45 protein-coding genes, 1 tRNA gene and 1 pseudogene (2 of these 47 running past the window's edge) are annotated in these 57671 nt (G+C 64.2%); 24 read left to right on the plus strand and 23 right to left on the minus strand.

Annotated features, from left to right (window positions below):
* Positions 1-101: the 5' end (the start) of a RidA family protein gene (locus ASF66_RS06220; protein WP_049859038.1), read on the minus strand. It extends 280 nt beyond the left edge of the window; the window shows 101 of its 381 coding nt (coding positions 1-101); it begins with the start codon at positions 99-101; the stop codon falls past the left edge of the window.
* Between the two features lie 78 nt (positions 102-179).
* Positions 180-2150, minus strand: coding sequence for a BCCT family transporter (locus ASF66_RS06225; RefSeq protein ID WP_122741787.1), 1971 nt, complete (start codon positions 2148-2150; stop codon positions 180-182).
* Between the two features lie 244 nt (positions 2151-2394).
* Here ASF66_RS06225 and ASF66_RS06230 point away from each other — a divergent pair, with 244 nt between their 5' ends.
* Complete coding sequence (locus ASF66_RS06230; protein WP_056843150.1) at positions 2395-3168, plus strand: CHAD domain-containing protein; 774 nt, start codon at positions 2395-2397, stop codon at positions 3166-3168.
* Positions 3169-3201: 33 nt separating this feature from the next.
* On the opposite strand, the gene ASF66_RS06235 is transcribed toward ASF66_RS06230, so the two are convergent.
* Complete coding sequence (locus ASF66_RS06235; protein ID WP_056843151.1) at positions 3202-4827, minus strand: methyl-accepting chemotaxis protein; 1626 nt, start codon at positions 4825-4827, stop codon at positions 3202-3204.
* 247 nt (positions 4828-5074) lie between these two features.
* Between ASF66_RS06235 and ASF66_RS06240 the strand changes: the two genes are divergently transcribed.
* Together ASF66_RS06240 and ASF66_RS06245 are read left to right on the plus strand one after the other, a co-directional pair.
* Positions 5075-5503: a DUF2231 domain-containing protein gene (locus ASF66_RS06240; RefSeq protein ID WP_049859035.1), complete on the plus strand. Its 429-nt coding sequence runs from the start codon at positions 5075-5077 to the stop codon at positions 5501-5503.
* Complete coding sequence (locus ASF66_RS06245) at positions 5500-6792, plus strand: PQQ-dependent sugar dehydrogenase (protein ID WP_049859034.1); 1293 nt, start codon at positions 5500-5502, stop codon at positions 6790-6792. Before ASF66_RS06240 ends, ASF66_RS06245 begins: the two co-directional genes overlap by 4 nt.
* Positions 6793-6879: 87 nt before the next feature.
* Here the strand turns inward: ASF66_RS06245 and ASF66_RS06250 are convergent, their stop codons facing one another.
* A complete protein-coding gene (locus ASF66_RS06250) occupies positions 6880-8076 on the minus strand; it encodes an aminotransferase class V-fold PLP-dependent enzyme (protein ID WP_056843152.1) in 1197 nt (398 codons plus the stop codon).
* Positions 8077-8239: 163 nt separating this feature from the next.
* On the opposite strand from ASF66_RS06250, the gene ASF66_RS06255 reads away from it, so the two are divergent.
* A complete protein-coding gene (locus ASF66_RS06255) occupies positions 8240-9421 on the plus strand; it encodes an MFS transporter (protein WP_056843153.1) in 1182 nt (393 codons plus the stop codon).
* A gap of 12 nt (positions 9422-9433) precedes the next feature.
* Here ASF66_RS06255 and ASF66_RS06260 read toward each other — a convergent pair whose 3' ends face one another.
* Entirely contained in the window at positions 9434-11122 is a 1689-nt protein-coding gene (locus ASF66_RS06260; protein ID WP_056843154.1) for a Na/Pi cotransporter family protein, read from the minus strand.
* Positions 11123-11719: 597 nt separating this feature from the next.
* On the opposite strand from ASF66_RS06260, the gene ASF66_RS06265 reads away from it, so the two are divergent.
* Complete coding sequence (locus ASF66_RS06265; protein ID WP_056843155.1) at positions 11720-13900, plus strand: TonB-dependent siderophore receptor; 2181 nt, start codon at positions 11720-11722, stop codon at positions 13898-13900.
* Between the two features lie 68 nt (positions 13901-13968).
* Positions 13969-14130, plus strand: a complete 162-nt coding sequence (locus tag ASF66_RS21960) for a DUF2986 domain-containing protein (RefSeq protein WP_082223545.1) — start codon at positions 13969-13971, stop codon at positions 14128-14130.
* 19 nt (positions 14131-14149) lie between these two features.
* Here the strand turns inward: ASF66_RS21960 and ASF66_RS06270 are convergent, their stop codons facing one another.
* Positions 14150-14545, minus strand: coding sequence for an NUDIX hydrolase (locus tag ASF66_RS06270; RefSeq protein WP_049859030.1), 396 nt, complete (start codon positions 14543-14545; stop codon positions 14150-14152).
* Between the two features lie 125 nt (positions 14546-14670).
* On the opposite strand from ASF66_RS06270, the gene ASF66_RS06275 reads away from it, so the two are divergent.
* Positions 14671-15441, plus strand: a complete 771-nt coding sequence (locus ASF66_RS06275) for an SDR family NAD(P)-dependent oxidoreductase (RefSeq protein WP_056843156.1) — start codon at positions 14671-14673, stop codon at positions 15439-15441.
* 99 nt (positions 15442-15540) lie between these two features.
* Here ASF66_RS06275 and ASF66_RS06280 read toward each other — a convergent pair whose 3' ends face one another.
* Complete coding sequence (locus ASF66_RS06280; RefSeq protein ID WP_056843157.1) at positions 15541-16239, minus strand: tRNA (adenine(22)-N(1))-methyltransferase; 699 nt, start codon at positions 16237-16239, stop codon at positions 15541-15543.
* Between the two features lie 59 nt (positions 16240-16298).
* Positions 16299-17291, minus strand: coding sequence for an alpha/beta hydrolase (locus tag ASF66_RS06285; RefSeq protein ID WP_056843158.1), 993 nt, complete (start codon positions 17289-17291; stop codon positions 16299-16301).
* 137 nt (positions 17292-17428) lie between these two features.
* Between ASF66_RS06285 and ASF66_RS06290 the strand changes: the two genes are divergently transcribed.
* Positions 17429-18196: a substrate-binding periplasmic protein gene (locus ASF66_RS06290; RefSeq protein ID WP_056843456.1), complete on the plus strand. Its 768-nt coding sequence runs from the start codon at positions 17429-17431 to the stop codon at positions 18194-18196.
* 411 nt (positions 18197-18607) lie between these two features.
* Here the strand turns inward: ASF66_RS06290 and ASF66_RS06295 are convergent, their stop codons facing one another.
* Positions 18608-20797, minus strand: a complete 2190-nt coding sequence (locus ASF66_RS06295) for an OsmC domain/YcaO domain-containing protein (RefSeq protein WP_056843159.1) — start codon at positions 20795-20797, stop codon at positions 18608-18610.
* A gap of 203 nt (positions 20798-21000) precedes the next feature.
* Here ASF66_RS06295 and proP point away from each other — a divergent pair, with 203 nt between their 5' ends.
* Complete coding sequence (gene proP / locus ASF66_RS06300; protein WP_056843160.1) at positions 21001-22503, plus strand: glycine betaine/L-proline transporter ProP; 1503 nt, start codon at positions 21001-21003, stop codon at positions 22501-22503.
* A gap of 39 nt (positions 22504-22542) precedes the next feature.
* Here the strand turns inward: proP and mnmH are convergent, their stop codons facing one another.
* Both mnmH and selD read right to left on the minus strand, forming a co-directional pair.
* Positions 22543-23640 carry a tRNA 2-selenouridine(34) synthase MnmH gene (gene mnmH / locus ASF66_RS06305; protein WP_056843161.1) on the minus strand — a complete coding sequence of 366 codons (1098 nt, stop codon included), beginning with the start codon at positions 23638-23640 and terminating at the stop codon, positions 22543-22545.
* Entirely contained in the window at positions 23640-24674 is a 1035-nt protein-coding gene (gene selD, locus ASF66_RS06310; RefSeq protein WP_056843457.1) for a selenide, water dikinase SelD, read from the minus strand. The genes mnmH and selD overlap by 1 nt, the downstream gene beginning before the upstream one ends.
* Positions 24675-24818: 144 nt before the next feature.
* Here selD and ASF66_RS06315 point away from each other — a divergent pair, with 144 nt between their 5' ends.
* The 8 genes from ASF66_RS06315 (at position 24819) to ASF66_RS06350 (ending at position 31944) form a co-directional block, all read left to right on the plus strand.
* Entirely contained in the window at positions 24819-25670 is an 852-nt protein-coding gene (locus ASF66_RS06315) for a putative selenate ABC transporter substrate-binding protein (RefSeq protein ID WP_056843162.1), read from the plus strand.
* Entirely contained in the window at positions 25667-26464 is a 798-nt protein-coding gene (locus tag ASF66_RS06320; protein ID WP_056843163.1) for a phosphonate ABC transporter ATP-binding protein, read from the plus strand. Before ASF66_RS06315 ends, ASF66_RS06320 begins: the two co-directional genes overlap by 4 nt.
* A complete protein-coding gene (locus tag ASF66_RS06325) occupies positions 26458-27285 on the plus strand; it encodes a PhnE/PtxC family ABC transporter permease (RefSeq protein ID WP_056843164.1) in 828 nt (275 codons plus the stop codon). The genes ASF66_RS06320 and ASF66_RS06325 overlap by 7 nt, the downstream gene beginning before the upstream one ends.
* Positions 27282-28049 (plus strand): phosphonate ABC transporter, permease protein PhnE, encoded by a 768-nt coding sequence (gene phnE / locus ASF66_RS06330; protein WP_056843165.1) that lies wholly within the window; start codon positions 27282-27284, stop codon positions 28047-28049. The genes ASF66_RS06325 and phnE overlap by 4 nt, the downstream gene beginning before the upstream one ends.
* A gap of 156 nt (positions 28050-28205) precedes the next feature.
* Positions 28206-29045, plus strand: a complete 840-nt coding sequence (locus ASF66_RS06335) for an NAD-dependent epimerase/dehydratase family protein (protein WP_056843166.1) — start codon at positions 28206-28208, stop codon at positions 29043-29045.
* A 42-nt stretch (positions 29046-29087) separates the two neighbouring features.
* Positions 29088-30071 carry a TRAP transporter substrate-binding protein gene (locus tag ASF66_RS06340; protein ID WP_056843167.1) on the plus strand — a complete coding sequence of 328 codons (984 nt, stop codon included), beginning with the start codon at positions 29088-29090 and terminating at the stop codon, positions 30069-30071.
* A 64-nt stretch (positions 30072-30135) separates the two neighbouring features.
* Positions 30136-30663, plus strand: a complete 528-nt coding sequence (locus ASF66_RS06345; RefSeq protein WP_049859017.1) for a TRAP transporter small permease — start codon at positions 30136-30138, stop codon at positions 30661-30663.
* Positions 30664-31944, plus strand: a complete 1281-nt coding sequence (locus tag ASF66_RS06350) for a TRAP transporter large permease (RefSeq protein ID WP_056843168.1) — start codon at positions 30664-30666, stop codon at positions 31942-31944. It abuts the gene before it with no gap.
* A gap of 102 nt (positions 31945-32046) precedes the next feature.
* Here the strand turns inward: ASF66_RS06350 and galE are convergent, their stop codons facing one another.
* A complete protein-coding gene (galE, locus tag ASF66_RS06355) occupies positions 32047-33126 on the minus strand; it encodes a UDP-glucose 4-epimerase GalE (protein WP_056843169.1) in 1080 nt (359 codons plus the stop codon).
* 312 nt (positions 33127-33438) lie between these two features.
* Between galE and ASF66_RS06360 the strand changes: the two genes are divergently transcribed.
* From ASF66_RS06360 to ASF66_RS06370, 3 genes are read left to right on the plus strand one after another with little or no spacing between them, the layout of a single operon-like run.
* Entirely contained in the window at positions 33439-34608 is a 1170-nt protein-coding gene (locus tag ASF66_RS06360; protein WP_056843170.1) for a glycosyltransferase family 1 protein, read from the plus strand.
* A complete protein-coding gene (glf, locus tag ASF66_RS06365; protein WP_056843171.1) occupies positions 34596-35807 on the plus strand; it encodes a UDP-galactopyranose mutase in 1212 nt (403 codons plus the stop codon). Before ASF66_RS06360 ends, glf begins: the two co-directional genes overlap by 13 nt.
* A gap of 29 nt (positions 35808-35836) precedes the next feature.
* Positions 35837-36925, plus strand: coding sequence for a hypothetical protein (locus ASF66_RS06370; RefSeq protein WP_056843458.1), 1089 nt, complete (start codon positions 35837-35839; stop codon positions 36923-36925).
* 325 nt (positions 36926-37250) lie between these two features.
* Here the strand turns inward: ASF66_RS06370 and ASF66_RS23185 are convergent, their stop codons facing one another.
* The 7 genes and pseudogenes from ASF66_RS23185 to ASF66_RS06400 form a co-directional block, all read right to left on the minus strand.
* A complete protein-coding gene (locus tag ASF66_RS23185) occupies positions 37251-38015 on the minus strand; it encodes a methyl-accepting chemotaxis protein (RefSeq protein ID WP_414704802.1) in 765 nt (254 codons plus the stop codon).
* A gap of 93 nt (positions 38016-38108) precedes the next feature.
* Positions 38109-39176 (minus strand): annotated as a pseudogene (locus ASF66_RS23190) (HAMP domain-containing protein); the annotation flags it as partial.
* Positions 39177-39226: 50 nt separating this feature from the next.
* Positions 39227-41803: a bifunctional diguanylate cyclase/phosphodiesterase gene (locus ASF66_RS06380; RefSeq protein WP_056843173.1), complete on the minus strand. Its 2577-nt coding sequence runs from the start codon at positions 41801-41803 to the stop codon at positions 39227-39229.
* Positions 41804-42078: 275 nt separating this feature from the next.
* Complete coding sequence (nhaA, locus tag ASF66_RS06385; protein ID WP_056843174.1) at positions 42079-43434, minus strand: Na+/H+ antiporter NhaA; 1356 nt, start codon at positions 43432-43434, stop codon at positions 42079-42081.
* Between the two features lie 211 nt (positions 43435-43645).
* Positions 43646-44887, minus strand: a complete 1242-nt coding sequence (locus ASF66_RS06390) for a PrpF domain-containing protein (protein ID WP_056843175.1) — start codon at positions 44885-44887, stop codon at positions 43646-43648.
* Between the two features lie 35 nt (positions 44888-44922).
* Entirely contained in the window at positions 44923-47844 is a 2922-nt protein-coding gene (locus ASF66_RS06395) for a PAS domain-containing hybrid sensor histidine kinase/response regulator (protein ID WP_082484498.1), read from the minus strand.
* Between the two features lie 343 nt (positions 47845-48187).
* Positions 48188-48262, minus strand: a tRNA-Gln gene (locus tag ASF66_RS06400).
* Between the two features lie 248 nt (positions 48263-48510).
* Here ASF66_RS06400 and yghU point away from each other — a divergent pair.
* Complete coding sequence (gene yghU / locus ASF66_RS06405; protein WP_056843176.1) at positions 48511-49350, plus strand: glutathione-dependent disulfide-bond oxidoreductase; 840 nt, start codon at positions 48511-48513, stop codon at positions 49348-49350.
* Between the two features lie 130 nt (positions 49351-49480).
* Here yghU and ASF66_RS06410 read toward each other — a convergent pair whose 3' ends face one another.
* The 3 genes from ASF66_RS06410 to ASF66_RS06420 form a co-directional block, all read right to left on the minus strand.
* On the minus strand, positions 49481-49690 hold the full coding sequence (locus ASF66_RS06410; RefSeq protein ID WP_056843177.1) for a DUF2945 domain-containing protein: 210 nt from the start codon (positions 49688-49690) through the stop codon (positions 49481-49483).
* A 79-nt stretch (positions 49691-49769) separates the two neighbouring features.
* Positions 49770-50903, minus strand: coding sequence for a metallophosphoesterase (locus ASF66_RS06415; protein ID WP_056843178.1), 1134 nt, complete (start codon positions 50901-50903; stop codon positions 49770-49772).
* A gap of 176 nt (positions 50904-51079) precedes the next feature.
* On the minus strand, positions 51080-51985 hold the full coding sequence (locus ASF66_RS06420) for a LysR substrate-binding domain-containing protein (protein ID WP_056843179.1): 906 nt from the start codon (positions 51983-51985) through the stop codon (positions 51080-51082).
* 201 nt (positions 51986-52186) lie between these two features.
* Between ASF66_RS06420 and ydiJ the strand changes: the two genes are divergently transcribed.
* The 3 genes from ydiJ (at position 52187) to ASF66_RS06435 (ending at position 57293) form a co-directional block, all read left to right on the plus strand.
* Positions 52187-55216, plus strand: coding sequence for a D-2-hydroxyglutarate dehydrogenase YdiJ (gene ydiJ / locus ASF66_RS06425; RefSeq protein ID WP_082484501.1), 3030 nt, complete (start codon positions 52187-52189; stop codon positions 55214-55216).
* Positions 55217-55311: 95 nt separating this feature from the next.
* Positions 55312-56127: an alpha/beta fold hydrolase gene (locus ASF66_RS06430; protein WP_056843180.1), complete on the plus strand. Its 816-nt coding sequence runs from the start codon at positions 55312-55314 to the stop codon at positions 56125-56127.
* Positions 56124-57293, plus strand: coding sequence for a PAS domain-containing sensor histidine kinase (locus ASF66_RS06435; protein ID WP_082484504.1), 1170 nt, complete (start codon positions 56124-56126; stop codon positions 57291-57293). Before ASF66_RS06430 ends, ASF66_RS06435 begins: the two co-directional genes overlap by 4 nt.
* 29 nt (positions 57294-57322) lie before the next feature.
* Here ASF66_RS06435 and ASF66_RS06440 read toward each other — a convergent pair whose 3' ends face one another.
* Positions 57323-57671: the 3' end of a catalase family protein gene (locus ASF66_RS06440; RefSeq protein WP_082484578.1), read on the minus strand. 779 nt of this gene lie beyond the right edge of the window; the window shows 349 of its 1128 coding nt (coding positions 780-1128); the start codon falls outside the window, past its right edge; its stop codon occupies positions 57323-57325.

The raw sequence follows: 57671 nt of genomic DNA on the forward strand, positions 1-57671 counted from the left end.
GGAATCTGAGTGGTCACCAGCAGGCCGCCGAAGCCTGCGACGTCCGAGGAAATCGACTCCGGGTCAGGGTCCGGCACAAAGGTGATGTCTGAATGGGCCATGGGAAGCTCCTGAGGTCAATGATGGGCAATGGCGGGCATGTTACAGCCCAGCCATTGCAAATTGAAACGGCGAGCCCGTCAGCCCACCAGGTGCAGGAAGTGCATGTGCCGCTCGTAGTGATCGAGGATGTCGCCGATCACCTCGTCGCGCGACCAGCCCATGACGTCGTGGTCCTGGCCCCCTTCGCGCAGGTGCACTTCGGCGCGGAAATACTTGCGCTCCTCGCCGGTGGGTCCGCTCATGACGAAGCTTGGGGTGGCGTAGGCATGGGGCCGGATTTCATAGATGAAGGCATCGTCGGTCGGGCCGACACTCAGGCGCACACCGCCCTCCTCGCCGTCTTCCACGGTGCAATCGTAACCCTGCAGGCGCCATTCCTCGGCGACGCTGAGGCAGGCCGGGCGGGCCACTTCCTCGATGAAGCGCACCACGTGGGCACGTCGCGGGAACATGGCCAGAGTACGCAGACGACGCTGCCAGTTGCCGCCGGCCCGTGGCGTGCTCGGGGAAATCGCCAGGGCCTGATGGCGCAGGCCGCGCTTGGTGGCGTCCAGCTTGAGCGCCTTGAGCAGGCCGCGCATGCTCAGCAACAGCGCCAGGGTGAACGGCAGCGCACTGGCGATGGTCGCCGTTTGCAACGCCTTGAGGCCGTCGGCCAGCAATAGCGCGATGGCCACCAGGCCCATGCTCGAGGCCCAGAAGATGCGCTGGCGCACCGGGGTGTTTTCCGACCCACCGGAGGCGAGCATGTCCACCACCATCGCGCCGGAGTCGGCCGAGGTGACGAAGAACACCACCACCATGATGATCGCCAGGGCGCTGATCACGCCGGAGAACGGAAAGTGCTGGAGAAACGCGAACAGCGCCAGCGACGTATCCTTGTCCACAGCCATGCCCAGGTCGGTCATGCCCTGCTCGAGAATCATGTGGATCGCGGTGTTACCGAACACGGTCATCCACAGCAGGGTGAACGCGGTGGGCACCAGCAGCACCCCGGTGACGAATTCACGGATGGTACGACCGCGCGAGATGCGCGCGATGAACAGCCCCACGAACGGTGACCAGGCCAGCCACCAGCCCCAGTAGAACAGGGTCCAGCCGCCGATCCAGTCGGTGGGCTGGTAGGCGTTGAGGTTGAGGGTGCGGCTGACGATCTCGCTGAGGTAGCCACCGGTGTTCTGCACGAACGTCTGCAGGATCAACACGGTGGGGCCGAGGATCATGACCATCGCCATGAGCAGGACCGCCAGGCCCAGGTTGAGCTCGGACAGCCGACGGATGCCCTTGTCCAGCCCGGACACCACCGACAGCGTGGCCAACGCGGTGGTGCCGATGATCAGGGCGATCTGGATCGGGATCGATACCGGAATGCCGAACAGCGCGTTGAGACCGGTGTTGATCTGCGCCACACCGAAGCCAAGCGAAGTGGCCACCCCGAGTACCGTACCGATGATGGCGAAAATGTCCACGGCATGCCCGATGGGGCCATAGATGCGCTCGCCGATCAGCGGATAGAGGGCCGAACGCAGGGTCAGCGGCAGGCCGTGGCGGAAGCTGAAATAGGCCAGGATCAAGGCGACGATGGCGTAGATGGCCCAGGCGTGCAGGCCCCAGTGGAAGAAGGTGATGCGCATCGCCTCACCCGCGGCGGCAACGGTGTCGCCCTCGCCGTAGGGCGGATTGAGGAAGTGCATGACGGGCTCGGCGACGCCGAAGAACATCAGACCGATGCCCATGCCTGCCGAGAACAGCATGGCGAACCAGGTCATGCTGCTGTAGTCCGGCGTGCTGTGGTCCGGGCCCAGCTTGATGTCACCGTAGCGGCTGACGCCCAGGAACACCACGGTGCCCAGGATCACCGCCACGGCGAGAATGTAGAACCAGCTGACGTTGGTGAAGATCCAATCCTGCACATGGGCGAACAGGGTTTGCGCCTGTTGGGGCATCAGGCTGGCGAACAGCACCAGCAAGAGCAGCAGGATGGCCGATATCCAGAAGACCGGCGGATTGAGTGTCGAGGCCTCGACGGGGTCTGACTTCACAGTCATTGAAAAGCTCCTGATGGGACGGTGCAGCAGTGGGTGTGTGGCTAGCTGTGACCGCACTGCGCGGCTGGGGTTTACCAACACGCTTCGTCCAGTTCGCCTTTGATGAACCGATTATGTGTCTGGATGTATTTGCACACATATTCGCGCGGCGGGGCCGGCACGATTACCGGTGGTGCTCTGTCAATCAATGACGCTGCAACCTGTTCTTCGATCATCAACCGCTCGACCATCAACCGGAGGATCCATGGCATTCGTCGACACTTATGTGAAAGAGATCATCGCGCTGGAGGTGGCCCTCTTTCATGCGCGGGCTCGTCTGGAAAGCGCGGCGGATGCCGAAGCACTGCACGACCTGCGTATTGCCGTGCGGCGCATCCGCAGCCTGCTGATCCCGGTGCGGGCAGAACCGGCCATGGGCCCGCTGCTGGCGGCGGCCAAGGCCGTGGGGCAGCTCACGACCCCTACCCGCGACCTGGAGGTGATGGCCCAGGAACTGGAAAAGCGTGGCATGGACGGTGCTGCCGCCAGCCGCCGGGCGCGCCTGGAACTGGAGCACCAGCTGATCGCCGAGCATGCCACTTTGCAGGCCTTGTTCACGGCGCTGGACGGATGGCCCGCCGCATTCCGCGCCAGTGAGCCGGGTCTGGATTCCAGACACTTCGAAAAGGGGGTGGTGAAGACCCTGAACAAGCACGTCGACAAACTGCGCCGCGCGCTCAAGGATGCCAAGTTCGATCGGCACGAGCTGCGCATCCTGGTCAAACGCACGCGCTACCTGACTCAGGCCTTCGCCGACCTTTCTCCGCTGTCGTCCAAGGCGGAAAAATCGCTCAAGTCGGTGCAGTCGGCGCTGGGCTCATGGCATGACCACCATCAGTGGTGCCTCAAGGCCAAGGTCGAAGCCGATCTGCAACCGCTGGCGCAGGTCTGGGCCGAAGACTCGGCCGCCGAACTCGAGCGAGCCGAGGCCGAGCTCGACACCCTGGCGCGTCTGCTGCCCAAGCGCAGCAAGCGCTGAGGGCAGCCACGCGGTGGCCGGGCGGCGCGCGGGTCACGCCGCCTTGATGCGCGCCGTGACATGCCCCAGTTCCGTCGACAGTTGATGCAGGTGGCCGCTGGCGCTCTGGGTGCGGTCGACGTTGGCCTGGTTGGTGGTGGCGATGGCGGTGATTTCGACCAGGTTCTGGGCGATGTCGTCGACCACCGCGTTCTGCTCTTCGGCGGCCGTTGCGATTTGCCGGTTCATGTCCCTGATCGCCTCGATCGACTGGGTGATGCGGGTCAGTGTCTGCCCCGCTTCGACCACTTGTTCGACGCCCTGATCACTGCGTTGCTGGCCATTTTCGATGGCTTGCACCGCGTTCACCGCGCCGGTCTGCACGGTGTCGATGATCTGATGGATTTCCAGGGTCGAGGCCGCAGTACGCTGCGCCAAAGTGCGCACCTCGTCGGCGACCACGGCGAAACCGCGACCGGCATCCCCGGCCCGCGCCGCCTCAATGGCGGCATTGAGCGCCAGCAGGTTGGTCTGGTCGGCGATGCCACGGATCACCTCCAGTACCTTGCCGATCCGTCCGCTGTCGTCGCGCAACTGACGAATCACGTCGCCGGTCAGGGCGATCTCGCCGCGCATGCGGGTGATGGTATGGATGGTGGCCTGCATGGACTGCTCCCCGCTTTGCGCCTCGCGGTCGGCATCGGCAGCGGCGGTGGCCGCGCCGGCAGCATGACGGGCGACTTCCTGCGCGGTGGCGGACATTTCCTGCATCGCCGTGGCCACTTGGTCGGTGCGCTCGAACTGCTCGTTGGTGCCTTGCAGCATCACCGCAGCGATGGTGTTCAATTCGCCACTGGCCTGGTCCAGATCAGCCGTGCTGCGTTGCAGGCGGGTGAAGGTATCGGCGAGAAAGTCGCGCAGGGTGTTCGCCGCCAAGGCGAGATTGCCCAACTCGTCACGCCGCTGGCTGACCACGCGCTCGGCCAGATGGCCCTGGCTCAGGCGCGCCACGTAGTCGATCAGCTCGCGCACCGGCGTGACCAGGTTGCGGTTGACCAGCCACAGGCTCAGGGCGGTGATCAGCAGACCGGACAACAGCATGATGCCGATGCCCCAGACGATCGCCTGGTGGCCCTGCTCGTTGATCAACCGCGACTGCTCATCGGCCAGGCCGCGCAGCTCGGTCACCAGGGCGTTCATCTGCTCACTGGTGGCACGGTCGACGCCGGCCACGGCGCGGTCGCCGCTGGCGGCTTCGGCCCCGCTGGCCAGGAAGGCTTCGCGACCCTGACGATAGGCCTTGCCCAACGTAGCGTGTTCATCACGCAGGCGCTGGGCGTTCTGGCTGACGCTGGCGGGTACGCCGGGCAATTCGCTCAGGGCCTGCAAGGTGGCCGCGACCGCCCGCTCCTGCTCCTCGAACTGGGCCCAGTACTTGTCCGCGGCCTTGGGGTCCTTGCCACGCAGCAGCACATTCTTCCATTCCTGCACCTGGGTCTTGAACTGAACGTTGGCACGATCGACCAGTTCAGTGGCCCGCAGCGGTCCGGCCACCAGGTGTGTGTAGTCATCCAGGCTTCCTGCGAGGAATTTGAAGCTGCCCAGGGCAATCAGCAGCAGGATGAGCAACCCACCGGCCAGCAAGGCCAGCACCTGGGCGCGCAGAGACGTTTTGAACATGACGAACCTCATGATTGGAAGCCCTTGCGACCGCGTGGGCAACCGTTATATCGGCAGGGCTCGGGCGTTGCTTGAGCGCGCCGGCGACGGGGCGACGTCCAGTCGCGAGTCTCGGGGCGCCCGATAATATTTCGACACGAACGCTTGTGAACTAACGGTTGGCGGCGGCGATCCTCTCTATGCGCAACAAGCGCGTCTGACCCGCCGGTGCATCCGTGCCGATGTTGTCCTTTGATGAGGGATTGTCGTGACCACTACTACCCAACTTGCCTATCGACACAGGCCAGGTCCGCTGCATGCGATCTTCCTGGCCGGTACCGTTCCGCTCTTTCTGGGCGGGCTGCTGAGCGATATCGCCTATTACCAGAGCTACCAGATCCAGTGGAGCAACTTCGCCGCCTGGCTGATCGCCGGTGCCCTGGTGTTCTGTGGCCTGGCGCTGCTGTGCGCCCTCATCAACCTGGTCCGCGCGGAACACAAGGGCGGTCGTCCAGTCGTGTACTTCCTGCTGTTGCTGGTGACGTGGGTACTGGGGCTGGTCAACGCTTTCGAACATGCCAAGGACGCGTGGGCAGTCATGCCTTCGGGGCTGATCCTGTCGGTGATCGTGACGGCACTGGCGCTGATCGCGGCCTGGGTCGGTTTGACCAATCTGCGTTCCGGAGGTGTTCGATGAACTATTCAGGCGCCTTGACGGCCATCAGCGTGGCCTTGCTGCTCGCCGGTTGCGGCAGCGAAGCCGACAGCACCCAGGCCCGCGGGCCCGATCCCAAACTGCCGGAGGCGCAGCGCGGCCTGCTGCCGAGCATGAAGATCGCCGAGCCGGTGGCCTGGGGCGACAGCAAACCGACCGTGCCACAGGGCTATACCATCAGCGCGATTGCCACCGACCTGGCGATTCCGCGCCAGACCCTGGTCCTGCCCAACGGTGACATCCTGGTGGCCGAAGGTCGCGGCGGCAGCGCTGCCAAGCTCAAGCCCAAGGACGTGATCGCCAGCTACATCAAGGCCAAGGGCAATACCCAGGTCAAGGGCGGCAACCGCCTGACCCTGCTGCGCGACGCCGACGGCGATGGCACCTACGAGCTGAAGACCGTGTTCGCGGAGAACCTCAACGCGCCTTACGGCCTGGCCTATGCCGACGGCAAGTTGTACGTCGCCAACCAGGATGCCCTGGTGCGCTTCGACTACACCGACGGCCAGACCAAGGCCAGCGCAGCACCGACCAAGCTGGCCGACCTGCCCTCGGCGATCAACCACCACTGGACCAAGTCGCTGGCCATCAGTGACGACGGTCGCTACCTGTACGTGGGCATCGGTTCCAACAGCAACGTGACCGAACGCGGGATGGAAGTCGAGATCGACCGCGCCATGGTCTGGCAGATCGATGCACAGACCGGCGCGCACAAGCCCTATGCAACGGGTATCCGCAACCCGACGGCGCTGACCATCCAGCCGGGCACCGGCCAGCTGTGGGCCGTGGTCAATGAACGTGACGAGCTGGGTCCGGACCTGGTGCCGGACTACTTGAGTTCGGTCCGTGAAGGGCAGTTCTATGGCTGGCCGTACAGCTACTGGGGCCAGAACGTCGATCCTCGCGCCCAGCCACAGAATCCGGAAAAAGTCGCGGCGGCGGTCAAGCCCGATTACAGCCTTGGCTCGCACGTGGCCGCCCTGGGTGTGGATTTCTCGATTCCAGCCATGGGCGAGAAGTTCGCCCAGGGCGCCTTCGTTGGCGAACACGGTAGCTGGAACCGCGACAACCCCGTGGGCTACAAGGTGATCTTCGTGCCGTTCGCCGGCAACAAACCCGCCGGCGAGCCGATCGATTTCGCTACGGGTTTCCGTGGTGACGATGGCAAGACCCGTGGTCGCCCGGTCGGTGTAACGGTCGATCCGCGCGGCGCGCTGATCATCGCCGATGACCTGGCCAACACCATCTGGCGCGTCACGCCCAGCCGTTGAGGCTGACTTCGGGGCGCCCTGCCCCGAAGTGTTGTCCACCGGCGCGCGTTCAGCGCGCCGGTTGTTTGTTGCCCCCCTGCTTCCCGATCAGCGACTCATCACCGTCAAGGCATCGACCAGGGCGTGCATGTCGGCGGGCGTCGTGTTGATCCCCGGTGTCACCCGAATGCAGGGCCCGCAGGCGGAGCCGTCACGGGCGACGGTGAAGATATCGAACTGGGCGAGGAGCTGGTCGATCTTGCTCTGCTGGTCCTGCACGTCGCGGAAACGGAACGAGGCGATGCAGCAGGACAGGCGCGGGTCTTCGGGCGTGAGCACTTCGATGCCCGGCAGCCTTCGCGCAGGTGTCAGCCACAGGTCACGCAGGTAACGCAGGCGCGCACCTTTCACTGGCCAGCCGCCCAGGGCCTGGTGTTCGGCAAACACCGTAGGCAGGCTCATCAACGCGGGTACGTTGGGGGTGCCGTAGGGGCTCAGGCAGCGGATATCGTCGGCTGGATAGCTGGGGTTGCCCATGTCCGGCGAGAAGTCGGCGAGGCGTTCGCGGCGAACGTGGATGACCCCCAGGCTGAGCGGCGCGCCGATCCACTTCTGCAGGTTGAAACCGGCCAGCTCGATGCCCAGGTCGTGCAGATCGACCTCCATCTGACCAAGCGAATGGGCGCCGTCCAGAATCACGTCGATGCCGTGGGCACGGGCCTCGGCGGCAATGGCCTTGATCGGCATGACCAGCCCGGTACGGTGCGTGACGTGAGTCAAGGCCATGAGCTTGAGCCGCGGATGGGTGGCGAAGGCCTGGCGGTAGGTCTGCAGCAAACCCTCGTAGCTGGCAGGGTGCTCGTGGACCAGGCGTACCAGCTCGACACCGCGGGCCTGCTGCAGCCAGTCGAAGGCACCCTGCACCGAGCCGTAGTCCAGGTCGCTGATCAACACCTGATCGCCCGGCTGCAGACGCGTGTAGTTGCGGATCAGCGAATACAGGGCTTCGGATGCGCTGCGGGCGAAGGTCAGTTCGCCTGCGGGCACGCCCATCAGCTCGGCAAGCTGCTGGCGGATGGCGTCGGCCTCATGCTTGTCGAAGTGCTGGCGCACGTGCACCGAGTTGCTGCGGTTGACATGACGGATCGCGTCTTCATAGGCGCTCACCACGCCTTCGCTCATGCGACCGAAATAACCGCCGTCGAGGTTGATCGGCCCGTCGTCGCGTGGGTAGCGTGCAGCAACGTCCGTCCAGAAGGTTTCATCCATGGCCAATTCGGCAGGGCTTTGCGTTACGCAGGGCATGACAGCACGCTCTTGAGGGGAAGACACCGAGCATCGCTTTGCCGGACGTGGGATGCAAGGGGCAACGCCGGTCGTCGCTGACATGAACAGAGCGCCCTTGGTTATTTGACCATTCGTTCAACAATCCCTAGGGTAGCCAGCTTCATTTTTGTCCGAGACGCTCATGACCACCCGTTCCAAGCTTCCGCCGACCGTCTACCTGCTGGGGTTGACGATTTTCTCGCTGGTGACCGCCGAGTTCATGGTGGCCGGGATGATGCCCGCGCTGGCCGCCGCGTTCTCCGTGAGCCTGGCCCAGGTCGGCAACCTGATTGCCCTCTATGCGCTGGGCATGGCCCTGGGCGGGCCACCGGTCACGGTGCTGCTGCTGTCGCGCGGGATCAGCAATCAGCGCGCGCTGGTCGGGCTGCTGGGGGTGTACGTGCTGGCCGGGGCGCTGGCCGCCGCCGCGCCCACCTACACGGTGCTGGCCTTGGCACGCATCGTCATGGGCGTGTCCAGCGCCGCCTGCATCGGCCTGTGCATGACCCTGTGCGCCGGGCTGGTCAGCCTGCAGGACCGCGGCCGGGCCATTTCGGTGGTGCTGGCCGGGCTGATGCTGTCGCCGGTGGCCGGCGTGCCGGCGACCGCCTGGGTCGAACATCACTATGGCTGGCGGGCCAGTGCCTGGCTGGTGGTGGCCTTGGCCTCGCTGTGCACGGCGCTGGTCACCACGCGCCTGCCGCGCGCCGAGGCCGGCGACGAGCCGTCGCTGGGCAGACAGTGGATCAGCCTGAAGAACCGCAGCCTGTGGGGTGCCTACATCACCAGCGGCCTGATCATCGGCGCGACCTTCGCTGCGTTCAGTTATTGCACGCCGATCCTGATCGAGGAAGTCGGCGTGGCTCCCGCCCAGGTGGCGCCGTTGCTGGCGTTGTACGGCGTGGCCAACGTGCTGGGCAACATGGTGGTGGGCCGGATCGCCGATCGGCATACCTTCGCCGCCCTGGGTTGGGGCTTGGCCCTGCTGGTGCTGGCGCTGGGCGGATTCGCCCTCGCCGGTCAGCTGTTCTGGCTGAACCTGGCCTGCTTCCTCACCGTTGGCCTGACCGGGGTCGCGCTGAACCCGGCCATGGTCGCGCGGGTGATGAAGGCCGCCGAGCCCGGCGCACTTGTCAACACCCTGCACACCTCGGTGATCACCGCCGGGCTGGCCCTGGGCAGTTGGGCCGGTGGTGCGGTGATCGATGCCGGTCTGGGGCTGCGCGCCCCGTTGTGGCTGGGCGCCGGCATGGCGCTGCTGGGCCTGCTCAGTCTGCTGCGGCCCTGGTACAACGCCACCGCGCCCGCCGCCGCAGCCCGCTGAGACCAACTCAGCCTACAGCGGTTTGGCCAATACGCCGGAGGGGGCATGGTCAGCCGCCGACGCTGGGTCGGTCTGATCCAGCTCTCGTGACACCGAAAGCCGCTCCTCGGCGATGCGCTGGACCAGATTCAGCGCACGCTCGGCACTGCCCAGCAACGCCAGGATGGCGCCGCGTTCGTCCCAGCCCAGTTTCTGCTCCGGCTGCAGGCAGCGTTCGCGCAGGGCCAGCAGGTCCCTGGCGTGGGCGTTCGGCAGGTAGGTGCCCTGTGGCCCCTTGCGCACGGCCGGCTCGACGATATCGAGAATGGCGTCGACGATTTTCCGCGCATTGGCGCAGAACACCTGGCGCTCGATGCGGCGGGCGATCTGCGACAGGGTCCGGGTCAGGCTTGCGCTGAAGTCTTCTTCCTCGATGAGGCTGGCGAGCAGATTGGTTTGCCGGGCCGTGACATCGTTCTTGAACATCTGCGCGGTGTAGCCGCGAATTTCCTGGCTCAGGGTGTCCAGCGCATGCTCATGTTCCGCGGCGTTCTTCAGCGCCTGGGATTGGCCGCGCGCTGCGTCCAGCAGCAGGCCCATGCCCTGGCTGTAGCGGGTCAGTTCCTGGCTGACGGCGGCCACGCCGGTGTTCACATTGGCCAGCGCGGCACGGTCGAGATGACGCGGTACGGCATAGTCCTCCGCGTCGCTGCGGCTGGCGCCGATGCGCGAAAGCACGCGCTCGAACACGCCGATGAAGGGAAACATCAGCGCCGTGTTGAAGATGTTGAAGCCGATGGAGTAAAGCCCCACTGCCACGGGCACCATCGGGAAGCTTTCCTTGCCATCGACCGTACTGGTACGGGTCACGTCCATGCCGAACAGGCCCATGGTCCCTTGCAGGATGTCCATGGACACAAAGAACAGCGGAAACATCACGGCAACGCCGATGAAGTTGAAGGCGATGTGGGCATAGGCCGCGCGCTTGGCGTTCTTCGACAGGTTGAGCGAGGCCAGCCATGAGGTGACGGTGGTGCCCAGGTCGGCGCCCAGGGAGAACGCCACCGCCGTCTGCCAATCCAGAATGCCGGCTGCCCCCAGGCCCATGACGATGCCGATGGTGGCCGACGAGGAATGGATCATTGCAGTGATGCCGGCGGCGGTCAGCACGCAGATCGCCAGGCCGGTGTAGCTGTCGGCGCGCAATCCGGAGATGACCGACATCACTTCCGGCAGTTCGCGCAGGGGCTTGAGCCCGCCGGTCAACAGGTTCAGGCCGTAGAAGATCAACGAGAAACCGATGATGGCGATGGCGAGATGGCGGGTCTTTTCGTTCTTGCTGAAGACATAGACCAGGGCGAACAGCCCGGCGAAGATCAGCCCTAATGGCCCCAGCGGCATGGCAATCAAGCCGTTGCCCAGGGTGGTGCCGATGTTGGCACCCATGATCACGCTGATGGCCGGCCGCAGCCCGACCACGCCGGCGTTGACCAGACCGACCGTCATGACGGTCATGGCCGTGCTGGATTGCAGCACGCCGGTGATCACGGTCCCGGCGGCCAGGCCCTTGGCCGGCGTGCCGGCCAGCTTGGCCAGCCAGGCACGCATGCGGTTGGCCGCCAGGTTGTTGATGCCGTCGGACATGAATTCCAGCCCGAGCATGAAAATGCCCAGGCCACCGATGACAGGGACCAGCAGGTCTTTGAAGATATCGATTTCCATGGCGGCTCTTTGCGGTAGGGAGGATGGCCGGCGCGCCCGGGGTGTGATCCTCGAAGCTAGACATGAAATGTGACATATGGGTGACGCGCGGCCGCCATTCCCACTTGCTGCGACCGCCGGTGTAGTGGCCGAGTGCAGCTGAAGCGGCTTGCGCCGCTGCTACGAAACACCGCGTTCCCCTGTAGCAGCGGCGCGAGCCGCGTCCGGGGACGACGCGGAGAAGGTGACACACCGCATGGCCAATGACGCGGCTCGCGCCGCTGCTACAGAGGCTTGCGAGTCGCATCCGAGACAACGCGGAGAAACGGACACACCGCATGGCCAATGACGCGGCTTGCGACGCTGCTACAGAGGCTTGCGAGCCGCATCCGAGACAACGCGGAGAAACGGACACACCGCATAGCCAATGACGCGGCTTGCGCCGCTGCTACAGAGGCTTGCGAGTCGCGTCCGGGGACGACGTGGGGGGGGTGGGGCACTGCATTCGCAGTGACGCGGACGCAGGACATTTTTACCGGGGTAGACGACGCACGTAGGAAATTTCTGACACAATAGTGCAAACAATTCGCATTATCTTGTCTAGCCAGGAAGCTTTGCATGTCTCGCATATCCCGTTCGCCGCTCCCCTACCCTCCGCAAAACCTGCTGGCCCTGGCCATCTGCATGGCAATGATCACGCCGGCCCTGGCCGACGACAGCGCTGCAAGCCAGCAGCAGGCGGCGCCGGGTGTCATCGAACTGGGGGCTAGCGAGATCACCTCGAACGCATTCCAGCTGGGCAGCTACACCGAGGGTTCCCAGTCCTACACCACCGGCAGCATGGCGACGGCTACCAAACTGCCGCTGAGCCTGCGTGAAACGCCCCAGGCAGTGACCGTGATCACCCGCCAGCGCATGGACGACCAGGCCATGACCAGCATCAACGATGCGGTGCGCGCCACCCCTGGCCTGTTCCTCAGCTATGCCAACGGTCCCGGTCGCCAGGCCTATACGGCACGCGGTTTCGACATCGACAACCTGATGTACGACGGCATCCCCAGCGGCTACTCGGGCGTCACCATCGGCGCCCAACCCAACCTGGCGATGTTCGATCGGGTCGAGGTCGTGCGTGGTGCGACGGGCCTGGTCACCGGTGCCGGCAACCCCTCGGCGGCCATCAACCTGGTGCGCAAACGGCCGCTGGCCGAACAGAAGGTCACCCTGACCGGCGCCGCTGGCAGCCACGACGACTACCGTGGCGAGATCGACGCTTCCAGCCCGCTCAACCCGGCGGGTACCCTGCGCGGCCGGGTAGTGGCGTCCTACCGCGATGCCAACAGCTTCATCGATGGCGTGGAAGAGGACCATAGTCTGTTCTACGCGGTGACCGAAGCGGACCTGAGCGAAGACACCCTGCTGACCGTGGGTTTCTCTCATCAGAAGGACAAGACCAATTACTTCTGGGGTTCATCGATGATCGGCCAGGACGGCCATCACCTGGACCTGCCTCGCTCGTACAACCCGGGCACCAAATGGGAGAACAAGGACCAGGAAATCAACACCGTGTTCGCGGAAGTGCGCCAGCGCCTGGCCAACGACTGGAACCTGCAGGTCAACGCCAACTACGCCGAGCAAAACGGCCTGTTCTCCGGCTCTTATCAATCGCGCTGGTTCGAAAATACCCTGGCACGTACCGTGTACCAGTCGGCACACGATGAAAACCAGGCTGGCCTTGATGCCTTCGTCAGCGGGCCGTTCCAGGCGTTCGGACGCACTCACGAACTGGTGGTCGGCGCCAGCAAGCGCATCTACGACATGACCACGCACAACTACGATCCCTACGACACCAACTGGCCGATCAACGCCGGCAAGCCGAACTTCACCCATACCGACAACGACCGCGAAGTCACCACCCAGGATGGCCTGTACATGACCACGCGCCTGAGCCTGGCCGACCCGCTGAAGCTGATCCTCGGTGGCCGCCTGGACTGGTACGACTATGACAACCGCGATGGCGAAGGCGACTACAAGGTCACCCGCAATGTCACCCGCTACGCCGGGCTGATCTTTGATCTGGACGACCACCATTCGCTGTATGCCAGCTACAGCGACATCTTTACCCCGCAAAGCGCCCAGGACACCAGCGGCACGCCGGTGCGGCCGATTCAGGGCAAGAACTACGAGATCGGCATCAAGGGCGAGTATTTCGATGGCGCGCTGAATGCCAGCCTGGCACTGTTTCGGGTCGATCAGGAAAACCGCGCGGTGCAGATCTTCGTCGAGAACTGCCCGCAGCTCAGTTGCTACGAAGCGTCGGGCGAAGTGCGCAGCCAGGGCATCGACTTCGAGCTGCAGGGGGCGCTGACCGAGAACTGGCAGGTGGGCGGTGGCTACACCTACGCGCGGGTGCACACGCTCAAGGACAGCGCCAACCCACAGAACGAAAACCAGCGCTACGACACCGACATTCCCGAGCACCTGTTCAAGGTCACCACCACCTACCGCTTTCAGGGCCCGCTGGAGAAACTGCGCGTGGGCGGTACTCTGTCCTGGCAGAGCCGCCTGTACAACGACGTCGACCTGGCCGATGGCGGCAGCTACCGCCTGGAACAGGGCAGCTATGCCGTCACCGACCTGATGGCCGGCTATCAGGTGAGCCGCAACCTGGACCTGCAGGTCAACGCCAACAACGTGTTCGACCGCAAGTACTACAATGCCATCGCCACCTCGACCAGCTATGGCGGCGACAGCTACGGCAACCCGCGCAACCTGATGCTGACGGCCAAGTACAGCTTCTGATCGGCAGCCGCGAGCGGGTCGATGGGCCGTACTGGTATCATCGACCCACTTCTCCCCTGGGCCACGCCATGAATCGTCGCAAGAAGATCAAACAGCTGTTGCAAGCACATGCCAAGAAGGCCAGCGCCAAGTTGGCGCCGCAGAGCAAGGACCGTTACATCAGCAAGGCGGACCGGGCGAAGCTGGCGCTCGAGGCCGACAGCGCAAGTCCCGCTGTCGATCAGGCCTGAAGCGGATCGGGCCTGCGCCTCAGAGGTAGTGCAGCGGCAAAATCTGGTCGCGCGTCAGCGGCGCCAGTTCGAGCTTGGCCACCGTGGTGGCATCGACCCACAGCGCTTCTTCGATTTCCGCAGCGGGGCTGACCTGGGCCTTGATGCGTACTTGAAAAAGCTCGCAATGCACTTCATGGCCGGGCTCGTTGGCGGCCACGGCTGTGTAGGTACCCAGAAATCTGGCTTCGGCCGGATCCACCGCGATGCCCAACTCCTCCTCCAACTCACGAACCAGTGCCTGGGCAGGCTGCTCGCCGGATTCGATCTTGCCGCCTGGCTGCATGAAGGCGCGCGTGTTGCGCTTGCGCACCAGCAACGTTTGCCCTTGCTCGTTGAGCAGCAGTGCGGCAGCGATATGGATGGTGGCGGCCATGGCGTCTCTCCTGAAAAAAGGTGGGCACCATGGCACGCCGTGCATGAGCTGGCAATTGCCACTGGAGAACGTTTGAGGGTGGTTCTCGGTCCTATCGGTACGATCTTCTGGCAGGGCGGTGGACCATGGCGTTGATACCCGATCTATCCGGCAGTGCGTCTGCGCTGATCTGTGGCGCCAGCCAAGGCATCGGCCTGGCGTTGTGCGCGCAGTTGTTGCAGCGTGAGGATGTGGCCCAGGTCTATGCGGTTTCCCGGCAAGCCACGACCAGCGCCGAGCTGGCGGCGTTGGCTGAGCGCCATGGGCCTCGTCTGGTCAGCCTCGATTGCGATGCGCGCGATGAACAGGCCCTGCAGCGGCTGGCAGATGCGGTGGCGGCCGATTGCGCTCATTTGCACGTGGTGATCAGCACGCTGGGCATTCTGCATCAGGACGGCGCGCGGCCGGAAAAAGGGCTGGCCCAGCTGGATCTGAGCAGCCTGCAGGCGAGCTTCGCCACCAATGCCTTCGCCCCCGTGCTGCTACTCAAGCATCTGCTGCCCTTGTTGCGCAAACAGCCCGCCACCTTCGCCGCGCTGTCGGCCAGAGTCGGTTCGATCGGTGACAACCGCCTGGGTGGCTGGTACAGCTATCGCGCCAGCAAGGCGGCGCTCAACCAGCTGTTGCGCACGGCCAGCATCGAGCTCAAGCGTTTGAATCCTGCGGCCACGGTGTTGGCTTTGCACCCAGGCACCACCGACACCCGGCTCTCGCAGCCCTTCCAGGCCAACGTCCCGGCGGGCAAATTGTTCGACCCCGATTTCGCCGCCCGTTGCCTGCTCGAATTGATCGGCCAGCACGGACCGGTGCAAACCGGCAGCTTCTGGGCCTGGGATGGCCAGCCCATACCGTGGTGAATCTGACGCATTTCCCTGTAGCAGCGGCGCGAGCCGCGTCCGGGACCGCCGCAGGGCAGCTGACACACCGCGTGCGCAGTGACGCGGCTTGCACCGCTGCTACAGGGGATTGAGGGATTCGATCCATTGGATGTGTCGGGCCAGTTCGAGGCGTTTGCCGTCGAGTCCGCTTTGGCGAGCGTGGGCCAGGCGTTCGAGGGTGCGGCGCTTGAGGTGCAGCAGGCGTTGCCATTTGGCCAGGAACGCCGGAGTACGCTGGCGCAACTGCAAGGGTCCGAAAAACAGCTCCTGGGGGCTGTAGGTCACCGGTTCGCCGTGATCGGCCACGATGATCTCGTAGTCGAAGCGGTTTTCCCGCAGCACTTCTTCATGCCGGATGCGATAACCATTGTCCATCAGCCACTGACGCAGATCGCATTCGCCGCCATTGGGCTGCAGGATCAATCGCTCGCCACGGGTCAAATGCGCCCTGCCCGCCTGCAGAATGTCGCGGATGGTTTCCCCGCCCATGCCGCACAGGCTCACCGCCGTGATTCGATCGTTCGCTTCGATCGCCGCCAGCCCGTCGGCCTGACGCACGCTGATGCAGTGATCCAGCCCGCTCTCGCGAACGCTGCGCCGGGCCGCCAGAAACGGCGTCTGGGCGACCTCACCGGCAACGGCCTGGGGGATGACACCACGCAGTACCAGCGCCACGGGCAGGTAGGCATGATCCGAACCGATGTCAGCCAGGTGCGCGCCGACGGGGACCTGGGCGGCCACGCGCTCCAGACGATGGGACAAGCTGTGCGGATTCACGAGCGATCGGTTCTCTTGATTGGGCGCGCATTCTGGCGAGCGCGCCCGTGCATTTCAACTCATCCGACAGGGTCCGCAGCAACCTGTGCCGCCAACAGTCGGACGATCCACTCACGGCTATGGACAAGGGCCTTGTCGGCCATGGGCGTGGGGAAGTGGATGAAACCGTGGGGCGACACTGGCAACAGACGCAGGTCCACTGGAGCCACCTTGCCCCAGCGTTCGGCCATGAGCAGGGTGTCGTCGCGCAGCGGATCCAGCGCCCCGACGAACATCAGCGCAGGCGGCAGGCCTTGCAGGTCACCGTACAGGGGCGATACCACCGGCTGCCGGCGTTGCTGATCGTCCAGGTCCGGGGTCAGCAGGCGCAACGCCTCGACCATGCCCGGGCCGTCCAGCACCAACGTGTCGGGCCCTGCGTTGCGCACGCTGGGGGTGCCGGCCAAGTCGAAGACACCGTAATACAACAGTGCACCGCACACGCGCTGCAGCAACGCGGGCCATTGCTTGAGCTGCAACAGAGTAGCGGCGGCCAGATGCCCACCGGCGGACTCGCCGACGACGATCACCGGCAGGTCGGCAAACTCGGGAAAGCTATCGCCCAACACGCAGCGCGCGGCCACCAGGCAGTCGTCGAGCAGGCCTTGCAGGGGCGTCGAGACAGCCAGGCGATAGTCGACCGAGACCACGGCGACATCACAGGCCTGCACCAGTGCGATGTTGAGGTCATCGTTCATCTGGGCATTGCCGATGACCCAGCCGCCGCCGTGGAAATCCAGCACCAGACCCTTGGGCGGCCGGGATGGCCGCAGGATGCGCACCTTCACCGGGCGGGCGTCGGGCAGGTGCAGCAGGCGCTCTTCGATGGCCACGCCATGGCGCACGGGCTTGAGCGAGCTGGCCAGTTGCCCTGCACGGAGCAGGGTCTGGATCAGCATCGGGGTAACGCGGTTGCGAATGCGGAACCGCGGCAGGCGGCTCAGGGTCTTGTTGAAGCGCTCTGCCTGCGCGATCTGCAGTGCATCGAACGACCAGCTTTGTTCGGTCTCCACCGGGGTGCCCTCATGCATGGGTAGATGTCAGATAGGAGGGTCTGCGCGTGGCGCGGTTCCCCCATGAGCAGATCACGCGATTAGCGACTATGCTGGCCGTCTTGGTGCCCGTCATCGAATACCGTCGGATCGTTGCAATGGATCATCTGAACCGCACGCGCGGGTCGCTGTTCAAGTCGGTCTGCGCCCTTTTGCTGTACAGCCTGCTCGACACAGTCGCCTGGGCAGCGAGCCCGCGTGCCTTCGATCTGTACATGCCCGAGGCGCCGCCGCTGAGCATGGCCGGCGTCGCAGGCCAGCAAGGCATCGTGGCCGATGCCGCCGGGCAGGCCATGGTGCTGGCGGGCTATCGTATGAACACCCACATACTGCCCTGGCTCAGGGCGCAACGCACGGTGCAGCAAGGCCAGGACATGCTCATCGTGCCCCTGTCGCGCACTCCTGACAGGGAAGCGGCCTACACCTGGATTGCGCCAATCATGAGTATGGACCGGGCGTTTTTCAGCCTTGACCAGCGCGTCGAAAGCTTCGCCCAGGCGCGTCGCACCTATCATCGCATTGCGGTGGGCATGGGCAGTGCGCAGGAACGCAAGCTGTATGACGAAGGATTCGATGCTTCGCAGATCTACCCGCTGCGTATCGGTGAGAATCCGGCGCAGATGCTGCTGCTGGGGCGCGTCGATGCCTGGTTCAATGGGGTGCCCGAGTCGAAATACATCTGGCGGCAGGTGTCCGAACGGCCGTTGCTGATGAGCCCGGTGCTGATGACGTCGGATCTGTATCTGGCCTGTTCGAAGAGCTGTTCGCCGCAGATGGTGCGCAGTCTGCGCGACGCGGTGCAGACCCTGCATCGCGACGGTTCGATAAAGCGGTTGGTGGAGCGATACCTGACCGCCCCGCTTTGAGCACGGTGGTGCTGCCGAACGCGGTGGGTCAGAACCAACGCGGCGATCCCGGACGCGGCTCGCGCCGCTGCTACAGGGGCCGTGCATGCCGCGTTGGCGGTGCAGGCAGGTGGCAAATCCGGCTCGCGCCACCCGTGTAGCAGCGGTGCAAGCCGCGTCGGCGGTGCACGCGGTGGATCAGGGTGAACGCGGCGWTCCCGGACGCGGCTYGCGCCGCTGCTACAGSGGCCGTGCATGCCGCGTCGGCGGTGCAGGCAGGTGGCAAATCCGGCTTGCRCCACCCGTGTAGCAGCGGTGCAAGCCGCGTCGGCGGTGCACGCGGTGGATCAGGGTGAGCCCGGCGTTCCCGGACGCGGCTCGCGCCGCTGCTACAGGGRCCGTGCATGCCGCGTCGGCGGTGTACGCGGTGGGTCAGGCCTGGGCGCGGGCGCTGTGGAGTTTCTTGTAGCTGTCGATCAGGCGCAGATGACGATCCAGGCCTTCGAGCTTCATGCTCGTGGGCGTCAAGCCATGGAAGCGCACGCTGCCGTCCACCGAGCCCAGCGCTGCATCCATCCGCGCATCGCCGAACATGCGGCGGAAATTGACCTCGTAATCGGCCATGTCCAGATCGCTGTCCAGCTCCACCTCGAGCACCACGTTCAAGGCCTGGAAGAACAACCCGCGTTCCAACGTATTGGCGTTGTACTGCAGGAACATCTCGACCAGCTCCTTGGCGTCGTCGAAGCGCTCCAGCACCAGCTGGATCAGCACCTTCAACTCCAGAATGGTCAACTGCCCCCACACCGTGTTCTCGTCGAACTCGATGCCGATCAACGTGCGGATATCGGTGTAGTCGTCCAGCTCCGACTCCTCCAGGCGTTGCAACAGATCGCCCAGTGCATCGTCATCCAGACGATGCAGGTTGAGAATGTCTTCGCGGAAAAACAGCGCCTTGTTGGTGTTGTCCCAGATCAGGTCTTCGATCGGATAGATCTCCGAGTATCCCGGCACCAGAATCCGGCACGCCTTGGCGCCCAGGTGCTCGTAGACCGCCATGTACACCTGCTTGCCCATGCCGTCGAGAATGGCGAACAGCGTCGCCGCTTCCTCGGTATTGGCGTTGTCGCCCTGAGCGGTGAAGTCCCAGTCGGCAAAGGCGAAGTCGGCCTTGGCACTGAAGAAACGCCACGACACCACGCCGCTGGAATCGATGAAGTGCTCGACGAAGTTGTTCGGCTCCATCAGGGCATGGCTTTCGAAGGTCGGTTGCGGCAAGTCGTTGAGCCCTTCGAAACTGCGGCCCTGCAGCAGCTCGGTAAGGCTGCGCTCCAGCGCCACTTCCAGGCTTGGATGGGCGCCGAACGACGCGAACACGCCGCCGGTGCGCGGGTTCATCAAGGTCACGCACATTACCGGGAAGCGCCCGCCCAGGGAGGCGTCCTTGACCAGCACCGGAAAGCCCTGCTCTTCCAGCCCCTGAATGCCTGCCACGATGCCGGGATAGCGCGCCAGCACCTCGGCCGGAACGTCGGGCAGTGCCAGTTCGCCTTCGAGAATCTCGCGCTTGACCGCCCGTTCGAAAATCTCCGACAGGCACTGCACCTGGGCTTCGGCCAGGGTATTGCCGGCACTCATGCCGTTGCTCAGGTACAGGTTCTCGATCAGGTTGGACGGGAAATACACCGTCTCGCCATCCGACTGACGCACGAAGGGCAGCGAGCAGATGCCGCGCTCGATGTTGCCCGAGTTGGTGTCGTACAGATGGGAGCCACGCAGTTCACCGTCCGGGTTGTAGATGGCCAGGCAGTGGGCATCGAGGATCTCGCTGGGCAAGGCATCCTTGCGGCCTGGCTGGAACCAGCGCTCGTCGGGGTAATGGACGAAGTCGGCCTGGGCGATGTCCTCGCCCCAGAACTGGTCGTTGTAGAAGAAGTTGCAGTTCAGGCGCTCGATGAACTCACCCAGTGCCGAAGCCAGCGCGCTTTCCTTGGTCGCCCCTTTGCCGTTGGTGAAGCACATCGGCGAGTAGGCATCGCGGATGTGCAGGGACCAGACGTTGGGCACGATGTTGCGCCACGAGGCGATCTCGATCTTCATGCCCAGCCCGGCGAGGATGCCGGACATGTTGGCGATGGTCTGCTCCAGCGGCAGGTCCTTGCCCAGGACATAGGTGCTGGCGCCCACCTGTTGGGTCGGCATCAACAGGGCCTGGGCATCGGCGTCGAGGTTGTCGACTTCTTCGATGATGAAGTCCGGCCCGGTCTGCACCACCTTCTTCACGGTGCAGCGGTCGATGGAGCGCAGGATGCCCTGGCGGTCCTTGGCCGACATGTCCGCAGGCAGCTCGACCTGGATCTTGAAGATCTGGTTGTAGCGGTTTTCCGGGTCGACGATGTTGTTCTGCGACAGGCGAATGTTGTCGGTGGGAATGTTGCGCGTGTTGCAGTACAGCTTGACGAAGTACGCCGCGCACAGTGCCGACGAGGCCAGGAAATAGTCGAAAGGCCCCGGCGCCGAGCCGTCGCCCTTGTAGCGAATGGGTTGGTCGGCCACCACCGTGAAATCGTCGAACTTGGCTTCAAGTCGAAGGTTGTCGAGAAAATTGACCTTGATTTCCATGGGGGAGCACCTGATGCAAGCAAAAACGAATGGCGCGCATTATCCGGTTTTTTCACCTGTGCGTCTTGGGCGATCACCGACGGCGGTAGTCGGGCAGGCGAACGGACCGCTGTGGCGATACTAAATCGCCGCCACCAGTGAATTTTTTGGTGTCAATTTGTATCTCATGGGGACAAGCCGTTTTGACACAAAGAGAAACATCGATGAAATCTCGTAGAAAAAAAGTCAACCCGATCGGGTTGAACGACATCACCATCGTCGACGACGTCAAGATGCGCAAGGCGATCACCGCCGCCGCGCTTGGCAACGCCATGGAATGGTTCGACTTCGGCGTCTACGGCTTCGTGGCCTACGCGCTGGGCAAGGTGTTCTTCCCGGGTGCCGATCCCAGCGTGCAGATGATCGCGGCCCTGGCCACCTTCTCCGTACCTTTCCTGATTCGCCCCCTGGGTGGCCTGTTCTTCGGCGCACTGGGCGACAAATACGGCCGGCAGAAAGTCCTCGCCGCCACCATCGTGATCATGTCGTTGAGCACCTTCGCGATCGGCTTGATTCCGTCCTACGACTCCATCGGAATCTGGGCCCCGATTCTTTTGCTGCTGGCGAAGATGGCCCAGGGCTTCTCGGTGGGCGGTGAGTACACCGGCGCTTCGATCTTCGTCGCCGAGTACGCTCCGGACCGCAAGCGTGGCTTCCTCGGCAGCTGGCTGGACTTCGGCTCGATTGCCGGTTTCGTGCTTGGCGCCGGCGTAGTGGTCGGGATCTCAGCCGTGATCGGCGAGGAGAAGTTCCTCGACTGGGGCTGGCGCGTGCCGTTCTTCCTGGCCTTGCCGCTGGGCATGATCGGCCTGTACCTGCGCCATGCGCTGGAAGAAACCCCGGCGTTCCAGCAGCACGTCGACAAGCTCGAACAGGGCGATCGCGAAGGCCTGGCCGGTGGCCCGAAGGTTTCGTTCAAAGAGGTGGCGACCAAGCACTGGCGCAGCCTGCTGACCTGCATCGGCATCGTGGCGGTGACCAACGTCACCTACTACATGCTGCTCACCTACATGCCCAGCTACCTGTCGCATAACCTGCACTACAGCGAAAGCCATGGTGTGCTGATCATCATCGCAATCATGGTCGGCATGTTGTTCGCGCAGCCGGCGATCGGTTATGCCAGCGACAAGTTCGGCCGCAAGCCCTTCATTCTGTTCGGCAGTATCGGCCTGTTCTTCCTGGCCATTCCGGCCTTCATGCTGATCAACAGCGGCAAGATCGGCCTGATCTTCGCCGGCCTGCTGATGCTGGCCGTGGTGCTGAACTTCTTCATCGGCGTGATGGCCTCGACGCTGCCGGCGATGTTCCCCACGCACATCCGCTACAGCGCCCTGGCCAGTGCTTTCAATGTCTCGGTACTGATCGCCGGCCTGACGCCGACAGCGGTCGCCTGGCTGGTGGAAAGCACCGACGACCTGTACATGCCTGCGTACTACTTGATGGTGTTCGCCGTGATCGGTTTCGTCACTGCCATCACCATGAAAGAGACCGCCAACCGGCCTCTGCGTGGTGCGGCACCGGCGGCGTCGGACATCGAAGAAGCCCGTGAGCTGCTGGTCGAGCACCACGACAACATCGAGCAGAAAATCGAAGACATCGACACGCAGATCGCCGAGCTGGAAGCCAAGCGCAAGTCCCTGGTGGAACAGCATCCGCGCATCAACTAAGCCTCGACCTGGCCTGGCTGCGAACCGCGCCCGCGGCTTTCAGCCTTTGGCCAGGCGCTCGCGCAGGTAGTCGACCACGGCGACCTGGTCGCCGGCGAATTCGATCCGCGACGCCTTGCTTTCACGCTGGTAGGCGTACATCGGATCGTAGTACTCGTGCAGCAAGCCCTCGATCCACCCGCGATGCAGATCGACCTGACCACTGCGCTGCTGTTCGTCCAGCGCAGCCTGCATCAGGCCCTGCAGACGCTGATGTCGCTCGCCGCCCAGGCGCTTGTAGATCCGATCCAGGCTTTGCAACAGACGCTCGGCAAACTGCTCATGGCCCTCTTCGCCGTGCAGGCTGACGAACTCCGCGCACAGGTCCACCACGTAGTCACGCAGAATGCGCTCGACACGGTTATCGAAGCTGTCTTCCAGCCACACCAAGGGATAACCCTGCATGCCCTGATGCAGGGACAACGGCACGTTGCAGCTACCGACCAAACGGCTTTCGTCTTCGAGCACGAACTGCTCAATGCCGGCGGCGCGCTTTTTCAGCACATCGATGGCCAGGCGGTTCTCGAAATCGATCTGCGCCGGCTGCCCGGTCGCGCGCTTGCCGAAGCTGGAGCCGCGATGATTGGCATGCCCTTCCAGGTCCAGGGCATTGCTCAACTGCGCCAGTACGTCGGTCTTGCCGGTGCCGGTCATGCCGCCCAGCACCACGAACCGGCATTGCTCCACCGCCTGTTCGAGGGTGTCGAGCAGGAAGCTGCGCATGGCCTTGTAGCCGCCCAGCACTCGCGGGTAGTCGATCCCGGCTTCGTGCAGCCAGCGTTGCACGGTCTGCGAACGCAGGCCGCCGCGGAAGCAGTACAGGTAGCCGTGCGGATTGGCCTTGGCGAACGCCGCCCAGGCCGCGATCCGGCGTTCCTTGATGTCGCCTGACACCAGGCGGTGGCCAAGGGCGATGGCCGCCTCCTGGCCGTGCTGCTTGTAGCAGGTACCGACCTTCTGCCGTTCCAGGTCGTCCATCAGCGGCAGGTTGTGCACACCGGGGAAGGCGCCCTTGTCGAACTCGACCGGCGCGCGGGCGTCCATCATCGGCACATCGCCCAGGAACAACGCGCGGTAGTCGCTGCTGTTGTCACGCATCAGATCACCTCGACCGCATGGGGCAGACGTTCGATCAAACTGCCGATGGGTGCCAGTTGCAGGCCCAGTTCCGCGGCAAGGGCGACGAACTCGGCCTCACCGGCGGCGCTGACCGCGACCAGCAGGCCGCCGCTGGTCTGCGGGTCGCAGAGCAGGTCACGCTGCTCATCGGTCAGGGCAGCGATGCGATCGCCGTAGCTTTCAAAATTGCGTTGAGTGCCGCCGGGCACGCAGCCCTCGCGCAGGTAGTGATCGATGCCGGGCAAGCGCGGCACGGTGGCGTAGTCCAGGCGTGCGGTCAGTTGCGCGCCATCGGCCATCTCGACCAGGTGCCCGAGCAGGCCGAAACCGGTGACGTCGGTCATGGCGCTGACCCCGGCCAGTTTGCCGAAGCGACTGCCGGGCTTGTTCAGGGTGCACATCCAGTCGCGGGCCACGCCGACGTCTTCGTCGCGCAGCCTGGATTTCTTCTCGGCGGTGGTGAGGATGCCGATGCCCAGCGGCTTGGTCAGGTACAGGCGGTCGCCGACCTGGGCGGTGTCGTTGCGCTTCATGTGGCGCTTGTCGACCAGGCCGGTCACCGCAAGGCCGAAGATGGGTTCGGGGGCGTCGATCGAATGCCCGCCGGCCAGCGGAATGCCGGCGGCGTCGCACACCGCGCGGCCGCCGCGGATCACTTCGCGAGCCACTTCCGGCGGCAGCAGATTGACCGGCCAGCCGAGAATGGCGATGGCCATCAACGGATCGCCGCCCATGGCGTAGATGTCGCTGATCGCGTTGGTGGCCGCGATGCGCCCGAAATCGAACGGGTCATCGACGATGGGCATGAAGAAATCGGTGGTGGACACCACCCCGCGTTCCTCGTCGATCGCGTACACCGCAGCATCGTCGCGCGAGGCATTGCCGACCCACAGCTTGGGGTCCAGGTTCTGCGCGCCGCTGCCGGCCAGGATCACTTCCAGGACCTTGGGCGAGATCTTGCAGCCGCAACCGGCACCATGGCTGTATTGGGTCAAACGGATGGGCGAATTCATGGCAGCCTTCTCGAGGTCCGGGAAACAGGCTGCGAAGTCTATCAAAGCTGGCCTTTCCTGCAGTGACTCTTATAATCGCGCCACCTCTATCCTTGCGTACCGGGCCTGGCCCGCGCGCCTTGCGCCACCTTTCGGAGACCCACCATGTTCAAGCGCTCCCTGTCACTGGTTGCCGGCCTTGCCCTGTGCGCCAGCGCGGTCACCAGCTTCGCCGCCGACGTTCTGCGGGTGTCCGCCATCCCCGACGAGGCGCCCACCGAACTGCTGCGCAAGTTCAAGCCGCTGGGTGCGTACCTCGAGCAGCAGACCGGCATGAAGGTCGAGTTCGTGCCAGTGGCCGACTACCCGGCGGTGGTCGAGGCGCTGGCCACCGATCGTCTGGACATGGCCTGGCTGGGCGGCTTCACCTTCGTCCAGGTGAACCAGAAAACCGGCAACGCCATTCCCCTGGTGCAGCGTGAGCAGGATGCCCAGTTCACCAGCAAATTCATCACCAGCGACCCGAACGTCAAGTCGCTGGCTGACCTCAAGGGCAAGAGCTTTGCCTTTGGCTCGATCTCGTCGACGTCCGGCAGCCTGATGCCGCGCTATTTCATGCTGCAGGACAACATCAAGCCTGAGACCTATTTCAGCCGCGTCGCCTACTCGGGCGCCCATGACGCCACCGCCGCGTGGGTGCAGGCAGGCAAGGTCGACGCCGGCGTGCTCAATGCCAGCGTCTGGCAGAAGCTGGTCGACAGCGGCAAGGTCGACACCAACAAGGTCAAGGTGTTTGCCACCACGCCGACCTACTTCGATTACAACTGGACCGTGCGCGGCACCCTCGACCCGGCGCTGGCGGAAAAGCTCAAGCAGGCGTTCCTTGCCCTCGATCCGGCCAAGCCCGCAGACAAGGCCATCCTCGACCTGCAGGCAGCCAGCCGCTTCATCGCCACCAAGCCTGAGAACTACAAGGGCATCGAGGACGCCGCCCGCGCTGCCGATCTGTTGAAATGACCCTGCGCCTGACGGCCGTCGACCTGCGCCACCGCAATGGGGTACAGGCTTTGCGCGACGTGCATCTGAACATTGCCGCCGGGGAGCGCGTGGCGATCATCGGTCCGTCGGGCGCCGGCAAGTCCAGCTTGCTGAATGTGCTGGCGACCGCCCTGCAGCCCAGCGCGGGCGAGCTCGCGGTGCTGGGCGTGCAGCCCTGGCAGCTGAGCAGTCGCGCGCGACAGCGCCTGCGCGCGCGCATCGGTCTGATCCATCAGGCCCCGCCGCTGCCGCCCCGGCAGCGGGTGGTCACGGCGGTGCTGGCTGGCAAGCTGGGGCAATGGGGTCTGGGCAAGAGCCTGCTCAACCTCCTGCATCCGGTGGACATTGCCGGCGCCCGTGCGCTGCTGGCGCGGCTGGACCTGGACGACAAGCTGTTCGCCCAATGCCAGCAGCTGTCGGGCGGGCAATTGCAGCGCGTTGGCATCGCTCGCGCCCTGTACCAACAGCCAGCGCTGTTGCTGGCCGACGAGCCGGTCTCGGCGATGGACCCCAGGCTGGCCCGGCATACCCTGGACCTGCTCTGCCAGCACGCCAGCGAACAGCGCGTCACCCTGGTGGCCAGCCTGCACACGGTGGAGCTGGCATTGGCCTGCTTCCCACGAATCATCGGCGTGCGCGACGGCCGGATCGCCTTCGACCTGAGCGCTGCCGAAGTCACCCCACAGCGCCTGGATGACCTGTATGCCAACGCGCAGCTGAGCCCTGCCCCCACGTCAGCGGACACCGCGACGCCCTGGCTGCCGCGATGCTGAGTCGGCACCACCGCGATCCGGCCGCTCTGCCGCGGCTGCTGCTGGCCGCCCTGGCCGTACTGTTGCTGTGGCCCGGCATCCGTCTGGCCGAGCTGAACCCAAGCGTGCTGTTCGATCCGGCCGTCAGCCGATCCACCGGTGCCTTCCTGGCCGGTTTCTGGCCGCCGGCCCATGACCAGGACTTTCTGGTGCTGCTGTGGGACGCGACCTTGCAGACCTTGGCCATCGCCACGGCGGGCATGTTTCTGGCGTTGGTGCTTGCAGTGCCCGCCAGCCTGCTCGCCAGCCGCGCCTTGTCGCTGTCGGCGGCCAGCATCGGCGTTCGCCCTGGCTGGCCGGGCACCTGCGTGCGCTGGCCGGTGCGTGGCGTGCTGATCTTTCTGCGCAGCGTGCCGGAGATCGTCTGGGCCCTGCTCTTCGTCCGCGCCGTGGGCCTGGGCCCGACCGCCGGTGTGCTGGCGATTGCCATCACCTACGCGGGGATGCTCGGCAAGGTGTATGCCGAGATCTACGAGTCGATCGATCAACGTCCGGCACAGGCCCTGATGCGTGCGGGCGCCGGGCGCCTGGCCGCGTTCGCCTATGGCACGCTTCCGGCCGCTGCCGCCGAACTGATGTCGTACACCGTATATCGCTGGGAGTGCGCAGTGCGCGCCTCGGTGGTGATGGGCTTCGTTGGCGCCGGTGGGCTGGGCCAACAGATCGACCTGTCGATGCGCATGTTCGCTTCCGCCGAAGTGGCCAGCATCCTGTTGACGTTCATCGTGCTGGTGCTGTTCGCCGACCTGCTCAGCCGGGTGCTGCGAGGGCGTTTCACATGAGGCGCCTGGGCAATGCGGCGCTGGTAGTGGCCATCATCCTGGCGGTGGTCGCCTCCTTCGCCTATCTGGGCCTGAACCCATTCAACCTGGGCGATGCCGACAGCCTGGGTCACATGGCCCGTTACGCGGCGCGCTTCCTGTCTCCGGATTTCACCGCCGGACACCTGTGGGCCGTGGGCCATGCCTCACTGGAAACGCTGGCGATGTCGGCGCTGGGCACGTTGCTGGCCGCGATGGCCGCCTTGCTGCTGGCCATTCCCGCCGCCGGCCGATTGGGCTGGCCGATGCAGGGTTTTGCCAAGCTGCTGCTCAATGCCTTGCGTGCAGTACCCGAACTGGTCTGGGCGGTGCTGATGGTGCTGGCCGCCGGGCTCGGACCCAACGCTGGTACCTTGGCGCTGGCCTTGCACACGGCCGGTGTGCTCGGCCGGCTGTTTGCCGAAGCGCTGGAAAACACCCCGCCCGAACCTGCCAACGCGATCCGTCTGCAAGGCGGCAACGCCTGGCTGGCGTTCTGCTACGGGACCCTGCCCAACCTCTGGCCACAGCTGCTGGCCTATACCCTGTACCGCTGGGAAAACAACATTCGCATGGCCAGCATTCTCGGCTTCGTCGGTGCCGGTGGGCTGGGACAGATGCTTTACGTCAGCCTCAGTCTGTTCCAGGAAGCGCGCGCCAGCACGCTCATTCTGGCCATGCTGCTGCTCGTGCTGGGGGTGGATGCCCTGAGTGGCTGGATGCGCCAGCGCTGGATTCGTCACTAGCTAGGGTCTAGCAGCCACCCGCCTGTCGGCAACGGCTGAGCTCACGCGCGGCTTTCGCCATTAGTCGCGTTGACAAGATCGTCAAGAGCTGTCGATAATCCGAACCAAGTCATACGACAACAGATGACAAAAACAATAACGACAAAGGACTCGCTCATGACAGGCATTCACACCGTCCAGAATCCCTTCAATCGCCTTCTCCTGACCGGCGCCGCCGGCGGTCTGGGGAAGGTGCTTCGAGAAAGTCTGAAACCCTTCGCCCGCACCCTGCGGCTCTCCGATATCGTCCCTCTTCCCGCCTCCACCGACACCCGTTCCGATACCTGCGAAGAATTCCAGTTGTGCGATCTTGCCGACAAGCAGGCCGTGCACGAACTGGTACAAGGCGTGGACGCCATCGTGCATTTCGGCGGCGTATCGACGGAGCATGCTTTCGAAGACATCCTCGGCCCCAATATCTGCGGGGTCTTTCACATCTACGAAGCGGCGCGCCGACATGGCGTCAAGCGCGTGGTGTTCGCCAGCTCCAATCATGTGATCGGTTTCTACAAGCAGGACGAGACCATCGATGCCCATTCGCCGCGGCGTCCGGACAGCTACTACGGGCTGTCCAAGTCCTACGGCGAGGACCTGGCCACCTTCTACTTCGATCGCTACGGCATCGAAACCGTCAGCATCCGCATCGGCTCATCGTTCCCCGAGCCGGCCAACCGTCGAATGATGAGCACCTGGCTCAGCTTCGACGACCTGACCCGACTCATCGAACTGAGCCTGTTCACCCCGGACGTGGGCCACACCGTGGTCTACGGCGCTTCGGCCAACCGCGATGTGTGGTGGGACAACCGCTATGCCGCGCACCTGGGTTTCGCCCCCAAGCACAGCTCGGAAGTCTTCCGCGACAAGATCGACGCGCAACCGATGCCCGCTGCCGACGATCCGGCCATGGTCTATCAGGGTGGCGCCTTCGTCGCTGCCGGGCCGTTTGGCGACAACTGAATCCTTTGCGACACCAAAACAACAACAACGCTGGAGTTATCCATGGATTTCAAACGCACGTTACTCGTAGCAGCACTCCCGCTCGCCTTCTGCCTGTCCGGGTTGGCGCAGGCCGCGATCAACATCAAGTTCGCCGAAGTGCACCCGGCCGGTTATCCGCCGGTGGTGGCCGAGCAGGAGATGGGCAAGAAACTCGTGGAACAGAGCAATGGCGAGATCACCTTCAAGATGTTCGCCGGTGGTGTGCTGGGTTCCGAGAAAGAAGTGGTCGAGCAGGTTCAGAGCAACGCTATACAGATGACCCGGGTCAGCCTGGGCATCGTCGGCCCGGTGGTGCCCGACGTGAACGTGTTCAACCTGCCGTTCATCTTCCGTGACCAGGCGCACATGCGCAGCATCATCGACGGTGAAATCGGCCAGGAGATCCTCGACAAGATCACCAATTCCGAATTCAACCTGGTGGCATTGGGCTGGATGGATGGCGGCACCCGCAACCTCTACAGCAAGAAGCCGGTACGTCAGATCGGTGACCTCAAAGGCATGAAGATCCGCGTGCAGGGTAACCCGGTGTTCATCGAAACCATCAATGCGATGGGCGGCAATGGCATCGCCATGGCCACCGGCGAGATCTTCAGCGCCCTGCAGACCGGTGTGATCGACGGCGCGGAGAACAACCCGCCGACCCTGCTCGAACACAACCACTACCAGAACGCCAAGTTCTACACGCTGACCGAGCACCTGATCCTCCCCGAGCCCATCGTGATGGCGAAAGGCACCTGGACCAAGCTAAACCCGGAACAACAGGCGCTGGTGAAGAAGCTCGCCCGCGAAGCGCAGATGGAAGAGCGCGTGCTGTGGGACAAGAAATCCAGCGAGGCGGAAGCCAAGCTCAAGGCCGGTGGCGTGGAGTTCATCACCTTGACGCCAGAGCAGAAGAAAGCCTTCTACGACGCCACTCAACCGGTACGGGACAAGTACGGCGCGCCGTACAAAGAGCTGATCACCCGCATCGAAGCCGTCAAGTAAGTCTGTCCGTCAACACCAAGGGGGAGCCGGCAGTCGCCCGCTCCCCCGCCGCTGGGTGAGCCTCATGAAAAACACTGTGCTGCGTTTGAACGACTTGCTGTACCGGGTCTGCATCGGGATCGCCGGCTTGTCGGTCCTGACCATGACCCTGATCATTCCATGGGGCATCTTCACCCGCTACGCGCTGGGCAGCGGTTCCAGCTGGCCGGAGCCGGTGGCGATCCTGCTGATGGTGGTATTCACCTTCTTCGGCGCGGCGGCCAGCTACCGCGCCGGCGCGCACATGGCCGTGGCCATGGCGGTGGAACGCATGCCGGCGCAGGCGCGCCGGGTGGCGGCGGTGGCCGTGCAGATCCTGATGGCGGTGGTCGCGCTGTTCATGATCGTCAAGGGCTTCAAGCTGTGCGCCAACACCTGGAACCAGTACCTGGGTGAGATTCCTTCCCTGCGAGTGGGTATTTCCTACTTGCCCATCCCGCTCGGCGGCATCGTGACCTTGGTGTTCATCCTGGAAAAGCTCTTCCTGGGTGACCAGAGCCACCGCGCCGTGATGCGGTTCGACGTCGTAGAAGCCAGTGAAGGTGCTGCGTAAATGGATGCTCTCATACTGTTGGGCAGCTTCATCGCCCTGATCCTGGTGGGGATGCCGGTGGCCTATGCGCTTGGCCTGTCGGCCTTGATCGGGGCCGGGTGGATCGAGATTCCGGCCGACGCGCTGATGATCCAGATCGCCGGTGGGGTCAACAAGTTCTCGTTGCTGGCCATTCCGTTCTTCGTGCTTGCCGGCGCGATCATGGCCGAGGGCGGCATGTCGCGACGGCTGGTGGCCTTCGCCGGCGTGCTGGTGGGGTTCGTGCGCGGTGGACTGTCTCTGGTCAACATCGTCGCCTCGACCTTTTTCGGCGCCATCTCCGGCTCGTCCGTGGCCGACACCGCCTCGGTGGGTTCGGTGCTGATTCCGGAAATGGAGCGTGCAGGTTATCCGCGCGATTTCTCCACGGCGGTGACGGTCAGCGGCTCGGTACAGGCTCTGCTCACGCCGCCCAGCCACAACTCGGTGCTGTACTCGCTGGCCGCGGGTGGCTCGGTGTCGATCGCCTCGCTGTTCATGGCCGGGGTCATGCCGGGGCTGTTGCTCAGCGCGGTGATGATGGGGCTGTGCATGATCTTTGCGCGCAAGCGCAACTATCCCAAGGGCGAAGTGATCCCGATGCGCCAGGCGCTGAAGATCGCCGGCGAAGCGCTGTGGGGGCTGATGGCGCTGGTGATCATTCTCGGCGGTATTCTGTCGGGCGTATTCACCGCGACCGAGTCGGCGGCCATCGCCGTGCTCTGGTCGTTCTTCGTGACCATGTTCATCTACCGCGACTACAAATGGCGCGATCTGCCCAAGCTGATGCATCGGGCAGCACGGACCATTTCCATCGTGATGATTCTGATCGGCTTCGCTGCCAGCTTCGGCTACATCCTGACGCTGATGGAAATCCCGATGAAGATCACCACGGCGTTCCTGACCTTGTCGGACAACCGCTACGTGGTGCTGATGTGCATCAATGTGATGCTGCTGATGCTCGGCACGATCATGGACATGGCGCCGCTGATTCTGATCCTGACGCCGATCCTGCTGCCCGTGGTCGTCAGCGTCGGCGTGGATCCGGTGCATTTCGGCATGATCATGCTGGTCAACCTGGGCATCGGCTTGATCACACCACCGGTGGGCGCGGTGCTGTTCGTCGGTGCGGCGATCGGCAAGGTGACCATCGAGGCCACGGTCAAGGCGTTGCTGCCGTTCTACCTGGCGCTGTTCCTGGTGTTGATGATGGTGACCTACATCCCCGCCATCTCGCTGTGGCTGCCGAGCGTGGTGTTGTAAATCCGATTGCCGCGGTGTGTGCGACACACCGCGGCAGTCCGTCATCCCAAAATCCCTGTAGCAGCGGCGCAAGCCGCGTCGGCGATACATGCGGTCAAGCTGTCACACTGCGGCGAATTCGGAGGCGGCTTGCGCCGCTGCTACGGGGGTAATGCGCGGGGTGTACCGGATGGGGTGGTGCTGGGCTGCCAGTCGGCACTCCCAGCGCCAGGCGTCGCGCAACATGTCTTCCAGGGAGCGTCGGGCCTGCCAGCCCAGTTCACGGCGTGCCTTGTCCGGATCGGCCCAGCACTGGGCAACGTCACCTGCGCGCCGGGGCTCGAAAACGACCGGCACAGACACCCCGCACGTGCGCGTGAATGCATCGACCACCTGCAACACCGAATAGCCCTGCCCCGTCCCCAGGTTCCAGACCTGCACCCCGCTGCCCCCCATCAAGGCCTGCAAGGCCAGCCAGTGCCCCTCGGCCAGGTCCATCACATGCACATAGTCACGCACCCCGGTGCCATCCGCCGTGGCGTAGTCGTTACCATATACGTGGAGCACGTCCCGCTGCCCGCTGGCCACCTGCAACAGATAAGGCAGCAGATTGTTCGGCACCTGCGCAGGCGCTTCGCCCAACTCACCGGAATCGTGCGCACCAATGGGATTGAAATAGCGCAACAGCCCGACCGACCAGCGCGCATCGGACGCGGCCAGGCTGGTCATGACGTTCTCGGCCATCAGTTTGGAAAAACCGTAGGGGTTGGTCGGCAGCCCGGTCGCACAGCGTTCGTCGATGGGCATCCGCGGACTGTCGCCATAGACCGTCGCCGACGAACTGAAAATCAGCGTGAATACCCCTGCGGCGGCCATGGCCTGGCACAGCGTGATGCTGCCGCCGACATTGCTGTCGTAGTAGCGCAACGGTTCACGGACGCTTTCGCCGACCGCCTTCAACCCCGCACAGTGAATCACCGCGGTAATGGGAAAGTCGGCGAACAGCGCGTCCAGTTGCGCCCGATTGCGCACATCGCCCAGGACGAAGCGGGCGCGCCGTCCGCCCAGCCTGGCGATGCGTTCCAGGCTGGTGCGCGAGCTGTTGCACAGGTTGTCGAGAATGACCACCGTCTGCCCGTGGCCCAGCAACTGCAAAACGACCTGTGCGCCGATATAACCCGTACCGCCTGTGACCAGAATCATCGTCGTCGCTCCCGGCGCCCGCAGGCACACTGGTCAAGATCAAGGGATAGCACCTGCGTGATACGACGACGGGATCAGGCCTATGAAGCTATGCCCTCGGGCCCTCGATGGAGTTCCCATGCAGTGCCGGACGGTCGCTCGGGGAAAGTTGAACGAGCGCAGCTCCGGCAGCGTCCAAAGCTTGGCAATGCACAGATCATGACCTTCCCCACCGGGTCTGTTCATTGCCGCGCACAATCCATACGGGTGGCGTCGAAGCTCAGTCCCCGCTGACTTCAGTCCCGATTCAGGCTCTGAAACAAGGACACCCCCATGAACGATGTGGCGCCCAACGGCTCTACCCCCACTGCTCATTCCCGCGCCCCGCGCGACCCTGCGCCGACCCGCCGGCCGCTCATGCTGTGTCTGTCCCATCTGCGCTGGGGCTTCGTCTACCAGCGCCCGCAGCACGTCATGTCACGCCTGGCGCAGAGCTATGACGTGCTCTTCTTCGAAGAACCGCTGTTCGCCGACCACGTCGAGCCGCAGTTGCTCACCAGCCAGCCCACCCAGGGCGTGACCGTGCTGGTCCCGCAATTGCCTGCCGGTGTGCCCCACGAACGGGTTATCGCCTTGCAACGCGAACTGCTCGATGCCTACCTGGCCGAGCATCGACACGATGAATTGCTGCTGTGGTACCTGACGCCGATGAGCCTGGCCTTCACCGACCACCTGCAGGCCCAGGTGACGATCTTCGATTGCATGGACGAGCTGTCGGCGTTCATGGGTGCGCCACCGGAGCTCATCGAAAGGGAACGTCAACTGCTGGCGCGCGCCGACGTGGTGTTCACCGGCGGGCACAGCCTGTGGGAGGCCAAGCGCCACCAACACGCCAACGCCCACGCCATGCCCAGCAGCGTCGACATCGCCCACTTTGCCCAGGCCCGAGAGCTGCTTCCTGATCCGACCGACCAGGCGGCGATCGGCCATCCGCGCCTGGGCTTTTTCGGGGTGATCGACGAGCGCTTCGACATCCAGCTGGTCGATGAACTGGCCCGACAGCGGCCGCAGTGGCAGATCGTGCTGATCGGCCCGGTGGTCAAGATCGACCCGCAGACCCTGCCGCGACGCGCCAACATTCACTACCTGGGCGGCAAGCAGTACAGCGACTTGCCCCGGTATCTGGCCGGTTGGGAAGTCGCGTTGATGCCCTTCGCCATCAACGCCTCGACACGCTTCATCAGTCCGACCAAGACCCCCGAATACCTCGCCGGTGGACGTCCGGTGGTGTCCACGCCGATCACCGACGTGATCAACGATTACGGTGACAGCGGGGTCGTGACCATTGCCGACACACCGCCTGCCTTCATCGCCGCGGTAGAACATGCCCTGGGCGCCGAGGCACGTGACAGCGTGCTGGCCCAGGCCGATGCAGCATTGAACGGCATGTCGTGGGACAAAACCTGCGCGGCCATGAAGGAGCAGATCGAATGCCTCAGGTAAACCTCGAAAGCGCCAGCCGTGGCCCGTCCGTCCATGGCGACGGCCGTCCCTACGACTATGTGATAGTGGGCGCCGGCTTTGCCGGCAGCGTCATTGCCGAGCGCCTGGCCGATGGGCTTGGCCTGAACGTGCTGGTGATCGACCGCCGCGAGCACATCGGCGGCAACGCCTACGACCACCTGGATGCAGCCGGCGTGATGGTCCACCGCTACGGGCCGCATATCTTTCACACCAATGCCCAGCGCATTGTCGACTATCTGTCGCGCTTCACCCAGTGGCGCCCCTACGAGCACCGAGTGCTGGCCCAGGTCGACGATCATCTGGTGCCGATTCCGATCAACCTCACCACGCTCAACACGCTGTTCGGCCTGCAGATGGATGAGGCTCAGGCCGAACGCTTTCTGGCCGAGCGCGCACAGCCGGTGGAGTGCATCCGCACCTCCGAGGACGTGGTGATCAATCAGATCGGCCAGGAGCTCTACCAGAAGTTCTTCCAGGGCTACACCCGCAAGCAATGGGGCCTGGACCCGTCGCAGCTGGACAAGTCGGTCACCTCACGGATTCCCACGCGCACCACCGAGGATGACCGCTACTTCACCGACAGCTTCCAGGCCATGCCGCTGGAAGGTTACACCCGCCTGTTCGAGAACATGCTTGACCACCCGCGTATCGACGTGCTGCTGGACACCGATTTCGCCCAGGTTCGCGAGCAGTTGTCCTACGCCCAGCTGGTCTACTGCGGCCCGGTGGATGAGTATTTCGGCTTCCGTCTGGGCCGCCTACCCTACCGTTCGTTGCGCTTCGAGCACAAGACGTTGCAGCAACCCCAGCTGCAAGCGGTGGCCGTGGTCAATTACCCGGACGAAGCGGTCCCCTACACGCGCATCACCGAATACAAGCACCTGACCGGGCAGCAACACCCGCAGACCAGCATCACCTACGAATACCCCTGCGCCGACGGCGACCCCTACTACCCCATCCCACGAGCCGAAAACGCCGCGCTGTATCAACGCTACAAGGCGCTGGCGGACGAAACGCCGGGGGTCACCTTTCTCGGTCGATTGGGCACCTACAAGTACTACAACATGGATCAGGTGGTCGGTCAGGCGCTGGCGCTGTATCAACGAATCGAGCAGGCGGGTGCGCCCGTGCCTGGTGCGAGGGCTGCCGTGGAACTGCTCGACGAGCGCGGCGCTTGAAGGCGTGCGGCCTGTTCGACACGTTCATCATGGCCGGTTACGAATGCGCCGCTCAGCGGCGGCGCGATGGCGAACGAGTGGATGTGCAGGTCAGCACCGGGCATCAGCGCTGGGCGGCTGAAGATTATCGCCAGTTGCGGGCCGATGGTATCGGTTGCGCCCGGGATGGCCTGCGCTGGCACGAGATCGAACGGCGTTGCGGGCACTACGACTGGAGCAGTTTTCTACCCCTGCTGCGCGCGGCGCGTGAGTGCAATCTGCAGGTGGTGTGGGATTTCTGTCATTACGGCTATCCCGACGGACTGGACATCTGGCGGCCGGAATTCGTCGAGCGCTTTGCCCGCTTTGCCGGTGCCGCAGCGCGGCTGATGGTCGATGAGGGTTTCGAGGTGCCCTTTTGCTCCCCGGTCAACGAGATGTCGTTCTGGAGCTGGGCCGGCGGCGACGTCGGCTACTTCAACCCTGGCGCCCACGGTCGCGGGCTGGAGCTCAAGCACCAGTTGGTGCGGGCCAGCATCGAGGCCATCGAGGCGATTCGTACGCACGCGCCCCAGGCGCGCTTCGTGCAGTGCGATCCATTGATTCACATCGTGCCCGATTCGCCGCGCGCCGTGGACCAGGAGCGCGCCGAGGGTCATCGGCTGGCGCAGTTCCAGGCCTGGGACATGCTCGCCGGGCGCCAGTGGCCGGGGCTGGGCGGCTGCGAGGGGTATCTGGACATCATCGGGGCCAATTTCTACCCGCAGAATCAGTGGCGACAGAACGGCGAACGGATCCTGCTGGGGCATCCCGAGTTCCGCCCGCTGGCGGGATTGCTGGCTGAACTGAATCGGCGTTATGGCCGCCCCATCCTGCTGGCCGAAACCGGCGCCGAGGCGGATGCGCGAGGGCCATGGCTGGAATACGTGGGTGAACAACTGGCGCTGGCGATTGCACGTGGCGTCGATGTGCAGGGGCTGTGCTGGTATCCGTTCCTGGACTATCCCGGTTGGGACGATGGCCGCTACTGCCCCGCCGGTGTGTACGGCGCAGCCGACGGTGAAGGCTCACGGGCGCCTTATCATCCGTTGCGGGTGCAATTGCAAACGCTGGAGCGCCTGCACGGTCGCCGCCCATAACCCACCGCGTCCCACCCACAAATCCGCAGCGCCCCCGGACGCGGCTCGCGCCGCTGCTACAGGAATGTCGTATGCCGTCCCAGACGCGTCACGCGGATGTGCGGAACGCGCATGCCGCCCCCGAGCCGCGTCCGGCCGCATCGCGCAATACCTGTCGGAACGCATGCCGCCCCCAAGGCACGCACAACCCCTGTAGCAGCGGCGCAAGCCGCGTCCGGCCACACCGCGCAATACCTGGCGGAACGCATGCCGCCCCCAAGGCACGCACAACCCCTGTAGCAGCGGCGCAAGCCGCGTCCGGCCGCACCACGCAATACCTGGCGGATCAGATGCGGAACCCACCCACCAGCTGCTGCAATCGTGCGGCTTCCTGTTCCAGCGCCGTACAGGCGCTCAGGGTGGCTTCCAGGTTACTGACACCCTGCTGGTTGAGCAGATTGATCTCGCTGATGTCCAGGTTCAACGTCTCGACCACCGCTGTCTGCTCTTCGGTCGCCGTGGCCACGGACTGGTTCTGGCCATCGATTTCACCGATGCGCTCGGTCACGGTGGTCAGGCGCACGCCGGCCTGCTCGGCGACTACCATGCTGTGGGCACTCTGCCGCTGGCTTTCCTGCATCAAGGCCACGGCATCGCGCGACCCGCCCTGCAACTCCTCGATCATCTGCTGAATCTGCTGCGCCGAACTCTGCGTACGGCTGGCCAGGGAGCGCACCTCGTCGGCCACCACGGCGAACCCGCGCCCGGCTTCACCGGCGCGCGCCGCTTCGATGGCGGCATTGAGCGCCAGCAGATTGGTCTGTTCGGAAATCCCCCGAATCACGTCGAGGATCTGGCCGATATTGGCCGCCTTGCCGTCCAGCGCATCGATGTGCTCGCAGCTACTGCCGATCTTCTGCGACAGCGCCTGCATCGCCTGCAGGGCCTCGCCCAGCACGGTGCGACCTTCCTGGCTCTGCACACGCGCATCGCTGGCCTGCCCGGACGCATGCGCGGCGTTGCGCGCGATCTCTTCGGCGGCCGCGCCCAACTGGTTGATCGCCGCCGCCACGCTCTGGGTGCGCTGCGCCTGCACATCGGACTGCTGCATCGACGACTGTGAAGACTCCAGCACCCGACGCGTGCCTTGGGTCAACTGCTGAGTGCTGTGCGCGACATCGCGAATCGAGCCGTGGACACGTGCCACGAACGAGTTGAACGCCGTGGCCAACGCGCCAAACTCGTCGCGCGCCTCCACCGGCAGACGCCGGGTCAGATCGCCTTCGCCCTCGGCGATGTCGTCCATCGCGCGAGTGAGCTCGCGCAGCGGTCGCAGCAGGATCTGGATCAGCAACCCGAGCAAGGCGATGATCGCGACCACCGCCACCACCGTGGCGATGATCGCCAGATTGCGCGCCCGGGTCACCGGCGCATAGGCCTTGGCCTCGTCGATCGACAGCCCCAGGTACCATTTCACCGACGGCAGCCCTTCCACAGGGGTGAAGCTGACCAGCCGCTGCGTGCCATTCTGCGGCACCGAACTGAAACCGGGCGCCAGGTTCGGCGTGCCTTCAGTGAACACCTCGGGCAGGCGCTTGAGCACCTGTTCGGGATGACTGCTGACCAGAATCTTGCCTTCCGCATCCACCAGGAAAGCTTCGCCCAGGCCGCCGGCGTTGAGCGAGCTGATGATGGTGACCAGCGTCGACAGGTCCAGATCGCCGCCGACCACACCGGCCAGTCGGCCATCGCGCATCAGCGGTGTGGCGATGGTGATGCCCAGTTTTTTCGACGAGGCCGACATATAGGGTTCGGTCACGATCATGCCACCGGCCTTGGTCGCCGCCGCATACCAAGGCCGCTGGCGCGGATCGTAGCCGGCCGGCAACGGGCCGTGGGGACGCTTGGTGTAGGTGCCATCGACCTCACCCAGGTAGGTGAGGTCGAAGTTGTCGGTGTACAGCTTCTGCTCGAGCAGGCCGGTCAGGCCTTCTGCGCTGCGATCGCGGGCCAGGACCTGAGCCTGGCTGTCGATCAGCTTGATGCGCGCGTCGAGCCAATAGGCGACGTTGCCTGCCGTCACTCGACCGGTTTCGGTCAGCGACGCACGCAGGCTCTGGTCGATGGCCTGGCGTTGCAGGTAGGCATTGAAGCCGGCGAAGGCGGCCAGGGCCGCTGTTACGACCAGAGCGGCGGCCAGCAGGATTTTATGGCTGAATTTCAGGTGTTTGATCAAGGGTCGAATACCGGCAGGAGAGAAGAAGCGCGTCAACGGATACCGCCGTGCTATCGGCTCGCCTTTGTGCTTCTTGAATGACCCGCTCAGCCCGTTGGCAAACTGATGGAAAGCAGCAGCGCATCGAAGCTGGCGCCATTGAGCGGGCGGCTCAAGTAATAGCCCTGGCCTTCGTCGCAGGCCACGGAGTCGAGCAACTTGAGATGCTCCAGGGTTTCCACACCTTCGGCCGTGACCGTCAGCGACAAGGCCCGGCCCAGTCCGATCACGGCCTCGACGATGGCCAGATCTGGTTGGCTGTCACCCAGTCGGCTGACGAAACTGCGGTCGATCTTGAGCCCATCGAAAGGAAAGGAGCGCAGATAGCTCAACGATGAGTAGCCGGTACCGAAATCATCCATAGTCAGGCGCACACCCAGTGCCTTGAGGCTGCGCATCAGTATCAGGGCATTGTCGGCGTCTTCCAGCATGACGCTTTCGGTGACCTCCAGTTCGAGCCTGTTCGCGGTCAGCCCAGAGCGCTGCAATGCCGCCTTGACCCGTTCGACCAACTGCCCGCTCTGAAACTCTCTGGACGATACGTTGACCGACACGAACAGCGTTTCGGGCCATTGGCTGGCCTGCCTGCACGCGGCGTCCATCACCCATTCGCCCACGGCAGTGATCAATCCCACCTCCTCGGCGATGGGTATGAACGCATCGGGCGCCAGCAGTCCGCGCTGAGGGTGTTGCCAGCGTACCAGGGCCTCGGCGCCGACCATGCGCCCGTCGGCGATGCGAAAGCGCGGCTGGTATTCCAGACGCAACTCACCATGCTTGATCGCATAGCGCAGATCGCCTTCGAGGCGGCGACGCTCGACGATTCGCGCATTCATGTCACCATCATAGAAACGCCAGGTACCGCGCCCGCTGGCCTTGGCCTCATACAGCGCGATGTCGGAATAGCGCAACAGTTCGGGCGCGTGTGCCGCATCCCCCGGAGACACGGCGATGCCAATGCTGGCGCTGACATGAATCTCCTGCTCGTCGACATCGATCACTTGCTCGATCAAGTCGATCAGCCGTCGGCACAAGGCTTCGATCTCCTGATGCCCGACCATGCCCGACACGACCATGACGAATTCGTCACCGCCGACCCGGGCGACGATGTCCTGGCTGCGCACGCACTGCCTGATGCGGGCACCGATTTCGTGCAGCACCAGGTCGCCGGTGGCGTGTCCGAGCAGATCGTTGACGGGCTTGAAGCGATCCAGGTCGATGGTCAGCATCACCAGGGGCTGGCTGGCGGCCAGGGCATTTTCGAGGCGGCTTTCCAGATAGTCGCGCAGCTGGCTGCGGTTTGGCAGCCCGGTCAGCACGTCATGCCGCGAAAGGTACTCGACCCGTCGCCGGGCCTCGATCTCCTCGGTAACGTCGGTGGCGGTGCCGCGAAACCCTTGAGTACCGCTGGTGCGTGCGGCAATCCTGGCTGTGCGTTGCTGCAGGTGCTTGTCGACATAGCTGCATTCGGTGACCAGGTTGCTCTGCCCGACATTGCTGCGCAGCCGGTCTAGCAAGGTGCCGTCGGGCAGGTCCACGAGTTGGTCCAGCGAAGTTCCCAACCACTGCGCCTTGTCCAGCCCGGTGACAGCTTCGAAACGGTCGGACAGGTAAGTGAGGCGCCCCTCGCAGTCGGCCTCCCAGATCCAGTCGGAGCTGGCCTCGGCGACATCGCGAAAGCGTGACTCGCTCAGCGTCAGCGCCGCCTGGCTGGTGCGCAGCAGTTCGTGACTGCTGTCCAAGGCACGGGCCGCGCGGGTATTGCGGCGCAACATGACCCAGGTCATGCCGAAAATGATCAGCGTCGCCAGAATGATCAGCGGCAGCACCACAATGATCATCTGCCGCCCGGGTCGGGTGGCATCCCACTGCAGATCGAAGTGCGTACCGTGCTCGCCCGTCAGTTCTGCGTGAGCGACCGCAGGGTCATCGGCCCGGCCCAGGCGTACTCCGCGCAAACCCATGTTGGCGCCCAGCTCTTCGAGGCGCCGCGGATCGAGTCGGTTGACCACGAGCATGACCGATGGCGGCCGGTCGTCGGCCTGCACGGTAGGGTCGGTACTGGGCGTGATGGCTGCTGCCACGACCAGCGCCGGCGTGCCGGCCAGGCTGGTCAGTGCCGTGAAGACCTTTTCGTCATCGGCGAGCGCGCGGGCTTCGGCCACCCACTCGTCGACAGAGCGCCCCAGCCACTGCGCCGCTGCCACGGTCTCGTAGCGGCCTTCGATCACCGCATAGACGGAGCGGCCACTCGGGCCGATGACAAAAGCCGCTTCATAGCCAAAATCATCGTACAGCGCGGGGCCGAAGTTCTCCCGCACGAAGGCCCACTCCATGTCGACCTTCAGGTGCAGATGCCGATACGCCTCACCCCAGAACGAGTAATCCTTGATGGTCAGTTGCAGGAGCCGGCGTTCGGCCTCGATGCTTTTTTGTATCAGTGACTGCCCTTGGGCCTGCTCTGCACGATCCAGGCCGTGGGCGAAATACAGTGACAGCGAGACCGCCAGCGCGAAGACCACGGCAAGGCTGGCACAGAACGTGACCAACGACGCCTGTGCCAGGGAAGTGCTGCTCGCTGGCTGGGCAGGCGAGGCAGGAGAAGTGAAGCTGGACTTGAGCATGGATGGCCTGGAGAAGAATACTGCGCAGCTGATACGGGGTGTATCGGCCGCCCTCGAGCTTCCATGAACACAGGGACGCTTCAGGAGAAGCGCTTTCTGTGAAACCTGCTCATTGTGGGCTCAGCCCTTTTGTGGGCTCAGCCTTCCTGTGGGAGCAGCCTTTCTGTGGGAGCGGGCTCTGCCCGCGAAGGGTTCACCGCTGAATCCTTCGCGGGCAGAGCCCGCTCCCACAAAGAGCCTGCTCCCACAGAAAGAGGCCTATCCCACAACGAGCCCTACCCCACCCGCCCCTTGCCGAACACCAGCTTGCCCCAAACCAGCCCCAGCACCGCTGCCACCGTGGAAGCGGCCAGCACGCTGAGCTTGGCCGAAGCCAGCAGGGTCGGGTCGGTGAAGGCCAGCGCGGCGATGAAGATCGACATGGTGAAACCGATCCCGGCCAGCAGGCCGACCAGCCCCACTCCACCCCAGGTCACGCCCTCGGGCAGCCTGCAGATGTTCAGCTTGACCAGCAGCACACTGGCCAGCAGCACGCCCAGCGGTTTGCCCAGCACCAGGGCGATCATCACCCCGGCGAACACATGCTGCGACATCGCATCGCCCAGGTTCGCCCCACCGAAGCTCACCCCGGCGTTGGCCAGGGCGAACAGCGGCATGACCCCGAAAGCGACCCACAGGTGCAGGCCGACCTGAATCCGCTGCACCGGTGGCAGCACTTCGCGTTGCGCATCGCGCAGCTGCCGCAGCGGCTCAACCACAGCCTCGCGGTTGTCGCTGCCAGGGGTGAAGCGCTCCATCAACTCGTTGAAGTTGCGGCGGATGACGTCCACCGGACGCTCGGCCATCGGCTTGGAGTAGACCGGCGTCAACAAGCCCAGAATCACCCCGGCAAGGGTGGGATGAACGCCCGTCTTGAGCAGGCCGAACCAGACGATTGCCCCAGGCAGCACGTAGGCAGAAGCCTTGCTGATGCCCATGCGCTGGAACACCAGCACCAGCAGCACACCGGCCACGGCGATCAGCAGGCCGAGGTAGTCGAGGCTGGCGGTGTAGAACACCGCGATGATCAGAATGGCCACGATGTCGTCGATGATCGCCAAAGCCAGCAGCAGAATCCGCACGCTGGCCGGGATCGACTTGCCCAGCAACGCCAGCACGCCCACGGCAAAGGCGATATCGGTGGCGGTCGGCACCGCCCAGCCGGCGCTGGCGGCGGTGCCATGGTTGAGCGCGGTGTAGAGCAAGGCCGGCATCAGCACCCCGCCCAGAGCCGCACCCAGGGGCAAGGTCGCCAGTTGCAGATTGGCCAGGGCGCCGTCCTTGATTTCCTGGCGTATCTCCGCGCCCACCACCAGAAAGAAGATGGTCATCAGGCCATCATTGACCAGAAAGTGCAGCGAGCGCGACACGCTGAAATCGCCCAGCCCCAGAGTGATCTGGGTGTGCCAGAAATGCTCGTAGGACTCGGCTGCCGGACTGTTGGCCCAGACCAGCGCAGCGATGGCGGCGAGCAGTAACACGATGCCGCTGACGGCTTCGATGTGAGAGAAACGTTCGAGCGCCGCCAGGGCACGCTCGGTGAGCTGTTGCGGGCGGGGAATGACAGGCACGGCCGGTTTGGTTTCGGACACGGGGAGTCTCCGTTGGCGGCCCGACCAACGCTGAACTTTAACCTGCGCCGTACCGTATGCAGCGGCGCACCCGCGGCGATGATAGAAAGCCTGGGGCCAAGTTGCAATGCATCATCTCAATCCGGCGGCGGGGGCAGCATCAGGGTGGCGATCAGCGCGCGCACCGTGCCCGGCAGTGAGGCCGCTACCGAGTTCTGCGCAAGCCTACGAACTACGGCCAGATGTCCAGCAAAGCGGCCTGCAGCTCGTGCGAGGCCCCATACAACGGCACATGACCACGCATCAGGATCTGCGTACTGCGGCGGTAGGCAGCACTGCGGATCTGCAGTTGCCCATCGGACAGCGCCGCGACCACCGTGGTGTCCAGGCGCCCGGCGGGGTTTTCGATGCTGACGTGGAGGTCCGCGAATGTCGCTCCGGGAGCGGCGATGTCACGGGCCACCTGGTGCGCGGTGGTGCCCGGGATCAGGCACGCTGCTGCCAGGCAGCAGCCGCCGGACACCGCCATGGAGGCATGACCGGTCTGCGGGGTGAAGTAGCGTACAGCGATATGACCACCCTCGCGCGGCGCGCCGACGATGCAGATCTTGGGGATGGTTTCGCTGCGCGCCAGCTCGTCGCGGGTCATGGGCACACCGTCCTTGCGGCGCAGTCCCATCTTCAATCCGGCCTCGGTCCATAGCGAGCGCAAGGTGGCCATGAAGGCTGCATTCGCCTCGAGGGATGCGACGGGTTCGTGCCCGGTCTTGCCTAGGCTGCGCGCATCGACGATGACCATCGGCACCGCCACATCGACGCAGGAGACCTCGATGCCAGCCACGTGGTCGACGACCGCGCCGGTCGGCAGCAAGGCACCGGTCTTGTTGCCGACCGGCGCCTGGAGAAACAGGTCCACGGCAGGGTAGTCACCCATCACGCCAGGAATCTGCGCCTTGACGAAGTCCCCCCGCGCATCGCACTGCATGCGCGCCGTCGTGACCACCCCGGTGTTGGTGTTGCGGATATCGACTTCGCACAAGCCGCCGACCGGAGCTTGGAGCAGACCGACATCCAGCGCCCACAGCAGCAGCGCGCTGGACATGTTGCCGCAATTCACGCTCCAGTCGATCTCGGCATGGTCACTGGCCAGTTGCGCGAGGGTGCTGACCAGACGCAGCTGGCCGTCCACGCGTTCGGTGTTCATCACGAACACCTTGTTACTGGTCGCCGGACCGCGGCCCAGACCGGTGATCTGCCGGTTGCCGGGATGACTGCCTGCCGCAGGCACACCCATCAACTGGCGCAGCAGTTGCTCACGCAGCACCGTATCGGTCGGCAGCAACGGCTCCCACAGGACTACACCGGTGGAGGTACCGCCGCGCATGTAATGCACCGGCACCTCGACCGTGCCCAGTCGGCGTTGGGAGCGCCAACCCGGCGCAAGTCCAGGGCCAGTGGAGGTGAGGTCGTTCATCAACTACTCCTGTGAGTCGGGCAGCACCGCATGGCTCAGGGACTCATCAGCTCGCGGACCCTGGACGCCAGCGCGTCCATGGCGAACGGCTTGGTCAACACCTGCATGTCGGGCCCCAGGTAACCATTGCCGATCGCTGCGTTTTCCGCATAGCCGGTAATGAACAGCACCTTGAGCTCAGGCCGTACCTCACGCCCGGCGTCGGCCATCTGCCGACCGTTCATGCCACCGGGCAACCCGACGTCGGTGATCAGCAGATCGATACGCACGTCCGATTGCAGCAGCTTGAGGCCTGCCAGACTGTCGGCCGCCTCGATCAAGGTATAGCCCAGATCGCCCAGCACGTCGGTCAAGAGCATGCGCACGGTCGGTTCGTCGTCGACGATCAGGATGGTCTCCCCGGCATGTGCTGCGGCGGCCAGGGATTCGCGGGTTTCCGGTATCTCGTCATCGACCTCGCCGTAATAGCGCGGCAGGTAGATGCGCAAGGTGGTGCCCTCGCCCACTTCCGAATAGATCCGCACCTGGCCGCCCGACTGCTTGGCGAAGCCGTAGATCATCGACAAGCCCAGCCCGGTGCCCTGACCGATGGGCTTGGTGGTGAAGAACGGATCGAACGCCTTGGCAATGACGTCCGGCGCCATACCGGTGCCGGTGTCGGTGACACTGACCGACAGGTACTGGCCTTCGGGTATGTCGTAACTGCGCGCGGCCTCGCGATCCATCCAGCGGTTGGCGGTCTCGATGGTGATGCGCCCGCCATTGGGCATGGCATCGCGGGCATTGATGCACAGGTTGAGCAAGGCGTTTTCCAGCTGGCTGACATCCACCAGCGTGGGCCACAGATTGGTCGCGCCCACCGTTTCCACGCGAATGCTGGGGCCTACCGTGCGCTGAATCAGCTCGGTCATGCCTTCCATCAGCGCATTGACATCGGTGGGCCGTGGATCGAGGGTTTGGCGTCGGGAAAACGCCAGCAACCGGTGGGTCAGCGCCGCAGCGCGCTTGGCCGCGCCCTGTGCGGTGCTGATGTACTTGTCGGTTTCCATCCAGCGCCCTTGGGCGATGCGCGTGCTCATCAGCTCGAGCGCACCGGAAATGCCGGCCAGCAGGTTGTTGAAGTCATGGGCCAGGCCGCCGGTGAGCTGCCCGACCGCTTCCATCTTCTGCGACTGGCGCAGTTTCTCTTCGGCCTGGATCAGCTTGACCGTACGCTCGGTCACGCGCTGTTCCAGGGTATCGTTGAGAGCACGCAACGCAGACAAGGCGCGATCGCGCTCGGCCTCGACCGAGCGCCGCGCCTCGACATCGATGAGCACCCCTGGAAAACGCAGCGGTTTGCCCTCGGCGTCGTTCTCGACACGACCGTTGGCCTCGATCCAGTAATAGTGGCCGTCGGCCCGGCGGACGCGATACTGATGGGAATAACTGCCGCCGCGCTGGATCACTTCGCTGATCGCGGCACTCAGGCCTTCGCGATCATCGGGATGCACCGTGGCCACGATCGTTTCCAGGCTCAAGCCTTCACGGCCCAGCGCCGGATCCAGCCCGAACGCCAGGGCAAAGCCTTCGTCGACCGCGAAACGATCGGTCGGCAGATGCCAATGCCACGTGCCGATGATGGCCCCCGCCGCCAGGGCCAACTGCACCCGTTCGATGTTTTCCCGCGCCACGGCTTCACTGGTGCGCAGACGATCCTCGGCATTGCGTCGGGCGGTGACGTCGCTGAAGATCACCGCGATCTTGCGTTCTTCGGGAAGGCCGACTTTCACGGCTCGCACATCGAACCAGCGTTTGAACGCTTCGGCATAGTTCTCGAAAGTAGCCGGCTCGCCGGTCTTGGCCACATGGCCATAGGTGTCGAACCAGAACTGCTCCAGGTCCGGGGCGAACTCGGTCACCCAGCGCCCGCGCAGGTTGACGCCAGCCTGCCGTTCGAAGGCCGGGTTGGCCTCGATGAAGCAGTAGTCGATGGGCCGATCTTCGGCGTCGAATTTGACCTCGACGATGGCGAACGCCGATTCGATGTTCTCCAGGATCTTGCGAAAACGTTCCTCGCTCTGCCGCAACGCGCTTTCAGCGTTGCGCACACGGGTCAGGTCGAGCATCGCGCCGATCATCCGCACCGCCCGCCCTTCGGCATTGCGAATGACGTGCCCGCGGTCGAGCACTTCGGCGAACGAGCCGTCGTGACGCTGAAACCGGTATTCGCCGGACCAACCCGATTGGCTGCCGTCGATCACGGCATGAATGGACTCGTAGACGCCCGCGCGATCTTCAGGGTGAATATGCCCGATCCACCAGTCACCGGTGGGTTCGACGGAAGCCAGAGGATGGCCGTAGGCCTGCTCGAGCGCCTCGTTCCACACCACCTGGTTACCGCTCAGGTCCCAGTCCCAGATGGCATCGTTGGTGGCCTTGACGGCCAGGCGGTAGCGCTCTTGGGTTTCCTTTATGGCCAGGCCGGCCAGGTGCTCGTTGGTACGGTCGCGCAGAATCTTGACGAAGCCCAGGTGCAGGCCGTCGTCGTACAGCGGCATCATCTCGCCAGATGCCCAGAATCGCTGGCCATCCTTGCGCAGATGCCAGCGCTCGTCATTGGCACGCCCGTCACGCAGCGCCAGACGCATCTCCAGGGCCAGCCGGCCCTGCTCGCGGTCTTCGGGCGTGAAAAACGGTTCGGCGCTGCGGCCGCACATTTCATCCGAGGTCCAACCCATGACGTGGGTCGCCCCCATATTCCAGTCGGTCACGATGCCTTGGGTATCGATCACCACCATCGCAAAATCGATGGAGCTGTCGAATACGGCGCGTTGGCGAGCCTCGTCGGTCACATGCGGCGAACGGCTGGGCTTATCGGGGGCGGCCTCGGGCGCAGGCGATCGGGCCAAGGCCTGCAACTGGCTCAGCACAACATGAGTGTGTGGATCGTGCAGGTCGAAACCGGCTTCTTCCATTACCTTGCGCAGGCGCTCGACCTGGAATGCGCGAGCTGCAACTGTCGTGTCGTTCAGAACGCCTCCAACTACCTTATAAAGGTGCCATGGACCCAATGCAGTGCTACGTGTGTGTTAGGCAGTGACCTGGCAGCGGGGTTCCCGAACGCGCGCAGCGTCAAGGGTATCCGGTGGTTCACGTGAAACGACTTGCAGACAGCGCCATACCCTGAACAGGCCACGCATCTTGAAAACGAGACGAGCGTGTACAGCGGGTAGAGAAATCATGTGCGAACAGGAAGGTGAAGCAGAAGGTGCACGTCATGTGCCGGGTTCATGTGCAGTGTCGATATGACGTGGATAATGGCAGGGGCGGCTGGATTCGAACCAACGCATGGCAGGATCAAAACCTGCTGCCTTACCGCTTGGCGACGCCCCTGTATCCGGTGCAAGAAAGCCAGTTGCTGGCCTCTGCATGAACGAGCGGGAATTTATCAGGTTTCTTTCGCGCAGGAAACCCCAATTGCAATAAATATTCTTCAAAAACAGCCGGTTGCTTTCCGGCGTCACTGTACCTGGCTTCAAACGGTGCAGGGATGAACTGTACGCGCCTGTGCCAAGTCCTATCTTCATCGCCCACTTGCCACGCCCGGCGTGCATGTTCAACCCTATCAGGAGGCACACTTCATGAGCACTACCCCCTACGTTCCACCCAAGGTCTGGAAAAACGACGCGGAATCCGGCGGCCAGTTTTCCAAGACCAACCGCCCGACCGCTGGCGCCACCCATGAGCAGACCTTGCCCGTAGGCAAGCACCCGTTCCAGCTGTATTCCCTGGCGACCCCCAACGGCGTCAAGGTGAGCATCATGCTCGAAGAGCTGCTGGAGCTGGGCCACGCCGACGCCGAATACGACGCCTGGCCGATTCGCATCGGCGAAGGCGATCAGTTCTCCAGCGGGTTCGTCGAGATCAATCCGAACTCGAAGATCCCGGCGCTGGTGGATCACAGCGAAGGTGCCGGGGTGCGGGTGTTCGAGTCAGGCTCCATCCTGATCTACCTGGCGCAGAAGTTCGGCGAGTTCCTGCCCACCGATGTGGCAGCACGCACCGAGGCCATGAACTGGCTGTTCTGGCAGATGGGCGCAGCTCCCTATCTGGGTGGCGGCTTCGGGCACTTCTATGCCTATGCGCCGGAGAAGCTGGAGTACCCGATCAACCGTTTCACCATGGAAGCCAAGCGTCAACTGGATGTACTGGACAAGCGGCTGGCCGAGACGCGCTTCATAGCTGGCGACGAATACACCGTGGCCGACATTGCGATCTGGCCATGGTATGGGCAGCTGGTGCGCGGCAATCTGTACGACGCAGCGCAATTCCTGGCGGTTGACGAGTATCCTCACCTGCAGCGCTGGGCCGAAGAGATCGCCCAACGTCCCGCCGTGCAGCGCGGTCAACGCGTCAACCGCACCTGGGGCGATGAAGCGACCCAAGTCCCCGAACGCCATAGCGCCGCCGACTTCAAATAACCCCATCCTGGCTTGCACCGCCCTTGTAGCAGCGGCGCAAGCCGCGTCCGGCCTCGCCGCAATACGCCTGACACTGCGCATACGACGCCGACGCGGCTTGCGCCGCTGCTACACGGGGCGCAGACGACGTTCATGCTTTGTGCAAGGCATCGCCGTGATGCAGCGCCGAATGACCCGTCTTGTCGCTCTTGACCTCGTACTGCGGCTCGTCGTTGGACGCTGGCCGATGTTTGCCCATGAACTCCACGTCCTTGACGTGAACCTTGGTCACCTTGCCATGGATCTCCCCCGCTTCGGAATTCCAGCGCACCGCGTCACCCACCTTGAATGCATGGCTCATGGTCTTGCTCCTCATGTGATGAAAAACCCTTCAAACAAAGGAGTGCAACGCACTCCATTGATTCACTCCACATAGCGACTCAACGTCCGGACGGCACTGCGCGCAAGGTGAACTCGGTGATTTCCGACGGCACCCCCAAACGAATCGGAAAGCCGTTCCACAACCCGCTGCCATTACTGACATACAGCTGCAGGCCTGCACGGCGGTACAACCCCGACACGAACCCCTCGTTGGCCTTGGCCACCACCTGATCGAAACCGCGAATCATGCCGCCATGGGTGTGCCCGGACAGCTGCAAATCGACGCCAGCGGCGATCGCCTGATCGATCCCGGCGGGTCGATGGTTGAGCAGCACGATCGGCGCATCGGCCGGTGCACCGCGCAGGGCCAGATCCAGGTCGAGCGCGCTGCCTCCGTACCGGGTGGCGACCTTGTCGGTGATACCGGCGATGACCAGTTGCCCGCGTGTATCGCCGACCACCTCATGCTGGTTGATCAGACTGTGCATGCCCGCCTCGCGAAACTTGGCCATCCAGCCTTCGTTGCCGAAGTAATACTCGTGGTTGCCGGGAATCGCGATCACGCCATCGCGTGCGCGCAACCGGGCCAGTGGGCGCACGTCCGTGGCCCGCGCCTGCAGGGTGCCGTCGATGAGGTCCCCGGTGATCACCACCAGATCCGGCGCCAGCGCGTTGGTGCGCGTGACGACTTCGTCCACCCAGGGCTCGGGAAACAGCACGCTGATGTGCAGGTCGGACAGCTGCACCAGCCGGAACCCATCCAGCGCCGGCGCCAGCCCGGGTATCTGGATGTCCACCTGACGCACGTCCGGCACGCGGGTAGCCTGAGCCACACCGAAGCCGGAGACCACCACCGCCAGCGCTGCCACGCCATAGCGCCATTTGGCCAGGGCGCTGCGTGACGAAGCGCGGCGACGGACCAGGCGGGTCAGCAGGATGCCCAGATCCAGCACCAGCACGAAAGCGAACAGCAGGGCAAACCCGGTAAAGGCCCAGCCAGCGCTGTACGCCACCCAATAGGGGACTTCAGGCGAGTACATGGTCCCGGTGAACGCCAGAATCAGCAGGTGGTATTTGGACGCGGCCAGCAGCACCAGACCGATCAGCAAACGCCAGCCGGTGGCCAGGGGCAATGGGTAGATGAAGCGCAGCGCAACATACAGAAACGCGACAGTCGCATAGATGTGGAACACGGCTATTCCTCATGGTCAGTGGCACTCTGACAGCCGGCCCCTCCGATGGTTTGTCAGCGAGTTGCTACAGAACGTGTGCAACCCCTCGACCAACAGGATGCTTCAGAAGATCGCGGTATTTGTGGGAGCGGGCTCTGCCCGCGAAGGACATCCCATGATCTTTCAGGCCTGCAACCTCAACTGTCCGGAAACGGAATGGACAGCAACCACTCGCGAAAGGCCACCAGCGACGGCAGTTGCTGATTGTGGGTGGGATACGCCAGGTAATACCCGCGACCGCTTTCCATGGGCTCGAACAGGGTCACCAACTCGCCCTGGGCGATTTCGTCCTGTACCAGAATGCGCGGCACCAGCCCGATGCCGATCCCGGCGATGACCGCCTGGATCAGGTGCGCCGTGTGCTCGAAGCTCGGCCCCAGGCGCGGGGTCGACGAGCCGGTCAACCCGACGCTGGCAAACCAGTCCGACCACGCGTGTGGCCGCGACACCACGCCCAGCAGCAGCTGCCGACCTGCATCCTGCACGGACATCTGCTCATGAGCGGGCAAGGCCTTGGGGCTGGCCACCACCACCAGCTTCTCCGAGAGCAATCGATGCGCCACATAGCCCGGCCACTGCCCCGACCCCGCGCAGATGATCGCGCTCATGTCCTGCACGCCTTCGGACAGGTCACCGCGCACGATGCGCGAATGAAGATGTACCAGACTGCCGGGATGGCGCCCATAGAAGTCTCCCATCCGCGGCATCAGCCATTTGGACGCGAAGGTCGGCAGCACCGCCAGGTGCAGGGTATCGGCCTCGATGCGGTGGGAAATGGTCTGCAGGGTGGCGCCGCGAATCCGCGCCAGGGCGCCGGCCAGCTCGTGCTGGTACAGCGCGCCTGCTGCGGTCAACTCGATGTGCCTGCCTTCACGTTTGAACAACGCCACCTCCAGCAGCGCTTCGAGGGCCTGCACCTGCCGACTCACCGCGCTCTGAGTCAAGGCCAGTTCGGCCGCCGCCCGGGTGAAACTGCCGTGGCGACCTGCAGCTTCGAACGCCAGCAGCAACGACATGGAAGGTGTGAGCCGTCGAGGATTCATTCATTGAGCTCATGCAAAAAGCGAAGGATATACGTTTGCCCGGTGGGCCCGTGTCGGCGAAAATACGGTCACGCACGTCATGATGCAAGGCCCCTGCGGTAGATACGATCGGCTCTTCGAACTCGATCACCGCGCGCCTCGCCCTTTGCACACATGCCTGTTTCGAATGCAAATCCACTGCCCCGCCGGATTCCGACTGCCATGATCGCCGAACTGTCCCGTCAGAAAGCTCCCCTCGCGCCCTATCAGGCACTGCTGCGTCAGCTCGAACGTGCAGGCTTCCAGGGCGAGATCGTCGACGACTACGCCATGCGCACGGTGCTGGCCACGGACAACTCGATCTATCAGCGCCAGCCCCAGGCCGCCGTATTTCCTCGGCACGAGGCCGACGTGCAGCTCCTGACACACCTGGCCAGCCAGCCGGAACATCGCAGTGTAGTGCTGACCCCACGCGGCGGCGGCACCGGCACCAACGGCCAGTCGCTGACCGATGGCCTGGTGGTGGACCTGTCCCGGCACATGAACCAGGTGCTGGAGATCAACATCGAAGAGCGTTGGGTGCGGGTCCAGAGCGGCGTGGTCAAGGATCAGCTCAATGCGGCCCTGAAGCCCCATGGACTGTTCTTCGCCCCCGAGCTGTCGACCTCCAACCGCGCGACCATCGGCGGCATGATCAACACCGACGCCAGCGGCCAGGGCAGCTGTACCTACGGCAAGACCCGCGACCACGTGCTGGAGCTGACCACCCTGCTGCTGGGCGGCGAGCGCCTGCACAGCCACAGCCTCGATGCGTCGCAGCTACAAGCCAACCGCGCGGGCGACGGCCGTATCGCCGAGGTCTATCGGTGCGCCGCGACCATCGCCGACGAGCAGGCCGAACTGATCGACGCGGTCTTCCCCAAGCTCAACCGCTGCCTCACCGGCTATGACCTGGCCCACCTGCGCGAGGCCGACGGGCGCTTCAACCTCAACAGCGTACTCTGCGGCTCGGAAGGCTCGTTGGGCTTCATCGTCGAAGCCAAGCTCAACGTGCTGCCGATCCCCAGGCATTCCATTCTGGTCAATGTGCGCTATGCCGGCTTCATGGACGCGCTCAACGACGCCAATGCCTTGATGGCGCACCAGCCACTGTCGATCGAAACCGTGGACTCCAAGGTCCTCCTGCTGGCCATGAACGACATCGTCTGGCATGGCGTGGCCGAATACTTTCCCACCGACGCACAGGCGCCGACCCTGGGCATCAATCTGGTGGAATTCAGCGGCGACGACCTGGCCGTCGTCGAGCAGCGTGTCGAACAGTTCATTGCCCACCTGCAGCAGGACACCACGGTGCAGCGCCTGGGCCACACGCTGGCGGTCGGCGCCCTGGCGGTGGGTCGGGTCTACGCGATGCGCAAGCGCGCCGTGGGCCTGCTCGGTAACGTTCAGGGCGAAGCGCGGCCGCAGCCGTTCGTCGAGGACACCGCCGTGCCGCCGCAGAACCTGGCGGCCTACATCGGCGAGTTCCGTGCCTTGCTCGACGGTCACGGTCTGCAGTACGGCATGTTCGGCCATGTCGATGCCGGCGTGCTGCACGTGCGGCCGATCCTGGACATGAAGGACCCGCGCCAGGCCGCGCTGATCCGGCCCATTTCCGACGAGGTCGCGGCGCTCACCCAGCGGCACGGTGGCCTGCTCTGGGGCGAGCACGGCAAGGGCCTGCGCTCGCAATACGTGCCCGAGTACTTCGGCGAGCTGTATCCGGCCCTGCAGGCACTCAAGGCCGCCTTCGATCCGTTCAACCAGCTCAACCCGGGCAAGATCGCCACACCGGCCACTGTCGCCGATGCGCGACTGACCCAGGTCGACGAAGTGACCCTGCGCGGCGAACTGGACCGCAGCATCGACGAGCGGGTCTGGCAGAGCTACGACAGCGCCGTGCACTGCAACGGCAACGGTGCGTGCTACAACTTCGACCCGAACGATGCCATGTGCCCATCGTGGAAAGCCACGCGCAACCGTATTCATTCGCCCAAGGGGCGTGCCTCACTGATCCGCGAATGGCTGCGCCTGCAGGGCCTGCACGGCGCCAACGTGCTGCAGAGCGCGAGCGGCAACCTGTTCCAGCGTGCGCGCAACAGCCTGGCCCGGCGCATGGGCCGCGACGACTTCTCCCACGAGGTGTACGACGCCATGGCCGGCTGCCTGGCCTGCAAGTCGTGCGCGGGGCAGTGCCCGGTCAAGGTCAACGTGCCGGAATTCCGTGCGCGCTTTCTGCAGCTCTACCACGGGCGCTACCTGCGACCATTGAAGGATTACCTGATCGGCTCGCTGGAATTCAGCATCCCGTACCTGGCGCGCTTTCCCCGTGCCTACAACGCGGTCATGTCCTTCGCGCCGGTGCAACAGGCGCTGCAACGCGTGGCCGGCATGGTCGACAGCCCGCTGCTGAGCCTGGTCGATTTCCAGGCTCACTGTCGCGACTGGAACGTGCGCGCGGCGACCGCCGATCGTCTCGCCCGGCTGACCCCCGAGCAGCGTCAGCGCAGCGTGATCCTGGTGCAGGATGCTTTCACCCGCTACTTCGACACGCCGGTAATGGCCGACTGGCTCGAGCTGATTTCACGGCTGGGCTTCGACATCTACCTGGCGCCCTTCGCCGCCAACGGTAAGCCGTTGCAGGTGCAGGGCTTTCTCGGTGCATTCGACAAGGCCGCCCGGCACAACGCCCAGTCGCTGCGGCAATTGCAGGCCAGCGGCATCGCTCTGGTCGGCCTGGATCCGGCCATGACCCTGGTTTACCGCCAGGAGTACGCGAAAACCCTGGGCCACGACCAGGCACCGACCGTTCTGCTGCCCCAGGAATGGCTGGCCCAGGTACTGCCGCAGACCGGCGAGCCCGGCACCGGCGGCGTCTACCAGCTGTTGCCGCATTGCACCGAGAAGACCAACGAGCCGAACAGCATCACCCATTGGCAACAGGTGTTTAGCCGTCTGGGCGCGACCCTGCAGGTATTGGCCAGCGGCTGCTGCGGCATGTCCGGCACCTATGGCCATGAAGCGCGCAACGTCGCCACCTCCAAGGTCATCTACGGGCAATCCTGGCAGCCGTTGCTGGCCCGCTACCAAGGCTCGGGCAACCTGCTTGCCGACGGCTATTCCTGCCGCAGCCAGGTCAAACGCGAAGAAGGTCACACGGTCCGTCACCCGCTACAGGCCTTGCTGGAGCACGTGAGAAAAAACACCGTTTGAAAACGCTGGCGAGCCTGACGTTGGTGACTATGCTCGGGTAGACTAGGCGGCTAATCGACCTCGCATGCTCGCTTGCGCACACAGGAATTTCTCGGATGTCCGTCCAGGCTCGCAACAATGTGGTAGTCAAGGGCCAAGGACCTCTGACGCTGGTGTTCGCCCATGGGTTTGGCTGCGACCAGAACATGTGGCGCATGGTCGAACCTACCTTTGCCAAGCGCTACCGCACCGTGTTGTTCGACATGGTCGGATGCGGCAAGTCCGATGTCGCCGCCTATGACATCGACAAGTACTCGACGCTGGCGGGCTATGCCGAGGACATCGTCGAAATCATCCAGGAATTCAAACAGGGTCCGGTGGTGTTCATCGGCCATTCGGTCGGCGCGATGGCCGGCGTCATGGCCGCCAACCTGAGCCCCGGGCTGATCAGTGCCCACGCCATGGTCGGCCCCTCGCCGTCCTACATCACCGACGAGGACTATCCGGGCGGCTTCACCCGCGACGACATCGACGCCCTGCTCTCGACCCTTGAAAGCAACTACCTGGGCTGGTCCAGTGCGATGGCGCCGAGCATCATGGGCAATCCTGAAAAGCCGGAACTGGGCGCCGAGCTGACCAACAGTTTCTGCCAGACCGACCCGAACATTGCCAAGCGTTTCGCGCGCGTGACGTTCCTCACCAACAGCCGCGAGGACGTGCGCCAGTTACGCGAGCCAGTGCTGGTCATTCAGTCTTCCGACGACTTCATAGCGCCCAGGGCCGTTGGCGAATACCTGACTCACGTGATCGACGATTGCCGCATGGTGCTGGTCGAGAACGAAGGCCACTGCCCGCACCTGAGCCAGCCTGCAGCCTGCATCGACGCCATTCAGACTTTCCTCGACCAGACCTGCGGCCATCTGCCCGCATGAGCGTCGAGGCCATGGGCATCCCGAATGCCGAGGCGCTCTACCAGCAGGCCCCCTGCGCCCTGCTCCTGATCAACGAAAAGGGCTTGATCCTCGAGGTCAACCAGACGTTCTGCCAGTGGCTGGGCCTTACCCGCGAGCAACTGATCGGAACACGCAAGCTGCAGGAACTGCTGACCGTGGGTGGTCGCATGTTCTACCAGACGCACTGGATGCCGCTGCTGGCGATGCAGGGCTTCATCACCGAGGTCAAACTGGACTTCTTGACCGCGCAAGGCACTGTCGCGCCGATGGTGCTCAATGCCGGAAGACGCGAGCATGAAGGCCAGGTGCTCAACGCCGTATCGGCGTTCATCGTGGCTGACCGCATGCGTTTCGAACAGGAACTGCTGCAGGCCAAGCGCCAGGCCGAGGACGCCCTGCAGCGACATGTGGTGCTGGAACACGAACTGAATCGACAGCGCGAGCTCGCCGTAGATCGCGCACTGTTCGCCGAGCAGATGATCGGCATCGTCAGTCACGATCTGCGCAATCCATTACAGGTGGTGTCGATGGCAGCGCAGTACCTGCGTTCGCAGGACATGACCGAACGGCAAAGCACCATGCTGGGCCACATCAGGGAAGCCACGACACGTTCGCAACGCCTGATCAACGACCTGTTGGACTTCACCCAGGCGCGAATCGGCCAGGGATTGGCGGTCAGTCGCGCCCCCATACAACTGGACCGTGTCATCGCTGCCGCCGTCGCCTCGTTGCGCCTGCTTCACCCACACCGCGAAATCGCTTTCAACGCCAGCGACGAAGCCTTGTTCTGCCAGGCGGACGCGGACCGTCTGGCGCAATTGCTCGGCAATCTGGTCTCGAATGCGGTGACTTATGGCGATGGCGCCAGCCCTATCGACGTGCGAGTGTCGGCAGCACAGGGAACAGTGGAAATTGCCGTGCACAATGTCGGCAATCCGATCGACGAAACCCAGCTGAGCACGATCTTCTCCCCCATGACCCGAGGAGCTGAAGCGGGTCGAGAAGTACGCAGTGTCGGGCTGGGCCTGTTCATCGTCAGCGAGATCGCCAAGGCCCACGGGGGTGTGGTCGAGGTCGTTTCTACCGCACAGGCAGGGACCACCTTTGCCGTGCGTTTTCCGGCGTATGCCTCAGGCGGTCACTGACCGCCATCGGCAGACCGGCTGCCCAAACCTCAGCGTGGCTCGTGCATCGGGCAACCGTTGTGGGTGGCGCGGAAGCCGGATGACATCTCGTAGGCGGGTTTGCGCACACGCATGACACCCCCCAGCGGACGGTGCGCCGCCAGACCATGCCAAGGGCTGAACGACATTCGCTCGTTGATCGTCTGAATGCTTTCCTCCGACCACGCGGCCTGGGCCGGCACTTCGATGCGGGCGACGGTCACGAAGGGGCTCAGCTCTTCCGACCACTGCTTGGAGGCATCCTCGATCGGCATTTCCTCAAGGTCGGTTGCCAACTGGATACGCACTTCCCACGTACCCCCCTGGGTTGCGAAATATTCGGTGACTGCTTCACGCAGT

Origin of the sequence: Pseudomonas sp. Leaf129, assembly GCF_001423465.1 — a bacterium.
GTDB lineage: Bacteria > Pseudomonadota > Gammaproteobacteria > Pseudomonadales > Pseudomonadaceae > Aquipseudomonas > Aquipseudomonas coleopterorum.

Coding starts and splice junctions, on each gene's coding strand:
- ASF66_RS06250 (WP_056843152.1), bottom strand. CDS start 8,076: ATGCCCTGCGTAACGCAAAGCCCTGCCGAATTGGCCATGGATGAAACC.
- phnE (WP_056843165.1), top strand. CDS start 27,282: ATGAGGCGCCTGGGCAATGCGGCGCTGGTAGTGGCCATCATCCTGGCG.
- proP (WP_056843160.1), top strand. CDS start 21,001: ATGAAATCTCGTAGAAAAAAAGTCAACCCGATCGGGTTGAACGACATC.
- ASF66_RS06390 (WP_056843175.1), bottom strand. CDS start 44,887: ATGAACGACCTCACCTCCACTGGCCCTGGACTTGCGCCGGGTTGGCGC.
- ASF66_RS06255 (WP_056843153.1), top strand. CDS start 8,240: ATGACCACCCGTTCCAAGCTTCCGCCGACCGTCTACCTGCTGGGGTTG.
- ASF66_RS06270 (WP_049859030.1), bottom strand. CDS start 14,545: ATGGCCGCCACCATCCATATCGCTGCCGCACTGCTGCTCAACGAGCAA.
- yghU (WP_056843176.1), top strand. CDS start 48,511: ATGAGCACTACCCCCTACGTTCCACCCAAGGTCTGGAAAAACGACGCG.
- ASF66_RS06315 (WP_056843162.1), top strand. CDS start 24,819: ATGTTCAAGCGCTCCCTGTCACTGGTTGCCGGCCTTGCCCTGTGCGCC.
- ASF66_RS06320 (WP_056843163.1), top strand. CDS start 25,667: ATGACCCTGCGCCTGACGGCCGTCGACCTGCGCCACCGCAATGGGGTA.
- ASF66_RS06245 (WP_049859034.1), top strand. CDS start 5,500: ATGAACTATTCAGGCGCCTTGACGGCCATCAGCGTGGCCTTGCTGCTC.
- galE (WP_056843169.1), bottom strand. CDS start 33,126: ATGATTCTGGTCACAGGCGGTACGGGTTATATCGGCGCACAGGTCGTT.
- ASF66_RS06380 (WP_056843173.1), bottom strand. CDS start 41,803: ATGCTCAAGTCCAGCTTCACTTCTCCTGCCTCGCCTGCCCAGCCAGCG.
- ASF66_RS06335 (WP_056843166.1), top strand. CDS start 28,206: ATGACAGGCATTCACACCGTCCAGAATCCCTTCAATCGCCTTCTCCTG.
- ASF66_RS06265 (WP_056843155.1), top strand. CDS start 11,720: ATGTCTCGCATATCCCGTTCGCCGCTCCCCTACCCTCCGCAAAACCTG.
- ASF66_RS06290 (WP_056843456.1), top strand. CDS start 17,429: ATGGATCATCTGAACCGCACGCGCGGGTCGCTGTTCAAGTCGGTCTGC.
- ASF66_RS06225 (WP_122741787.1), bottom strand. CDS start 2,150: ATGACTGTGAAGTCAGACCCCGTCGAGGCCTCGACACTCAATCCGCCG.
- ASF66_RS23185 (WP_414704802.1), bottom strand. CDS start 38,015: ATGCAGCAGTCCGATGTGCAGGCGCAGCGCACCCAGAGCGTGGCGGCG.
- mnmH (WP_056843161.1), bottom strand. CDS start 23,640: ATGCGTGACAACAGCAGCGACTACCGCGCGTTGTTCCTGGGCGATGTG.
- ASF66_RS06230 (WP_056843150.1), top strand. CDS start 2,395: ATGGCATTCGTCGACACTTATGTGAAAGAGATCATCGCGCTGGAGGTG.
- ASF66_RS06275 (WP_056843156.1), top strand. CDS start 14,671: ATGGCGTTGATACCCGATCTATCCGGCAGTGCGTCTGCGCTGATCTGT.
- ASF66_RS06345 (WP_049859017.1), top strand. CDS start 30,136: ATGAAAAACACTGTGCTGCGTTTGAACGACTTGCTGTACCGGGTCTGC.
- ASF66_RS06420 (WP_056843179.1), bottom strand. CDS start 51,985: ATGAATCCTCGACGGCTCACACCTTCCATGTCGTTGCTGCTGGCGTTC.
- ASF66_RS06295 (WP_056843159.1), bottom strand. CDS start 20,797: ATGGAAATCAAGGTCAATTTTCTCGACAACCTTCGACTTGAAGCCAAG.
- ASF66_RS06370 (WP_056843458.1), top strand. CDS start 35,837: ATGGCCGGTTACGAATGCGCCGCTCAGCGGCGGCGCGATGGCGAACGA.
- ASF66_RS06350 (WP_056843168.1), top strand. CDS start 30,664: ATGGATGCTCTCATACTGTTGGGCAGCTTCATCGCCCTGATCCTGGTG.
- ASF66_RS21960 (WP_082223545.1), top strand. CDS start 13,969: ATGAATCGTCGCAAGAAGATCAAACAGCTGTTGCAAGCACATGCCAAG.
- glf (WP_056843171.1), top strand. CDS start 34,596: ATGCCTCAGGTAAACCTCGAAAGCGCCAGCCGTGGCCCGTCCGTCCAT.
- ASF66_RS06360 (WP_056843170.1), top strand. CDS start 33,439: ATGAACGATGTGGCGCCCAACGGCTCTACCCCCACTGCTCATTCCCGC.
- ASF66_RS06435 (WP_082484504.1), top strand. CDS start 56,124: ATGAGCGTCGAGGCCATGGGCATCCCGAATGCCGAGGCGCTCTACCAG.
- ASF66_RS06430 (WP_056843180.1), top strand. CDS start 55,312: ATGTCCGTCCAGGCTCGCAACAATGTGGTAGTCAAGGGCCAAGGACCT.
- ydiJ (WP_082484501.1), top strand. CDS start 52,187: ATGATCGCCGAACTGTCCCGTCAGAAAGCTCCCCTCGCGCCCTATCAG.
- selD (WP_056843457.1), bottom strand. CDS start 24,674: ATGAATTCGCCCATCCGTTTGACCCAATACAGCCATGGTGCCGGTTGC.
- ASF66_RS06260 (WP_056843154.1), bottom strand. CDS start 11,122: ATGGAAATCGATATCTTCAAAGACCTGCTGGTCCCTGTCATCGGTGGC.
- ASF66_RS06410 (WP_056843177.1), bottom strand. CDS start 49,690: ATGAGCCATGCATTCAAGGTGGGTGACGCGGTGCGCTGGAATTCCGAA.
- ASF66_RS06235 (WP_056843151.1), bottom strand. CDS start 4,827: ATGTTCAAAACGTCTCTGCGCGCCCAGGTGCTGGCCTTGCTGGCCGGT.
- ASF66_RS06340 (WP_056843167.1), top strand. CDS start 29,088: ATGGATTTCAAACGCACGTTACTCGTAGCAGCACTCCCGCTCGCCTTC.
- ASF66_RS06325 (WP_056843164.1), top strand. CDS start 26,458: ATGCTGAGTCGGCACCACCGCGATCCGGCCGCTCTGCCGCGGCTGCTG.
- ASF66_RS06395 (WP_082484498.1), bottom strand. CDS start 47,844: ATGGAAGAAGCCGGTTTCGACCTGCACGATCCACACACTCATGTTGTG.